The following is a 57303-nucleotide window of genomic DNA, read 5'->3' on the forward strand; positions in this document are numbered from 1 at the left end:
TACCACCCCCCCCCCCTTCGCGTCGCCGGCTTTTTTTGTTTAACTCCCCCCGGGGGGCCCCCGCTTGGCCCTGGGGTGGGGGGGGGGGGCCGCCCCCGGGGCCCCCCCCGCACCTCGCCTTCTTTCACCTCAGCGCTCCCAGACCTTGAACGCCCGTACCCGGTAAGGGGATTGGGGCGCCCATGTGCCGCTGCCGGGATAGGTCTGGAACTCCCCCGTCTCGGCGCACTCGGCGGACTGATAGGCCGTGACCGGCCGTCCGGTGCGATTGGCGAGAGCCTGCGCGCTGCCCCCCTCCGGCAGCGCGACGCAGCTCTCGATGTCGATCCCCGACAGCTCGTACGCCTGCCGGTGCCCCTTGAACTCCGGCTTCTCCCACAGACACAGCTCCCCCGCCGCGCAGTCCCCCGATGCCGGCGGGGCGGCGGCGCCCGCATGAACCGGTGTCAGCAGGACGGCCGTCAGCGCGGCCGCGGCCGTCATCGGCAGCGTCGTACCCATCGCGGCGCGCATCCTCGTACCCATAGATCAACCCCCGTGTCGTGCTGGTCACTTGTCTGCACTCTGAACCGGTGGGCGATCGGACGAGAAGAGCTGACGGAGCAGATCACTCGGATAAGCGAAATGCCCCCAGGATTTCCCTGAGGGCACTTCGGGGTGCGTGCGGGGGTGGCTCGGGGGTGGTCTACGGGTTTCCCCCGAGGGACGGCTTTCCCGATGGATGCTGCCCCCGACGATGGCGCTCTCCGACGGGCTCCCCCGATGCTCGCTAGATGTGTGCGGCCCCCGCGCCCGCCTCCGCGTTCGCCCCGCGCTTGGTCAGCAGCGCGACGAAGATCGCCACGACGGCGACGCCCGCGGCGACCAGGCAGGCCAGGCTCATGCCGGAGATGAAGGTGTCGTGCGCGACCGAGGTGATCTTCTCGGAGAGCGCGGCCGGGGTGCCCTTCGGGACCGGGCCCACGCCGACCTGGACCGCCTCGGACGCCTGGTCCAACTGGGCGGGCGTGAGCGGCGGAAGCTTGGCGTCGGTCCAATTGCCCGCGAGGTCGTTGTCCACCTTCGAGGCCATCACGGCGCCGAGCACGGCGGTGCCGAGGCTTCCGCCGATCTGCATGGCGGCCTGCTGCAGGCCGCCCGCGACGCCGGAGAGCTCCATCGGGGCGTTGCCCACGATGACCTCGGTGGCGCCCACCATGACGGGAGCGAGGCCCAGACCGAGGAGGGCGAACCACACCGACATGACGCCGCTGCCCGTGCCCGACTCCAGCGTGGACATGCCGTACATGGCCACGGCGGTGAGCAGCATGCCGCCCGCGAGCGGGATACGCGGACCCACCTTCGTGATCATCGCGCCCGCCAGCGGCGAGCCCACGATCATCATTCCGGTCAGCGGCAGGAGGTGCAGACCGGCGTCGACGGGGCTCATGCCATGCACGTTCTGCAGGTAGAAGGTGACGAAGAAGAGCCCGCCCATGAAGGCGATGGCCATGAGCACCATCAGGACCACACCGGCCGACAGCGGCACCGAGCGGAACAGAGCCAGCGGGATCAGCGGCTCCTTGACGCGCGTCTCCCAGATCGCGAAGAGCGCGAAGCACAGCACGGAGGCCGCCAGGAACGTCCAGGTCAGGCCGTCGCCCCAGCCCCACGTCGGGGCCTTGATGAGCGCCCAGACCAGGCAGAACATCGCGCCGGAGAGCAGCACGATGCCGAGGATGTCGAAGGATCGCGGCGCGTTCTCGGCACGGTGGTCCTTGAGGATCAGGAGCCCGAGGACGAGGGCGATGACGCCGACGGGGACGTTGATGAAGAAGACGGACTGCCAGCTGACGTGCTGGACGAGCAGCCCACCGAGGATCGGACCGCCCGCGGTCGAGGCGCCGATCACCATGCCCCAGATGCCGATCGCCATGTTCAGCTTCTCTGCGGGGAAGGTGGCCCGCAGGAGGCCGAGCGCGGCCGGCATGAGGAGCGCGCCGAACAGGCCCTGGAACACCCGGAAGGTGACCACCAGGGCGATGCTGTCCGACAGGCCGATGGCCCCCGAGGCCGCGGCGAACCCGATCACGCCGATGAGGAAGGTCTGCCGGTGACCGAACCGGTCGCCGAGCTTGCCCGCGGTGATCAGCGTGACCGCGAGGGCGAGGAAGTAGCCGTTGGTGATCCACTGGACGTCGGCGAAGCTCGCGCCGAGGTCCTTCTGGATGGCCGGGTTGGCGATGGCCACGATGGTGCCGTCGAGGGCGACCATCATCACGCCGATCGCGACGGAGAACAGCGTCAGCCAGGGGTGGCCACGAAGCCCCTTGGCCGGGGCCGGAACGGACACGGGCTCCGGAGCCTTGCCCGCCTTGTCGACGGTGGTCTGACTAGTCATGCGTTCGAGGCTAATGACAGCGACTGACAGTTGACAAACCAATTCACAAGTCGGTAACTGTCACGTTGCTCACAGGTAAGCTGAGCTGGGCAAACAGACGCAAAGAGGGGCGCGGGTGAAGACGCAGGAAGCGCATTCAGGGCTACGGGAACGCAAGAAGCAGCGCACCCGCGACGCCCTGCTGCGCGCCGCGCTGGAACTCTTCACCACAAAGGGGTACGACCGCACGACGGTTGACGAAATCGCGGAGGCCGTCGACGTCTCGCAGCGCACCTTCTTCCGGTACTTCACCAGCAAGGAGGAGACCGCGTTCGCGGTCCAGGACATGGTGGAGTCCCGCTTCGTCACCCTCCTGCGCGAACGCCCTGCGGCCGACAGCCCGTTCGAGGCCCTGCGTGGTGCCGTGCTCGACGCCTGGGACACCCTCGGCGAGCCCATCGAGGAGGTCGTTCCGGTCGAACTCCACATGCGCACCTACCAGATGATCGAATCCACCCCCTCCCTGATCGCCGTCCACCTGCGCCGCTCCACGGAGCTGGAGGAGGAGATCGCGCGCGTGATAGCCGAGCGCGAGGGCCTCGACGTCGAGACGGACCTGCGCCCCCGTGTGACAGTGGCCGCGTTCAGCGGCGTGATGCGCATGGCCGGGCGGCTGTGGGGCGCCGGTGAGGACATCAGCGTCGAGTCGATCCGCGAGGTCACGGAGTCATATCTCGACCAGCTGGGGCCGGTGTTGGCGGGGAAGTGGCGAACAGAGTGACCGACCGTGCACGCCCGCGCGCGAGGAGCGCAATCGGCACCTACAGAGTGTGACGACACCACCCAAGCTAGGCCCGTTTTGTCCTAATTGCCCCGCCGGAAACGTGATCTGCCTCACCGATTTCGCGGGTTGGTCCGCGGTTCTCCTAGGGTGTCCCGCAGTGACTTCCTTCGACTCAACCCCGCAACTCAGCGTCTGGCGCGCACTGCTCGCACTGGCCGTCGTGTTCGTCATGCTGGCGACCACCGGCTGGACCGCCGTGCGCCACAAGGGCGTCACCTCGCCGGTCAACGCCGCCATCACGGCGTGGGAACACGGCCACCTCAACGGGCGCGCCCTGCCGGACCCGGACGGCTCGCCCGCCCGCCTCGCGCAGTTCTTCGCCTCACTCACCAGCCAACAGCGCACCCGGCTCGCCACCCACTACCCGCTCGCCGTCGGCAACATGAACGGCGCGCCGGTGGACCTGCGCTACCGCGCCAACCGCATCGCCCTCGACCAGGCACGCAAGGTGGCGCGGAAGAGCACGCACGACAACCGGCTCTCCGCCGCGGGACAGCGCGACGCCGGCCAGCGCATGAACCGGTACGCGTCGCTGATGCGCCCCGACCGCGAGATCCTCGCCTTCGACCCCCTGGGCACCGGCCGCGTCGCCGAGGTCTTCGGGGACCTCGACAAGGCCCAGCGCGTCTCGGTCGTGGTCCCCGGAGTCGACACCAACCTCCTCACGTTCCAGCGGACCTTCCGCAAGTACTCGGCGCCCGTCGGCATGGCTCGCTCCCTGTACGACGCGGAGCGCACCGCCGGACCCGGCACAAGGACCGCCGTGATCGCCTGGGCCGACTACACGACGCCCGCGGGTCTCGGTGTCGACGCGGCCACCGCGATGCGCGCGGAGGAGGGCGCCACCCGGCTCAACGCCCTGGTGCGCGCCCTGCCGGGCCGCACCCCCGTGGCCCTGTACTGCCATAGTTACGGCTCCGTGGTGTGCGGTGTCGCCGCACGCAAGCTGCCCTCCCGGGTGAGCGACATAGCGGTGGCGGGCAGCCCCGGCATGCGCGCCGGGAAGGCCTCGAAACTGGGTACCCACGCGCGCGTGTGGGCGATGCGGGACAGCGACGACTGGATCCAGGACGTGCCGTATCTGGAGGTCGGCGGGATCGGCCACGGCGCCGACCCCGTCTCCCGGGGATTCGGCGCCCGGGTCCTGTCGGCAGCCGGCGCACGTGGGCACACCGGCTATTTCGAGCCCGGTACGGAGAGCCTCAGCAACTTCGCCGACATCGGCGTCGGTTCGTACCGCACCCTGCGATGTGCGAGCGGGCATGACACCTGTCGTGACGGATCTTCCGGCGCCGCGTCTGCCTGACGCGCGTAGAAATCGGTGAAACAGGGGCACGACGCAACAGGGGACGGAGGCGCGCGTGCCGCATACGATGAGCCGCATGGGTGACGTACTGGCCGGATTTCATGCCGCCTGGGAGTTCGAGTCCGACTCCGTGCTCATCCGCTTCGAACGGGGAATCCGCACACCGAAGCTGCTGAATGCACTCGGTGAGCGCCGCATCCCCTATGAGGCGATCACGGCGGTGACACTCACTCCCGGCAAGCGCGGGACCGTCGTCCTGCGCGCCGTGCCGAGACCGGGCGCCGATCCGCTGATGGACGCGGCCGCGGGACAGCTCAAAGAGGGGTGCGACCCCTACCGGCTCGTCCTGCCCGCCGAGCGCGAGACACTCGCCGAGTACTACGCGGACGAGCTGCGTGGCGTGCTGGCCCTGGACGACGGCGCACCAGCGGGCCGTTATCTGGTGGCGGCGCCCGAGGCGCCGCTGCACTTCAAGGCCTACGACGGCAAGGCCTCCTTCGACGGCAAGTCCGTGGCTTTCCGATGGTTCTGGACCGGGGCGTCGTCCGCGAAGTGGAAGGCCGGCGACAAGAGCTTTCCCGTCTCGGATCTGAGCGGCGTCGAATGGCGCTCGCCCGAGGTCTTCGAGGGCCATCTCCGACTTTTGCGCCGCGACACGTCCGAGCAGCCCGCCCAGGCCGACCAGGACCCGGCCGCCGTGATCTTCGGTCTCGGATACGGGCCCGTGCACGAGTCGCTGCCCTTCGCCGCGTCCATCCTCGCCGCCGTACGGGCCGGGGGCTCGGCCGTGCCCGCGTCCGGCGCCTCCCCTGCCCGGCGTGACCCCTCGGACATCGCCGAACGCATCCGTCACCTGGGCGAGCTGCACCAGGCGGGCCTCGTCACCGACGCCGAGTTCTCGACGAAGAAGGCCGAGCTGCTGGCGGAGCTGTAGGGCGGCCTCGGGGAGCGACCCCGGCATGGGGTGCGGCTCCGGGTGCGGATCGGGCACAGGTGGCCTCGTCGAGGTTCGGCGTCCGTCGGACGGGCCCTTCATGTCATACCTGGGTACGGGGTCCGGTGAGCTCCTCGGTATGACGGCGCCGCGGGTGGTTGTTGCCTACGCTGAGCAGGCCATGAGCACCACATCGACTGCACCTGACCAGGAGCCCCGCCCGCCGGACGGCAAGGCCGCACCGCCGGGGGGCCTGCGTCGCGTGTTCGCCACCGTCCTCGGCGGACTGCTGGCGGCCGGGGCGTCGCTCGCCGCTCCCGCGGGACCGGCCGAGCCTCTGCTCGGCCGGTCGTCGAGGCGTTGGGTGCGGCTGGTCCCCTATGTGATCGCGTTGGGCTTCGTCGCCACACTGATCCCGGTCACCACCCAGGTCCTGTCGAACGACTACGGGGTCCCCGGTGGTCTCGCCGGCGCCCTGGCGGTCGCACAGGCCGCTCCCCTGATGCTCGCCGTCAGTCGGCCGCTGCTCGCGTGGGGCATCGTGATCGTCGCGGACATCGTCGGGGCGATCGTCATCCAGGGTTCGGCCTCCCATCACGCCGCGCCCTGGACCCCCATGGTCATCGTGGGATATCTGGCCCTGTGCTTCGTCCTGTCCCTGCGGGAGGGCAGACGCACGGTCCTGGGGGTCTGGCTGGTCACGGTGGTGTCCGGACTCGTCCTCGACATGTTCCGTCCCTCGGACAGCCAGGCCACGAGCGTGCTGATGATCGTGCTGAGCGGTGGGGTGCTGCTGTTCGGTACGTTGCTGCGCGAGCGCGGGGAAGCGCAGCGCAGACTCGTCGAGCAGGAGACGATCAACGAGGCCGAGCGTTCCCGGCGCACCCTTCTTGAGGAACGTGCGCGTATCGCACGGGAGTTGCACGATGTCGTGGCTCATCACATGTCGGTGATCACGGTGCAGGCGGACTCCGCTCCGTACCGGCTCCAAGGCCTGACGCCCGAGGCGTGCGAGGAGTTCGGCTCGATAGCGGCGGGTGCCAGGGAGTCGCTCGGTGAGATGCGGCGACTCCTCGTGGTGCTGCGCAGCGAGGACGCGACGGGTGGTGAGCGTGCGCCCCAGCCGGGTCTCGGCCGGCTTCAGCAACTGGTGGAGGCCACGGTACGGGGCGGTGTCCCGGCGGAGTTGTCGATGCCCGAGCTGACCCTGGTCGGGGAGCTGACCGATGTACCGCCGGCGGTGGACCTCTCGGCATACCGCATCGTGCAGGAGGCCCTGGCCAATGTCGTGCGGCACGCTCCCGGTGCCCGCACGCAGATCTCCGTCTCCAAGGACGAGGACGCCCTGTTGGTGATCGTGGTCAACGGCCCGGCGGGCGAGCACGCGTCGCCCGTGGAGACGACCGGCACGGGACACGGCCTCATCGGGATGCACGAGCGCGTACGGTTGGTCGGCGGCACACTCGACGTGGGCCCGCTGCCCGGGGGAGGCTTCCGCGTCGCGGCCCGACTCCCGCTGGCCGAGTCCGACTCCCCCTCGTCGTAAAGGAATTCGGCACCGCATGACCATCCGCGTGATCATTGTCGACGACCAGGCCATGGTGCGAGCGGGGTTCGCCGCGCTGCTGGCGGCGCAGAGCGACATCGACGTCGTGGGCGAGGCTCCGGACGGCAAGCAGGGCGTCGAGGTCAGCCGGACCACACATCCCGATGTCGTCCTCATGGACGTGCGGATGCCCGAGATGGACGGGATCGCCGCGACCCGCGCGCTCCTCGACCCTCCGCCGGGCGTGATCCACCGCCCCAAGGTCCTGATGCTCACCACGTTCGACGTGGACGACTATGTGTACGAGGCGCTGCGCGCGGGCGCTTCGGGCTTCCTCCTCAAGGACGCCCCGCCGGCCGATCTCATCGCTGCGGTGCGTGTGGTGGCCGCCGGAGAGGCGCTGCTCGCCCCGACGGTCACGCGTCGGCTCATCGAGGACATCGCGAGGCAGCGCCCGTCCGGCCGCAGGGACCGCTCGCCGGAGCTGAACTGTCTGACGCCACGCGAGACCGAGGTCCTCGAACTCATCGCCCGGGGCCTGTCCAACCAGGAGATCGCGGAAAAGCTGGTGCTCGCGGAACAGACCGTGAAGACCCATATCGGTCGCGTGCTCGCGAAGTTGGGGCTGCGGGACCGGGCGCAGGCCGTGATTTTCGCCTACGAGACCGGCCTCGTCACGCCCGGCGACCAATAGGCCCAGCCCCGGTATCACCTGCCGCGCCCAGGTCGGCGCAGGTCTTCACGGCGCACCCCCTACCTGAGTAGCACCTCCGAATACCCGGGTATCACCCGAGAGTTGGCTCCCCGGTGTGACGTGGAGCCGGGCGTCGTCTCCCTATCTTCCCCTCGTCACGCCACCGGACGGAGGGGAGACGGGCGATGCGCCTGCGCTCATGGAAACAACGCGGCCGTAGGACACTGGTCGCCGCCGCACTCACGACGACTGTCGTGGCGGGCACGACGGGCTGGGCTGTCGGCAGCGAGCAGAACCCCCTCACCGGACCGCCGCCCGGCGCGGCATCCTGGCGTGCGGACCATGCGCTCGGTGTCGGGCTGCCCGATCCGGCGACCGCGAAGCCCGCCCAGGTGACAGCGTTCTTCCGCGGGTTGGGCGACGCCGAGCGACAGGAATTGGTCGAGCGGCATCCGACTGTGGTCGGCAATCTGGACGGTGCTCCGGCGGACCTTCGCTACGAGGCCAACACCCGTGCGCTGAAAAGCGAGCGTGACCGAGTCCGAGCGCGGGCGGAGGACGCGTCACTCACGCCCCAGGACCACGCGCAGGCCCGCTTCCTCGTCACGCGATACACCGAACTTCTCGAGCCTGGGCGGCAGATACTGGCCTTCGACCCGCGAGGCCGCGGCCAAGTGGCCGAGGTATTCGGGGACTTGGCGGGCTCCGATCACGTTTCCGTCGTCGTACCCGGCTCGGACATCGACCTGAGCTCGTTCGACCGTGCCAAGGATCCGTACGGCACCCCGGCGGGGATGGCCCGCTCGCTGTACGAGGCGTCGGGCGGTCGCACTGCGGTCGTGGCGTGGGTGGGGTACACGACGCCTGTCGGCCTGGGACCCGACGCCGCCACCGGCCGGCTCGCCGAGGCGGGCGCGCCGAGGCTGACCCGCTTCGCCCAGGGCCTGACGGCCTCGGGCGCGCCGCGTCCCGCAGTGTTCTGCCACAGCTACGGATCGGTGGTCTGTGGACTCTCCGCCGCCCGGCTGCCCGCGTCCGACCTCGTGGTGCTCGGTTCCCCGGGTCTGCGCGCGGACACGGTGGCCGATCTGCGCACCAAGGCCCGTGTCTGGGCCGCGCGGGACGACAGCGACTGGATCGGCCGCGTGCCGAACGTCGAGCTGTTCGGCCTGGGCCACGGCACCGACCCCACCGACCCCTCCTTCGGCGCCCGCCTCATTCCGGCCCACCGCGCCGAGGGCCACACCGGCTACTTCGCGCCCGGCACGGACTCGCTGCGCGCCTTCACCCGCATCGCCACCGGAGCCACCTCATGAGTATCGCGACCCTGCGCAGGACCGCGTCCGCCATCGACGCGAAGACACCGGCCCACCGGGACCGGGCGATAGACGCACTGCGCGCGCTCGCGCTGCTCGCCGTGCCCATGGGCCACTGGCTCCTCGGCGGCTTCTCCCTCGACGGCCGGGGCGCGCTGCACAACGCGAGCCCTCTGTCCTCCTTCGGATTCCTCGCCCCGATCAGCTGGGTGCTGCAGATGCTCGGCATCTTCTTCCTGGTGGGGGGCTACGCATCCGTTCTGTCGTACCGGCGGATGCTGGAGGCGGGCGGGTCGACGAGCGCCTGGCTGCGCGGCCGGCTGGCTCGCCTGGGCCGCCCGGTCCTCGGGGTGACGGCGGTATGCGCCGCGCTGATCCCCGCGTTGTACGCGCTCGGGGTGCCGGAGAAGACTCTCCACACAGGATCGACGCTGGTGATACAGCCGCTGTGGTTCGTGGGCGTCTACACGGTGATCACCGCGCTCACGCCGTACTGCGTACGCGCCGCCCGAAAACTGGGGGCGTGGGCGGCGGCGCCGCTGCTCGGGTTCGTAGCCGTGATCGACTTCCTGCGCTACGGGCCGTATGCGGACGCCATGCCGTCCTGGCTGAGCCTGCTCAATCTGCTCCCCGGCTGGATGTTCGCCTACCAACTGGGCGTCTGCTGGGGCGAGAAGAGGATCGGCAGGCGTGGCGCGTGGGCGCTGCTGATCGGCGGTGCTGCCCTGTTCGCGACGCTGCTCCTCGCGTTCCACTACCCCGAGTCGATGGTGGGCGTGCCGGGCGAGGCGCGGACGAACTCCCATCCGCCGTCCTTGCTGGTGCTGGCGCTGGCGGCCGCGCAGAGCGGTTCGGCGATGCTCCTACGGGACCGGATCGGCAGGCTTCTGCGGCGGCCCGCACTGTGGGCGCCGGTCGTCGTCATCAACCTCTCGGCGATGACGATCCTTTGCTGGCATCAGACGGCGCTGCTGGCAGCGGCGATACCCGGTTCCTTCGCAGGCGCGATACCGGGGCTGACGACGAGTCCGGACTCGCTGGGCTGGATAGCGGCGAGGATCGCGTGGCTTCCGGTCTTCGCGGGGCTGCTCGTGCTGATCGGCAGGTACACGCGGGGCTTCGAGGCTCCCTGGAAGGGGGCCACGCATGTGCGGCGCGCGCTGGCCGGGCTGCTGGCAGCGGGGTTCGCCGTGTTTGCCCTGGGGCTCGCGTGAGGTGCCGTCCGGTCGACGCCGGGGCAGGAGATGCCCCCGGCGACGGACCGGGCAGGTGGCTCCGGGGTGTTACTCGCGCCCCGCCGAGGTGAAGGTCATGTCGGCGTAGCGGTTGCCCGCGACCTGGGAGGCAATGGGGGCGACCAGGGCGAGTTCGTCGTCGGTGAGGGTGATGCGGGTGGCCGCGGCGTTCTCCTCGATGCGGCTGCGCTTGCGGGTGCCGGGGATCGGGACGACGGGGAGTCCGAAGGTCTGCGACTGCCGCTGCACCCAGGCCAGGGCGATCTGGCCGAGGGAGGCCGCATGGGCCTCGGCGACCTGGCGCACCGGCTCGAGCAGAGCCGCGTTGGCGGCGGCGTTGTCGCCGGTGAAGCGGGGCTGCTGGCGGCGGAAGTCGTCCGGATCGAGCTCCTTGTCGGCGCTGACGAAGGAGCCGGTGAGGAAGCCGCGCCCGAGCGGCGAGTACGGCACCAGGGCCACGCCCAGTTCGGCGGCGGTCGGCACGACCTCCTTCTCGATGTCGCGGCTGAACAGCGACCACTCGGACTGGAGGGCGGCGATCGGGTGGACTGCCTGGGCGGCGCGCAGTTCGCCGCCGGTGACCTCGCTGAGGCCGAGGTGCTTGACCTTGCCGGCGGCGACGAGTTCGGCCATCACGCCGACGGTCTCCTCGATCGGCACGTTCACATCGCGGCGGTGCATGTAGTAGAGGTCGATGGTGTCGACGCCGAGACGCTGGAGGCTGGCGTCGATGCAGGCGCGGATGTACGCGGGATCGTTGTTGATGACGCGCTTCGTGGGGTCGCTCGGGTCCACGCCCAGGGCGAACTTGGTGGCCAGCACCACCTCGTCACGGTGCGCCTTGAGGAAGGGAGCAAGGAACTTCTCGTTCGCGCCGGCGGCATAGGCGTCGGCGGTGTCGTACAAGGTGACGCCGAGTTCCAGGCCCCGCTCCAGGGTGGCCCGCGCCTCGTCGGCGTCCGTCGGACCGTAGGCCCAGCTCATGCCCATGCAGCCGAGGCCCTGCACGCCCACCAAGGGCCCGTTGTTTCCCAACTCCACAGTGGAAATCCGCTGCGGCTCCCCCGTGTGCTGCGTCTGCTCCGTGCTGCTCATGCGGTTCAGGCCCTCTCCGACGCCCGCCGGGCGCCCGCATAGAAGTCGATCTTGAAATCGAGTACGGACAAGGTGTCCTGGAGTTCGGCGATCCGGGACACCACGTCCCTGCGCGTCGATTCGAGAAGCTCGCGGCGCTCCTCGAACGTGTCCTCACCGACCCGCACGAGTTCGGCGTAGCGCACCATGTGTGCCACTGGCATCCCGGTCAGCCGCAGCTTGCCGACGAAGGCGAGCCAGTCGAGATCGCGGTTGCTGTAGCGGCGCTGGCCCGTGTGCGAGCGGTCGATGTGGGGCATGAGCCCGATCCGCTCGTACCAGCGCAGCGTGTGGGCGGTCAGTCCGGTGAAGGCCACGACCTCGCTGATCGTGTAGTGGTCCTTGCCGTCCGGGCGCGGGTGAGCGGTGGGGCCCGATGCGCAGACGTCGGCCTTGCTGGGTGCGGGGGTGGTCTCCATCACCGTCATGCCCCCACGCTAGAACGTTGAAGTGCACTCCAAGCAAGCACATCGGGGAGGAATTCCGGACGGCGTCCGCCGATGTGATTCGGCCCGCTCGACGGTTCGGCCCGGCCCGTGGGCGTAGAGGGTGTCCTCGCGGGGCCCGTTAGGCTCGTGGCCATGCAGAGCCTTGCGATGATCGAGAACTGGCCGGTACCGACCGCCGCCGCAGCCGTCGTCCGCGCGGACGGCACGGTGCTCGGGGCGCACGGCCCGACGGCCCATCGTTTCCCGCTGGCCTCGGTCACCAAGCCCCTCGCCGCCTACGCGGCCCTCGTCGCCTACGAAGAGGGCGCGATCGAGTTCGACGACCCGGCCGGCCCCGAGGGTTCCACGGTGCGCCACCTCCTCGCGCACACCTCCGGTCTCGCCTTCGACGAGCACCGGGCGACATCGGCGCCCGGCACACGGCGGCTGTACTCGAATGCGGGGTTCGAGGTGCTCGGGGACCACATCGCGAAGGCGACGGAGATCCCGTTCGCGGAGTATCTCCACCAAGCGGTTCTCGAGCCCCTCGGGATGAGCTCAACCACCCTGGAGGGCTCGCCCGCCAAGGACGGGGCGTCGACGGTGGACGACCTGGCACGGTTCGCCGCCGAGGTGCAGGCTCCCCGGCTGCTCGATCCACGCACCGTCGCCGAGGCGATGACCGTGCAGTACCCGGGACTCAAGGGCGTACTTCCGGGGTACGGGCACCAGAATCCGAACGACTGGGGCCTCGGATTCGAGATCAGGGACTCCAAGTCGCCGCACTGGACAGGCAGTTCGTCGTCGCCGCGGACGTTCGGGCACTTCGGGCAGTCGGGCACGTTCCTGTGGGTCGACCCCGACGCGGGTGTCGCATGTGTGGCGCTGACCGATCGGGCCTTCGGGCCGTGGGCGGCCGAGGTGTGGCCCCCCTTCACGGACGCGGTGCTCGCCGAGGTGTGAGGGGTCGGGCGTGAGGGGTCACGCCTGAGGGCGCGCGGCCGTTCGCGAGGAAGGCCTCAGCGGGCGGCCATCTCCCACAGCAGCAGTTCCGCCGATCCTGACGCCACGGCCTCGAGACCGGATTCCCCGGCGATCCTGACCGAGTCGCCCGGGCCCAACTCCTCACCGCCGAGCACCACTTCACCGCGGACGACATGGACGTACACCTGGGCCGCGTCCGGGACGGCGGCTCGCTCCCCCGATCCGAGGCGGCGCACGTGCAGCAGGGAGCCGGCCTCGGGCACGTCGTAGGGGGTGGAGTCGGCGATGCCGTGCACGACCTCGTAGACCGGGTCGCCGCCCGGCTCCAGAGGCGCAAGCCACATCTGGACGAAGACGAGCGGGTCGGGGCCGTCGTTGCGCTCGACATGGCGCACTCCGCCGCCCGCGCTGAGTCGCTGCACATCACCGGGTACGACCACGGCCTCGTGCCCCGTCGAATCGCGGTGGGTGAGCCGGCCCGAGACGACCCAGGTGACGATCTCGGTGTGGCTGTGCGGATGCTCGTCGAAGCCCGTGCCCGGTGCGAGGTGCTCCTCGTTGCAGGCCAGGATCGATCCGAAGCGCAGGTTGTCGGGGTCGTAGTGGGGCCCGAAGGAGAAGGCGTGGAACGACTCGATTCCGGCGTCCGGCTCACCGCCGGGGTACCGGTCGCCGGAGCGACGTACATCCATCACGCCGTACACGGTAGACCCCCGGACGGGGACGTCCGCGCGGCCACCTTGCACCCTCCACTCCGCTGAGCCGTCCCGATAAGGCAGTCTTGTCCCCGTGCCCGAACCCTCAGCGAACGAAGCCCCGGACCATCGCGACCGCCGTGCGATCCCCCACCCGCACTCCGCGACCCTGAAGCGCCTGGAGAAGTCGTCCGGGAGCCTCGCCGCGCAGGCCATCACGCGCATGGACGAGACGCTGCCGTGGTACCGGGCGATGCCACCGGAGAACCGCTCCTGGATCGGGCTGGTCGCGCAGGCCGGGATCGCGGCCTTCACGGAGTGGTTCCGGCACCCGGACGCCCCCCAGGCGATCTCGACCGACGTGTTCGGCACCGCGCCGCGCGAGCTGACCCGGGCCATCACGCTGCGCCAGACCGTGGAGATGGTCCGCACGACCATCGAGGTCATGGAGTCCGCGATCGACGAGGTGGCGGCGCCCGGCGACGAGTCGATCCTGCGTGAGGCGCTGCTCGTCTACGCACGGGAGATCGCCTTCGCGACCGCTCAGGTCTACGCACAGGCGGCTGAGGCGCGAGGCGCGTGGGACGCCCGCCTGGAGTCCCTGGTGGTCAACGCGGTTCTCTCGGGCGAGGCCGACGAGGGTGCCGTCAGCAGGGCTGCGGCGCTCGGGTGGAACTCGCCGGAGCACGTGTGTGTGGTGCTCGGCACCGCCCCAGAAGGGGACAGCGAGCTGACGGTCGAGGCGATCCGGCGGGCCGCCCGGCACGCCAAGCTCCAGGTCCTGACCGGGGTACTCGGGGACCGTCTCGTCGTCATCGCGGGCGGCAACAACAATCCGCTCCAGGTCGCGAAGTCGCTGATCGGCCCTTACGCGGCGGGTCCTGTGGTGGCCGGCCCCGTGGTGCCGGACCTGCTCGCCGCCACCAGGTCGGCGCAGGCCGCTGCCGCCGGGCTCAAGGCGTGCGGGGCGTGGCAGGACGCTCCCCGCCCCGTTCTGGCGGATGATCTCCTTCCGGAGCGGGCGATCGCGAGCGACCCTGCCGCGCGCGAGCAGTTGGTGGAGGAGATCTACAGACCGCTCGAGGAGGCCGGCTCCGCTCTTCTGGAGACGCTCAGCGTCTATCTGGAACAGGCGAGCAGCCTCGAAGGAGCGGCCCGGATGCTCTTCGTCCACCCGAACACCGTCCGCTACCGGCTCCGACGTGTGACAGACGTCACCGGCTGGTCACCCTCCGACGTCAGGTCGGCGTTCACGCTGCGGATCGCGCTGATCCTGGGGCGCCTGGCCGACGCGGATCCTCACTCGTAGCCTTTTGTCGGGGGCCTACAATTCCCCCTTCGGTTCTTCGTCCCTGTCCCCACGGGCGGCCGTGGCCGTCCACAAGAGAGAGTGTGAGAGTGCTCGTACTCGTCGCTCCCGGCCAAGGCGCTCAGACGCCCGGCTTCCTGACTCCCTGGCTCGACCTCCCCGGTGCCGCAGACCGCGTCGCTGCGTGGTCGGACGCCATCGGGCTCGACCTTGCCCACTACGGCACGCAGGCCGACGCGGACGCGATCCGTGACACGGCCGTCGCTCAGCCTCTGCTCGTCGCGGCCGGACTCCTCTCGGCCGCCGCACTCGGCGACATCGCTCCTGACGCCGTCGCGGGCCACAGTGTCGGCGAGATCACCGCGGCGGCCTTCGCCGGGGTTCTCGACGACACCGCCGCCCTCCAGCTCGTGCGCAAGCGCGGCCTGGCCATGGCCGATGCGGCCGCCGTGACCAAGACCGGTATGTCCGCCCTGCTCGGCGGCGACCCGGAGGTCACCGTCGCGCACCTGGAGAAGCTGGGTCTGACCCCGGCGAACGTGAACGGCGCGGGCCAGATCGTGGCCGCGGGCACCCTCGAGGAGCTCGCCGCGCTCGAGGCCGACAAGCCCGAGGGCGTACGCCGGGTCGTGCCACTGACGGTGGCCGGCGCGTTCCACACCCGCCACATGGCTCCCGCGGTGGCAAAGCTGGAAGAGGCCGCCCAGGCCCTGACGCCCGCCGACCCCACGGTCGCGTACGTGTCGAACAAGGACGGCCGGACGGTCGTCACCGGTGCCGAGGTCGTCTCGCGCCTGGTCGGCCAGGTGGCCAACCCGGTCCGCTGGGACCTGTGCATGGAGACCTTCAAGGAGTTCGGCGTGACCGCGCTCGTCGAGGTGTGCCCGGGCGGCACCCTCACCGGTCTCGCCAAGCGCGCCCTGCCCGGTGTGAAGACCCTCGCCCTCAAGACCCCCGACGACCTCGACGCAGCCCGCGCCCTGATCGCCGAGCACTCCTCCGCCGCGGCGGACACGCAGACGGCCTGACAAGGAGCCCCGAGAGCATGTCGAAGATCAAGCCCAGTCAGGGCGCCCCGTACGCGCGCATCATGGGCGTCGGCGGTTACCGGCCGACACGGGTCGTGCCGAACGAGGTGATCCTCGAGAAGATCGACTCGTCCGACGAGTGGATCCGCTCCCGTTCGGGCATCGCGACGCGCCACTGGGCCTCCGACTCGGAGACCGTGGCCGCGATGTCGATCGAGGCTTCCGGCAAGGCCATCGCGGACGCCGGGATCAGCGCGGAGCAGATCGGCGCCGTGGTCGTGTCGACCGTGTCGCACTTCAAGCAGACCCCGGCCATCGCGACCGAGATCGCGGACAAGCTCGGCACCGCCAAGGCGGCCGCGTTCGACATCTCCGCCGGGTGCGCGGGCTTCGGCTACGGCCTGACCCTCGCCAAGGGCATGGTCGTCGAGGGTAGCGCCGAGTACGTGCTGGTGATCGGCGTGGAGCGGCTGAGCGACCTGACCGACCTGGAGGACCGCGCGACGGCCTTCCTGTTCGGTGACGGCGCCGGCGCCGTCGTCGTGGGCCCCTCGCAGGAGCCGCACATCGGCCCCACCGTCTGGGGTTCCGAGGGCGACAAGTCCGAGACGATCAAGCAGACCGTGCCGTGGGACGAGTTCCGCGTCGGTGATGTGTCGAAGCTGCCGCTCGACAGCAAGGGCGACATCAAGTTCCCTGCGATCACGCAGGAGGGCCAGGCGGTGTTCCGCTGGGCCGTGTTCGAGATGGCGAAGGTCGCTCAGCAGGCGCTGGACGCGGCCGGGATCAGCGCGGACGACCTGGACGTCTTCATTCCGCACCAGGCAAACATGCGGATCATCGACTCGATGGTGAAGACTCTGAAACTGCCGGAGCATGTCACGGTCGCCCGTGACATCGAGACCACCGGCAACACCTCGGCCGCCTCGATTCCGCTCGCGATGGAGCGGCTTCTGGCGACCGGGAAGGCGAAGAGCGGCGACACCGCCCTCGTCATCGGCTTCGGGGCGGGTCTCGTCTACGCCGCCACGGTCGTTACCCTCCCCTAGGCAGACCGTCCGGATCACTCCGGGCGGAAACGCCGCCACACCCTCTGGATACATAAGAAGGAGCGCCAACATGGCCGCCACTCAGGAAGAGATCGTCGCCGGTCTCGCGGAGATCGTGAACGAGATCGCCGGCATCCCGGTCGAGGACGTCCAGCTGGACAAGTCCTTCACCGACGACCTGGACGTCGACTCGCTGTCCATGGTCGAGGTCGTCGTCGCCGCCGAAGAGCGCTTCGACGTCAAGATCCCGGACGACGACGTCAAGAACCTCAAGACCGTCGGTGACGCCACCGACTACATCGTCAAGCACCAGGCCTGATCAACAGCTCGCCTAGTGCTGCCGCTCCGCCACCCGGCGGTGGCGCCGCTGAATCCCTCGCATCCGTTGGAGAAAGAATTCCTGTGAGCCCGACCAATCGCACCGTGGTCGTCACCGGTATCGGCGCAACCACACCGCTGGGTGGCGACGCGACATCCACCTGGGAGGGTCTGGTCGCCGGTCGTTCCGGTGTCCGTCCCCTCGAACAGGAGTGGGCCGCCGACCAAGCGGTCCGCATCGCCGCGCAGATCGCCGTGGAACCGAGCGAGATCATCCCGCGCCCGCAGGCCCGTCGCCTGGACCGCTCGGCGCAGTTCGCGCTGATCGCGGCCAAGGAGGCCTGGGCCGACGCCGGTTACACCGACAAGGCCGGTGAGGACCCCGCCGTCGCCCCCGACCGGCTCGGCGCGGTCATCGCCTCCGGCATCGGCGGCGTGACGACGCTCCTCGACCAGTACGACGTGCTGAAGGAGAAGGGCGTACGCCGCGTCTCCCCGCACACCGTCCCGATGCTCATGCCGAACGGCCCCTCGGCCAACGTCGGCCTGGCCGTGAACGCCCGCGCGGGTGTGCACACCCCGGTCTCCGCCTGCGCGTCCGGCGCCGAGGCCATCGGCTACGCGATCGAGATGATCCGCACGGGCCGTGCGGACGTCGTGGTCGCCGGTGGCACCGAGGCTGCCATCCACCCGCTGCCCATCGCCGCCTTCGGCAACATGATGGCGATGTCCAAGAACAACGACGACCCGCAGGGCGCCTCGCGTCCCTACGACGTCGGCCGGGACGGCTTCGTCCTCGGTGAGGGCGCCGGTGTCCTGGTCCTCGAGTCCGCCGAGCACGCCGCCAAGCGCGGTGCCCGCGTCTACGCGGAGGCGGTCGGCCAGGGCATCTCCGCCGACAGCCACGACATCGTCCAGCCGGAGCCGGGCGGCCGCGGCATCTCGCAAGCCCTGCAGAACCTGCTCGACAACACCGACCTGGACCCGGCCGAGATCGTGCACGTGAACGCGCACGCGACCTCGACGCCGGCCGGTGACGTGGCCGAGCTCAAGGCGCTGCGCAAGGTCTTCGGCGACGACACCGACCACATGGCGGTCTCCGCCACCAAGTCGATGACCGGCCACCTCCTCGGCGGCGCCGGCGGTATCGAGTCGGTCGCGTCTGTGCTCGCCCTGTACCACCGGGTGGCTCCGCCGACGATCAACGTCGAGAACCTCGACCCGGAGGCGGAGGCTGCCGCCGACATCGTCCGCGGCGAGGCTCGCAAGCTGCCCGTCGAGGGTCGCATCGCCGCGCTGAACGACTCGTTCGGCTTCGGCGGACACAACGTCGTGCTGGCGTTCCGCTCGGTCTGACCCCCGCGTATACGTCAGTTGCCGAAGGGGCCCCCACCATCACGGTGGGGGCCCCTTCGGCAACTGCGAACCACTACATCCGAACGCCTCACACCACCTGGTGCAGCCACCGCACCGGAGCGCCCTCGCCCGCGTAGCGGAAGGATTCCAGTTCGTCGTCCCAGGGCTTGCCGAGGAGCTTGGCGAGTTCGGCTTCCAGGTCCGTCTCGCCACCCTTGGAGCGGGCGAGCGCGGCGCGCAGCCGGTCCTCGGGGATGAGGATGTCGCCGTGGATGCCGGTGACGGCGTGGAAGATGCCCAGTTCGGGGGTGGCGCTGTAGCGCTCGCCCTCGGCCGTCGCGCAGGGTTCCGCCGTCACCTCGAAGCGCAGGAGCTGCCAGCCGCGCAGCGCGGACGCCAGTTTGGAGGCGGTGCCCGCCTCACCGCGCCAGGAGAACTCGGATCTCCACGTTCCCGGCGCCGCCGGCTGGCGGATCCAGTCGAGGTTGATGCGCGCGCCGAGCACGCCCGCGACTGCCCATTCGACGTGCGGGCACAGCGCGCGCGGTGCGGAGTGCACGTACAGAACTCCACGTGTCGTCACCGGGACCTCCAGTGTGGGACGAGGTTCGCCTTCCCCGGCGGCCTCGCGCCCGTGCCGAGCAGTTTTCCCCAAAGACCAGTTGAACCAGGGGAACCAGGAAAAAAGGGACAGATGTGACGTGATGTAATTTAGCGGAAGCTGTACTGCGGGGTTTCACCGGGTCGGCCGACCGCCCTGTCGCTGCCGCGACAGCAGTGGCCGGACCGCCACGGGGCGAGGCTACCGTGTGGCGGCGCAAGGAGTGTGACGTACCGTCGGTCCCGGTGCCCTCAAACGCCGACGTTTCACCCGCGGGGACTCAACCGCGGCGGGGTGCACGGCGTCACGTTCGACGACAGAGGCGCCGGCAGCGGCCAGAAGCGGTGAGAGAGGACAACGGGATGCGGATCCGAAGCCACCGGTCAGCTGCCGCCCGGGCCGCCGTCGCCGGTGTGACGGCGGTTCTGCTCGGCGCCGCGGGCCTCGCCGCGTGCGACGCGATCGGCGGCAACTCCCCGGGGCCGAAGGGCAGTACGGCCGGTACGAAGCCGTCCCCCAAGCCCACCCCCACGTGGGACACGAGCCCGCGCTCCGTTGCCGCCGTGGGCGACTCCATCACGCGCGGCTTCGACGCCTGCTCGGTCCTCACGGACTGCCCGGAGGTGTCGTGGGCGACCGGTTCCGACACCGGGGTGCGCAGTCTCGCGGTCCGGCTCCTGGGGAAGGACCGGGCGGCCACCCACAGTTGGAACTACGCGCGCACCGGCGCCCGGATGGCTGACCTTCCCGCGCAGATGGAGCAAGCGGCCGCGGTGTCGCCGGGCCTGGTGACGGTGATGGCGGGGGCCAACGACGCGTGTCGGCCGACACCCGCCTCGATGACGCCGGTCGACACGTTCCGCGCCGACTTCGAGGACGCGATGCGCACGCTGCGGCGCGAGGTGCCCAAGGCGCAGGTGTATGTGTCGAGCGTGCCGGACCTCAAGCGCCTGTGGTCGGCGGGCCGGACGAACCCGCTGGGCAAGCAGGTGTGGAAGCTCGGCATCTGTTCGTCGATGCTGGCCGACCCGGACGACCTCGCCGCGGCGGCGACGCGGCGCCGGGCGTCGGTGCAGGACCGCGTGGTGGCGTACAACGAGGTGCTCCAGGACGTGTGCGCGAAGGACCGGCGGTGCCGGTACGACGGCGGGGCGGTCTTCGACTACCGGTTCGACGGGCGGCAGCTGAGTCACTGGGACTGGTTCCACCCCAGCAAGGACGGCCAGTCGCGGCTCGCGGCGATGGCGTACCGCCGGGTGACGGCGAAGGAGCCCATCACCTGAGCCGGGGGCTCCCGGGCGTAGGGTCTCGATCATGCGCAGCGAACTCTTCGGCACGCTCCCCGACGGCACGCCTGTCCACCGCTGGACCCTCGAACGCGGCGGGATGCGGGTGCGCGTCCTGACGTACGGCGGGATCGTGCAGTCGGCGGAGGTTCCCGACCGGGCCGGTGCCACGGCGGATGTGGCACTCGGGTTTCCCTCGCTGGACGGGTACCTCGCCCATCCGGGCCCTTTCCTCGGCGCGCTGGTCGGCCGGTACGCGAACCGGATCGCGGGCGGCCGCTTCCCGCTCGACGGCCGGATCTACCACCTGGCGCAGAACAACGGGACGAACGCGCTGCACGGCGGCGAGCGCGGCTTCGACAAGCGCGTGTGGGACGCGGACCAGCTGGAGCACGGTGTGCGCCTGCACCGGGTGAGCCCGCACGGCGAGGAGGGCTTCCCGGGGCGTATGGAGGTCTCGGCGACGTACACGCTCGACGAGGGCGGGGCACTGCGGATCGCGTACGAGGCGGTGACCGACGCGCCGACCGTCGTGAACCTGACGAACCACTCGTACTGGAATCTGGGCGGTGCGGGCTCGGGTGACGCGGCGGGCGGGCACGAGGTGCGGATCGCGGCCTCGCGGTTCACCGCGGCGGACGGGGACCTCATCCCGACCGGGGAGTTCACCGACGTGGCGGGGACGGCCCTCGACTTCCGTGAGCCGCGGAAGCCGGGGCTCGGCCACGACCGCAACTACGTGCTCGACAAGGGGGTCACCGAGGCACCCGTGGAGGTCGCCGAGCTGCACGACCCGGCGTCGGGGCGGACGCTGACCGTCGCGACGACCGAGCCGGGGCTCCAGTTGTACACAGCCGACCACTTCGACGAGACGCTGCCGTTCGCGCCCGGCGCCGGGATCGCCCTGGAGACCCAGCACTTCCCGGACTCCCCCAACCGGCCCCGGTTCCCGTCGACGGAACTGAGGCCGGGTCAGGTGTTCCGGTCGGAGACGGTGTACGGGTTCGGCACCCGCGCCTGAGCCGCCGGAGCCTGAGCCGGAACCGGAACCCGTACCCCCATCAGCCCGGGCACCCGCTCAAGCACCGGCACCGGCACCCGCACCCGCACCCGGTGAGTCCGCTCAGACCTTGACCCTCGCGCTCACGCGGCGGTCCGCGACCGAGCGGCCCGCCTCGACCTCGTACGCACCCGGCTGGTGCGCCCACGCGCCGGCGTTCTCGTCCCAGATCTCGAAGGCGCGGCGCGGCAGCGGGACGGTGACCTCGACGCTCTCGCCGGGTGCCGCCTCGACGCCCGCGAAGCCGGCCAGCCAGCGGGCCGGGCGGGCGGGGTCGGCCTGCTCGGGCGCCAGATAGACCTGGACCACCTCGCGACCGGACCGCTCACCGGAATTGCGCACCCGGACCACAGCCGTCGCGCCCGCGTCCCGCACCTCGATCGCCTCGTACGTCCAGTCGGTGTAGCCGAGGCCGTGGCCGAAGGCGTACGACGGGGTGACGCCCGACCGCTCCCAGGCGCGGTAGCCGATGAACACGCCCTCGGTGTAGGCCAGCCGGCCGTCGGTGGGGGCGACCTCGGTGACGGGTGCGTCATCGAACGTGCCCCAGGTGGTGGGCAGCCGGCCGCCGGGCTCCTCGGCTCCGGTGAGGACGTCGGCGAGGGCGTCACCGCCCTCCTGGCCGGGGAACCAGCTCAGGAGCACGGCCGCGACGTCCTCGCGCCACGGGAGTTCCACCGGGGAGCCGGAGTTCACGACCACGACGGTGTTCGGGTTGGCGGCGGCGACGGCGCGCACCAGGTCGTCCTGGCGGCCCGGCAGGCGCAGGTCCTTGCGGTCGAAGCCCTCGGACTCGACGCGTTCGGTGGTGGCCACCACGACGACCGCGGTGTCGGCGGAGCGCGCGGCCTCGACGGCTTCGGCGATCAGCTCGTCGGGGTCGCGCTGCGGCTCACGGTGGACCAGCGAGAACGCGATGGCCTGGAGCGGGGCGCCCTCGGGCTTGAAGACGACGTAGCGCAGGGATACGTCGACGGGTTCGCCGGCGACGAGGTCGACGTCCCCGCGGCCGACGGGGCTGCCGAAGAACGCCGCGAACGGGTCGGCGGCGGAGGCGAGCGGCTGCTCCCCGTCGAAGAGGACCTGTCCGGCGACGGTGAGGGTGAAGCCGCCGATGCCCTGGGTGCCGAAGGTGTGCGGCCCGGAGGCGCGCGGGGTGAAGGTGCCGGTGATCTCGACGGTGTGCAGGGTGTCGTGGGTGACGCCGTCGGGCAGGTCGGCGCCGATCCACTGGATGCGGCCGCCGGGCACGGAGGCGGTGCCGATGACGTCGCCGGCGGCGCCCAGGCAGCGGGCGCGCAGCTCGAACCCGGCGCCCGCGGCGGCGAGTTCCTCGTTCGGGTCGGCGCCGATCGCGTACGTGAGCGTGCCCTCGGGGAGCGCGGCGGTCAGTCCGTCGAGCGGGGAGACGACGTGGGCGGGGAAGACGGTGGCGGAGCCGCCGCCGAGGACGCGGGCGTCGCGTGCGGCGGCGCCGATGAGGGCGACACTGCCGCCCGCACGCAGCGGGAGCGCCCCGGAGTTGCGCACGAGGACGAAGGCGCGGCGGGCGATCTCGCGGGCGAGTGCCTCGCCGTCGATCCCGGCGGGGGTCTCGGTGTCGGTGACCTCGGGGGCGGCACCTTCGAGGATGCCGACGCGGGCGGCGAGGCGCAGCACGTTGCGCACGGCCTCGTCGACGGTGGACTCCTCGATCTCTCCGGCACGGACGGCGGCGGCGAGCGCGGGCCCGTACACCGTCTTCGGGCCGGGCATGGCCACGTCCAGGCCGCCCTCGATGTCGCCGGTGGTGGAGCGGGCGGCCATCCAGTCGGAGACGTTGAAGCCGTCGAAGCCCCATTCGCCGCGCAGCACCTCGTTCACGAGGTAGCGGTGTTCGGTCATCGTCGTGCCGTTGACCGTGTTGTAGGCGGTCATGATGCCCCAGGGGTGCGCGTTCTCGACGATCGCCTCGAAGGGGGCGAGGTAGAGCTCGCGCAGGGCGCGGGCGCTGACCACGTTGTCCACGGTGAAGCGGTCGGTCTCGGCGTCGTTGGCGACGAAGTGCTTGACGGTGGTGCCGACTCCGCCGGACTGCACGCCGCGTACATAGCCGGTGCCGATCGCGCCGGTCAGGTACGGGTCCTCGCTGTACGCCTCGAAGTGCCGGCCTCCGACGGGCGTGCGGTGCAGGTTGACGGTCGGGGCGAGCAGCACGTGCACGCCCTTGCGCCGGGCCTCCTGGGCGAGCAACTGCCCTGCCCTGCACGCGAGTTCGGGGTCCCAGGTGGCGGCGAGCGCGGTCGGTGACGGAAGGGCGATCGAGGGGTCGTCGGCGGTCCAGCGGATGCCGCGGACGCCGATCGGGCCGTCCGACATCACGAGGGACGCGAGGCCGATGCCGGGCACGGCGGGCAGGGACCACATGTCCTGCCCGGCGAGAAGGCCCGCCTTGGTGTCGAGGTCGAGCTTGCCGAGCGCGGCCTCGACGACCGCCTCGCGTGCCTGGTCCTGCTGGGTGTCCGCCACGACGGCGCCTCCTCGTTGAAGTCCGACCCTTGTCCGCCATCCTGCACCCGCTACCTGTAGATCGGTAGGTTTCGTTATCTCGCCGTTATGAATGATGTCGTACGGTGACGGCATGGGTACGAGAACCGCCAGGAGCGAGGAACGGCGCGCGGAGATCCTCCGTGCCGCCCTGGAGGTGATCGCCGAGCGCGGGTACCGCGGCGCGACACTGGGGGCGGTGGCCGAGCGCGTCGGGCTCACGCAGCAAGGGCTGCTGCACTACTTCCGCACCAAGGAGGCGCTGCTCGTCGCGGTCCTGGAGGAGCGCGACCAGTGGGACGCGGTGCCGGACGGCCGGTGGCGCCTCGACCTGCTCGCCTCGCTGGTCGAGTACAACGCGATGCGTCCCGGCATCGTGCAGACGTTCTCCGCGCTGCTCGGCGAGAGCGTCACGGAGGACCACCCGGCGCGGCCCTACTTCACACAGCGGTACGGGAACGTGCGGGAGAGCATGGCCGCCGCGCTGCGCACCGAGTACGGGGAGCGGCTGCCCGGCGGCCTCACACCCGAGCGGGCGGCGCCGCTGCTCGTGGCGGTGATGGACGGGCTGCAGTACCAGTGGCTGCTGGACCCCGAGTCGGTGGACATGTCGGGCGCGTTCCGCGACTTCCTGGCACTCATCGAAGGCGAACCGGACGACCGGGGCGACACGGGCGACACAGGGGACGCAGCCCTCGGGTGAACTCCCGTGTGCGCGGCGGCTACTGGCGCCAGACGACCGCGAGCGTCTTGCTCACGGCGCACACCAGGACGTAGGCGACGGCCCAGCCGACGGACCCGGCCAGCAGGAGCGCGGCCGCGCCCGCCCCGAACCACACCAGCTCGAAGGCGACCCGGCCCGCGCCCCGTGTCTTGTACGACGCCTTCTGGGACCCGAACAGCGCCCACAGCGTGATCATCACCGCGATGACCCCGAGGCCGAGGAGCCAGGCGAGCGGGGCGGCGACGTCGCGAGTGACCCCCCAGCGCCCGACGGCCCCGAGAGCGGCCAGTTCGATCAGGAAGAGCACACCCAGGTTCGCCGTCTTCATGGGCGCAGTATGACCCGGCCTACCGCTCGCGGATACGGGTGACGGCCCGCGCGATGTCCTCGTGGGCGAGGGACGGGTCCGCCGCGGCCTCCTTGAAGTGACCCAACACGGCTTCCATCGCCGGGAGTTCGGTGGTCTCGGTGGCCAGGGCGATGTCCTTGACGGCGAGGTCCGAGCCGAAGTGCACGCCCTGGGCGAAGGCGCGGGCGACGGCTCCGCCGAGGGGGCCCGCGGCGAGGGCGCCCTTCGCGACGTCCTCGGGCAGGCCGAGCGCGTCCGCTAGCGCCATGGCCTCGGCGACCAGGCCGACGCCGCCGATGACGGCGGTGTTGACGACGAGTTTGAGTGCGGCGCCGGAGCCGGGCGCGCCGGTGCGGGTGACCGTCCCGAGGTGGGCGAGTACGCCTTCGATCCGGTCCGCATTGCCGCCCGCGAGAATGCCGAGCTCGCCCGCCTCGGCCTTGTCGGTGCTGCCCATGACCGGGGCGTCGACGAGGGTCACCCCGTCACCGAGGCGGGCCGCCAGCTGCCGTACGGCCTCGGGCCCGATGGTCGACATCTCCGCCCAGCAGGTGCCGGGCCGCAGCTCGGGCGCGATGGCGTCGGCGACCTCGGACACGGCGTCCGGGGTGGCGAGCATCGTGATGACCACATCCGCGTCGCGCACGGCGTCGGCGGGGCTGTCGGCGAGCACGGCGCCCCGTTCGACGAGCAGGGCGGCCTTCGCCGGGGTGCGGTTCCAGACGGTCAGCGGGTGTCCGGCGTCGAGGAGATGGCGGGCCATGGGCGCGCCCATGTGACCGAGGCCGAGGAAGGCGATCTTTTCCATGCTCCGACGCTAGCCCCTGTCCGCGGCCCCCGGCGTCAGTACGTGGCCGGTTCCCCGGGCTCCGGGGCCGGTTCCGGGGCCGGTTCCGGGGCCGGTTCCGGGGCCGGTTCCGGGGCCGTCTCGCCGAGCAGGTCGCGGGCCATCAAGGTCGCGCCCGCCACCGCTCCCGGCATCAGGAACACCGCCACGAACGGCACCAGGAACGCGACCGCGAGCGGAGTACCGAAGCCCCAGGCGAGGCCCTTGCGGGAGCGCAACAGGGCGAGGCGCTCTCGGAGTTCGACGCCGCGGCGCTGGAGCGCGACCGCGGCGAGCTCCTCCGTGAGGAAGAAGCCGGTGACGAAGAAGCCGATCACCGGGACGACGGTCTGGCCGACGAGCGGGACGAAGCCGAGGGCGAAGAGCAGGATGGCCCAATCGGCGGCGCGCACCAGGGTGCGCAGGCTGTCGCGGGCCGAGATCCACAGTTCGCGCCAGAGCGGGAGCCCCGACTCGGGGGCGTGGCCGCCCTCGGCGAGGTCGACCTGTTCCGACAGGGACTCGTAGAAGGGCTGGCCGATCAGGAGGGTGACGGCGGTGAAGGTGAGGACGGCTATGAGCAGGGCCAGGGCGAAGAGCACGGCCGTCAGGAAGCCGCGGAACAGGCCGGCCCACGGCGAGGTCCAGTCGTCGGCGAAGGGGGTCGCCCAGGTGACGAAGTCGTCGCCCCACCGCGTCAGGCAGATCAGCGCGGCCGCGTACAGGACGAGGGTGATCAGGCCGGGCAGGAGCCCCACACCGAACTGCTTGCCGTGCTGGTTGACCCAGCGCTGGCCCTTCATCAAGTAGCCGAAGCCCGCCCCGAGATCATGCATGGGGACACCCTATGGGACCGGCCCGCACCCCTTTCGCGGAGTACGGGCCGGGACCGGGTCACATCGGTCACACGGAGAGCGTGACCGTGATGTTGCCGCGGGTGGCCTTGGAGTACGGGCACACCTGGTGGGCCTTCTCGACCAGGGACTTGGCGGTGGCCTCGTCCACGTTCGGGATCTTGGCGGCGATCTCGACGATGAGGCCGAAGCCCTCGTCGTTCTTGCCGATGCCCACGTGCGCGGTGACGGTCGAGCCGGAGATGTCGGCGTTCTCCTGGCGGGCGACCACGGCGAGCGCCCCCTGGAAGCAGGCGCTGTAGCCGGCGGCGAACAGCTGCTCCGGGTTGGTGCCGGCGCCGCTGCCGCCCTGCTCCTTGGGCGGGTTCACGACGACGTCGAGCTTGCCGTCGTCCGTGGAGACGCGGCCGTCACGGCCGTTCTCCGCGGTGGCCACGGCGGTGTAGACGACGTCCGACTGCTGGATGGGCATCCCGTACTCCCTCATTCGATCCGGTAGGCGGAAAGAGGTTACCGAATCCCGGAAGAATCGAGCGTGACCGGGGTCACTCCCCCAGCTTGACGACCATCTTTCCGATGTTGTCGCCGCGCAGAACCCCGAGGAACGCCTCCAGGTTGTTCTCGATGCCCTCGACGACGGTCTCGCGGTACTTGAGCTCGCCGGAGCGGATCCAGGCGCCGACCTGCTGCACGAACTGCGGCTGGAGGTCGTAGTGGTCGCCGACGAGGAAGCCCTCGATACGGCCACGGGTCTGGATCAGGCGGGACAGGTTGCGCGGGCCGGGGGCGGCCTCGGTGTTGTTGTAGACCGAGATCGCGCCGCAGATCGCGATGCGCCCGTCCCGGTTGAGCTGGCCGATCGCCGCTTCGAGGTGGTCGCCGCCGACGTTGTCGAAGTAGACGTCGATGCCGTCGGGAGCCGCCTTCTTGAGCTGCTCGAAGACGGAGCCGTCCTTGTAGTTGAACGCCGCGTCGAAGCCGTACTCCTCGATGAGGAGCTTGACCTTCTCGGCCGATCCGGCCGAGCCGACGACGCGGCCGGCGCCGAGGAGCTTGGCGATCTGGCCGACCTGGCTGCCGACGGCACCGGCCGCGCCGGAGACGAAGACCGTGTCACCCTCCTTGAAGGACAGGGTGCGCAGGAGACCCGCGTACGCGGTGAGGCCCGTCATGCCGAGGACACCGAGGTACGCCGACAGGGGCGCGGCCTCCGGGTCGACCTTCACGGCCTGCTTGGCGTCGAACGTGGCGTACTCGCGCCAGCCGTTGAAGTGCAGCACGTGGTCACCGACGGCCACACCCTCGTCGTTCGAGGCGACGACCACGCCGACCGCGCCGCCCTGCATCGCCTTGCCGAGCTCGTACGGGGCGACGTACGACTTGGCGGCGCTCATGCGGCCGCGCATGTAGGGGTCCACGGACACGTACAGGTTCTTGACGAGCACCTGGCCGGGGCCGGGCTGGGGGATCTCCACCTCGGCGAGCTGGAAGTCCTCGGGCTTGGGCCAGCCGACCGGGCGGCCGGTCAGGTGCCACTCGCGGCTGGTGGCGGGGATCTGAGGGGTGTCGACAGACATGGCGGGGCGCCTCCTGATTGCTTCACTTACTGAAACAACCATGCTCCTCGATATTTCATAGTGTCAAGTAAATGGGTACTCTGGAGTACATGGCCGCAAGCAGCTCCGCCCCAAAACCCGTGACGGACGACCCCGTGACAACCGATCCCGCGACAGCCGACCCGGTGACCGCCGACCTGGTCGAGCTGATCGGCACGCTGGTCTCACGTCACTACAAGGAGTACGAGCAGGCCGCCGGGGGCCAGGGGCTCACCACGGCGCAGGCGCGGGTCCTCGACCTGCTCTCCCGCGAGCCGATGCCCATGCGGCGCATAGCCCAGCAGGTGAACTGCGAGCCGTCGAACATCACCGGGCTCATCGACCGCCTGGAAGCGCGCGGCCTCGTCGAGCGCCGCCCCGACCCGGCCGACCGGCGCGTGAAACTGGCCGCGCCGACGGAAGAGGGCGTGCGGATGGCGCGCGGCGTGCAGGGGAACCTGGGCTTCGCTCGCGGGGCCATCGCCTCGCTGACCGGCGAGGAGCGGGACGCACTGCGCAGGCTCCTCGCCAAGATGATGGACGGCGACGTCGCGGCCTGACGCCGGCCGTGGCTTCCGGCGACAAGCCGTGGCTTCCGGCAGGAAAACGACGCAGGCCGCACGGCGCAACCCTTAGGTGCACCACCACAGGAAGCGGTCGCACGTCTTCGTCGGGGTGGGCTGCGGCGGGGGCGGTGTCGTGGTGGGTCCGGGAGCGGGGGTGCCGGGGCCGGCCGGGGTGTCCGTGGTCGGGGTGGCGGCGGGCACCGAGGTGGCGCGCCCTCCGGTCCCTTCTTTCGTCTCCCCCGGCTTCTTGTCCTTGTCGTCCTTCGCGTCCTTGGACTCCGACGCGGACGGGGAGGGGGATGCCGAGGCGCTCGACGCCCGCGGGTCCGCCTCGGCCGCGGCGGCACCGGTCGGGGTGGCGGCCGCCGAGGACGCGGCGGCCTCGGCCTCCTGGTCGGCGGCCTCCTCGGCCGACGTGGACGAGCCCCGCCCGTCGCCGTCCGCCGACGACTCGGTGCCGAGTTCCGCGAAGCTGAGGCCGCCCGCGGCGAGCGCGAGCCCCGCGGCGGCGATCACTATCTTGTTGCGCCGGCGCCGGTGGGCCCTGCGAGCACCGCGCTCACGGCGTTCCCTGCGGGAGCGGCGGGTGTGCGTGGGTTCGTCGGCGTAAGAGGCGCCGGCGTTCTCGGCCGACTCCTGCGCCGCGAGCGCCTCCGCGTGCTCGCGGCAGGCTTCGGCGGGCGTGCCGCACCCAGGGCAGGCGAGGGCGCCGTTGAGGTGCCTTCGGCACGGGTGGCAGTAATCCATGACGCATGGAGGCTAGGCGCCGCGCCGGTAACGGAAAAAGCCGGTGCTGTGAATGTTTTGTGCGGAACCGCGTGTTCCAAAGAATTGACCCTCCATACGGCTTCTGTGCACGGCGTACCGGGCGATCCGGTGCGAGAACCATTGACACCCCGCGCGCGCCTCCTTACTGTCACGCCAAGATTTCGAACGCATGACGAAATATCGAACGTCGCAGGGGGCAACTGCCGTGCGCATCACGGGAATCAGCACACACGTGGTCGGGACGCCTTGGCGCAACCTGACCTACGTCCAGGTGCACACCGACGAGGGGATCACCGGGGTCGGCGAGACCCGGATGCTGGGCCACACCGACGCGCTCGTCGGCTATCTGAAGGAGGCTCAGGCCAACCACATCGTCGGCTCCGACCCGTTCGCCGCCGAGGACCTCGTACGGCGCATGAAGTACGGGGACTACGGGCGGGCCGGAGAAATCGTGATGTCCGGCATCGCGGTCGTCGAGATGGCCTGCTGGGACATCAAGGGCAAGGCGCTCGGCGTGCCGGTGTGGCAGTTGCTCGGCGGCAAGGTGACGGACCGGGTCAAGGCGTACGCGAACGGCTGGTACACCACCGAGCGCACCCCGGAGGCCTACCACAAGGCGGCGCGGGCCGTGATGGAGCGCGGCTACCGGGCGCTGAAGATCGACCCGTTCGGGACGGGGCACTACGAGCTGGACCACGAACAGAGTCTGTACGCCGTGTCGTTGATCGAGGCGGTGCGCGACGCGATCGGGCCCGACGCCGAGCTGATGCTGGAGATGCACGGCCGGTTCTCGCCCTCCACCGCCATCCGGCTGGCGCGCGATCTCGCTCCCTTCAAGCCCGCGTGGCTGGAGGAACCGGTGCCGCCGGAGAACCTCAAGGCATTGGAGAAGGTGGCCGCGAAGGTGGACATCCCGGTCGCCACGGGTGAGCGGATCCATGACCGGATCGAGTTCCGCGAGCTGTTCGAGAGCCAGGCCGCGGACATCATCCAGCCGGACGTCGGCCACATCGGCGGCATCTGGGAGACGCGGAAGCTGGCGGCGACGGCGGAGTCCCACTACGTGCTGGTCGCGCCGCACAACGTGGGCGGTCCCGTACTCACCGCCGCCTCGCTCCAAGTCGGCTTCACCACACCGAACTTCAAGGTCCTCGAGCACTTCAACGACTTCGCGGACGCGGACATCAAGAAGGTGGTGAAGGGCGCGCCGCAGGTCGATCCGGAGACCGGGTGCTTCGAGCTGTCGCACGAGCCGGGGCTCGGGGTCGAGCTGGACGTGGACGCGGCGGCCGAGTTCCCGCAGCAGCAGGCCCGGTTCGACCTGTGGGCGGAGGGCTGGGAGCAGCGCCGGCCGGAGGGGACACGGTGAGCGTCGCGGTCGTCGTCGAGGCGCCGGGCGCGTACCGGATCGTCCCTCACGAGCCGACGCCGCCGGGTGCCGGCGAGGCGCTGGTCCGCGTCCACGCCGTGGGCATCTGCGGCAGCGACCGCGAGGTGTACCGGGGCAACCGGCCCGAGGGGTATGTGCGGTACCCGCTCGTGCCGGGCCACGAGTGGTCCGGCACCGTCGAGGCCGTCGGGCCGGGCGCCCCGGAGTCGCTCGTCGGCAGGAAGGTCGTCGGCGAGGGCTTCCGCAACTGCCAGGTCTGCGACCGGTGTCACGCCGGCGAGACCACGCTGTGCACGACCGGGTACGAGGAGACCGGGTTCACGCAGCCCGGCGCCATGGCCGCCACACTGACCCTGCCCGCCCGGCTCCTGCACGTCCTGCCGGACGACGCCGACCTGACGGCGGCCGCGCTGCTCGAACCCGCGGCCTGCGTCGCCGCGGCCGCGCTCAAGGCGGGCGCGCGGCCCGGCGAACGGGTCGCCGTCGTCGGTGCGGGCACCCTGGGCATGCTCGCCGTGCAGTTCCTCGCGGCGAACTCCCCCGCCGACCTCCTCACCGTCGACACCCGACCCGAACGCGCCGCCCTGGCACGGAAGTTCGGCTCGACGGACTTCCGTACGCCCGACCAGGAGCTGCCCGGCGACTTCGATGTGGTGATCGAGACCGCCGGGTCCGCGGACTCGGCCCGTACCGCGGCGTCGCTGCTGCGGCGCGGGGGGCGGCTCGTCCTCACCGGGCTCCCGGCATCCGGTGCGGCCGGGCTCGATCCGACCGGACTCGTCGTGCGGCAGCTGGAGGTGCGGACCGTGTTCGGGGCGCCGCCGGCGGCCTGGGCGCACGCCGTGCGGGTCTTCGGCGCGCGACTCCTGGATCCGCTGCCGCTGGTGACGCACGAGCTGCCGCTGGATCGTTTCCCGTACGCCATCGAGCTGGTGGGATCCGGTGACCCCAAGGTGGGCAAGGTGCTGCTGCTCCCCTAGCCCCTGCCGCCCGGCACGTTCCGGGCCTGCGCACACCCCACGATCCGAACCTCGTTCGAAATATCGAACAACGCCGAACGTGAAGGACTGCCCGTGACCGACTCCCCTTCTCCCCGCCGCCCCGGCGAACCCGCCCTCGCGGCCCTGGGCCTGTCCGCCCCCCGCACCGACGACAGCGACACCTCCCCGCACGCCTTCCCCGACGGCGGTACCTGGCGCACGGAGATCCCCTCCGTCGAGGGCCCCGAGGCGCTGGCCGTCGTCCTCAAGGAGGCCTCGCGCCTCGACGTGCCGGTCCACCGGATCAGCCAGGGCAGCGGCGTGTGGATGCTCACCGACGCCGAGATCACCGAGATGGTCGAGTCCGCCGCCGAGCGGGACATCGAGCTGTGCCTGTTCACCGGTCCGCGCGGCACCTGGGACACCGGCGCCTCCGTGCGCACCGACTCGCACGGCGCCGGCCTGCGGGCCCGCGGCCACGACGCCGTCGCCGGATGCGTGGAAGACGCCGTCCGGGCAACGGAGTTGGGCGTGAAGTGCCTGCTCGTCGCCGACGAGGGCGTGCTGTGGACGCTGCACCGGGCGCGCGAGCAGGGGGTGATCCCCGGTGACACCACGCTCAAGGTCTCCGCGCTCATCGGGCCGGTCAACCCGGCCTCCTATGCCGTCTTCGAGCGGCTCGGCGCCGACTCGCTCAATGTGCCGAGCGACCTGACACCGGCTCATCTCACCGAGATCCGCCGGATCTCCGCCGCCCCCATGGACCTGTACGTCGAGGCGCCGGACGACCTCGGCGGCTATGTACGGATGTACGAGATCGCGGAACTGATCCGCCGCGGGGCGCCGCTGTACCTGAAGTTCGGGCTCGCGAAGGCCCCCGGCCTCTACCCGTACGGCGCCCATCTGCGCGACGTCACTCTCGACACCGCCCGTGAGCGCGTGCGCCGCGGCCGCCTCGCCCTCGACCTGCTGGCCCGGCACGGCGCGGACGGCGGCATGTCGCCGCTGGGCTCGCGGCTGCCGGGCGCTCTCGACCGCTTCCCGCTGACCGTTTCCCGCTGAATTTCCCGCCGAATTTCCCGCGGATGTTTCCGCTCCCCCGACGCGACCGACAAGGACTGATGACCATGCGCAACCGCAGAAGTGCCGTTTCCGCCGTGGCGGGAGCCGCCGCTCTCGCCCTCGCCCTGACCGCCTGCGGGCAGAGCAGTGAGGGCGGCAGCAAGCAAGGGAAGGACAAGAAGGAGATGACCGTCGGCATCGCCATGCCGACCAAGTCGTCCGAGCGCTGGATAGCCGACGGCAAGAACATGGTCACCACGCTGCAAAAGGCCGGCTACAAGACGACCCTGCAGTACGGCGAGGACGACGTCGACCAGCAGGTCCAGCAGCTCGAGGGCATGATCACGCAGGGCGTGGACGCGCTGGTCATCGCCGCGATCAACGGCGACGCGCTCTCCAACGTCCTCAAGGAGGCCCATGACGCGGACATCCCCGTCATCTCCTACGACCGCCTCCTGCTCAACTCCCCCTACGTCGACTACTACGCCTCCTTCGACAACGAGAAGGTCGGCCGGCTCCAGGGCACGTACATCACCGAGAAGCTGGGTCTGAAGGACGGCTCCAAGAAGGGGCCCTTCAACATCGAGCTGTTCGCGGGCTCGAACGACGACAACAACACCAAGTACTTCTTCAACGGCGCCATGAAGGTGCTCCAGCCCTACATCGACAAGAAGCAGCTCGTGGTCAGGTCCGGCCAGACGGCGCTCAACAAGGTCACGACGCTGCGCTGGGACGGCGGCACCGCGCAGAAGCGCATGGACGACCTGCTCACGTCGTCGTACTCCTCGGCCAAGGTGGACGCCGTCCTCTCCCCGTACGACGGCATCTCGATCGGCATCCTGTCCGCGCTCAAGTCCGACGACTACGGCTCCGCGAGCAAGCCGCTGCCCGTCGTCACCGGGCAGGACGCCGAGGTCGCCTCGGTGAAGTCGATCGTCGCGGGCCAGCAGACCCAGACCGTCTACAAGGACACCCGGCAGCTGGCCAAGGTCGCTTCCAGCATGGTCGACGCGGTGCTGAAGGGGAAGAAGCCGCAGGTCAACGACACCACGTCGTACAACAACGGCAAGAAGGTCGTGCCGTCCTATCTGCTCCAGCCGGTGAGCGTCGACAAGAGCAACTACCAGAAGGAGCTCATCGACACCGGCTACATCAAGGCGAGCGACCTCAAGTAGCCCGCCCACACCACCGGTTCACACGGAGCAGAAAGGCACGACCATGGCGGGACCCGTCCTGGAAATGCGCTCGATCGTCAAGACCTTTCCCGGCGTCAAGGCGCTCGCGGACGTCTCTCTGAGCGTCCGCGCGGGCGAGGTCCACGCCGTCTGCGGGGAGAACGGCGCCGGGAAGTCGACGCTGATGAAGGTCCTCAGCGGCGTTCACCCGCACGGCAGTTACGAGGGGGAGATCCTCTTCGAGGGCAAGCCGTGCCGGTTCAAGGACATCGGGGCGAGCGAGAAGCGCGGCATCGTGATCATTCACCAGGAGCTCGCCCTGGTGCCGTACCTCTCGCTCGCCGAGAACATCTTCCTCGGCAACGAGCACGCCACGCGGGGCGTGATCAGCTGGGGCGAGACCCTCAAGCACGCCACGGACCTGCTGCGGCGGGTCGGTCTGAACGAGCACCCGCAGACCCGCGTCGCCGACATCGGCGTCGGGAAGCAGCAGCTGGTCGAGATCGCCAAGGCACTGTCGAAGGAGGTGAAGCTGCTCATCCTCGACGAGCCGACGGCCGCGCTCAACGACGAGGACAGCGGCAAACTCCTCGACCTGATCCTGGAGTTGAAGGGCCAGGGCATCACCTCGATCATCATCTCGCACAAGCTCAACGAGATCGCCCGGGTCGCGGACTCCGTGACGGTCATCCGCGACGGGCACTCCATCGAGACGCTCGACGTCAAGGCCGCGGAGACGACCGAGGAGCGGATCATCCGCGCCATGGTCGGCCGCGACCTCGACCACCGCTTCCCGGAGCGCACCCCGCACCCGCAGGACCACACGGCGGCGCCCGCCCTCGAGATCCGCGACTGGACCGTCTTCCACCCCATCGACCAGCAGCGCAAGGTCGTCGACTCGGTGTCCCTGAACGTGCGCCGGGGGGAGATCGTCGGCATCGCGGGGCTGATGGGCGCGGGCCGCACGGAACTCGCGATGAGCGTGTTCGGCCGGGCCTACGGGAAGTACGCGGGCGGCAGTGTCCTCAAGGACGGCACCGAGATCCGCACCCGCACCGTCCCCGAGGCGGTCGGGCACGGCATCGCGTACGTCACCGAGGACCGCAAGCACTACGGCCTCAACCTCATCGACTCCATCAACCGCAACATCTCGCTGAGCGCGCTGCGCAAGGTCGCCCGGCGCGGGGTCGTCGACGAGCACGAGGAGCGGAAGGTCTCCGAGGGCTTCCGCAAGTCCATGAACATCAAGGCGCCCAACGTCTCGGAACCCGTGGGCCGGCTCTCCGGCGGCAACCAGCAGAAGGTCGTTCTCAGCAAGTGGATCTTCGCTGGGCCCGATGTGCTGATCCTCGACGAGCCGACCCGCGGCATCGACGTGGGTGCGAAGTACGAGATCTACACGGTGATCGACCAACTGGCCGCCGAGGGCAAGGCCGTTGTCTTCATCTCCTCCGAACTGCCCGAGCTGCTCGGCATGTGCGACCGGATCTACACGATGTCGGCCGGACGGCTCACCGGTGAGGTCCCGCGAGCGGAGGCCACCCAGGAAGTACTGATGCGGCACATGACCAAGGACAAGAGGTAGGACCGATGAGTACGAACCTGAAGGCCGGGTCGCCGGCCGGCCCCGCGGCCCCGAAGGAATCCGGAGACACCGGGCACGCGGCCGGCCTCGGCCGGCTGATCATCGACGGCATGCGCCGCAACATGCGGCAGTACGGGATGCTCTTCGCCCTCGGCCTGATCGTGATCCTTTTCGAGGTCTGGACGGGCGGCGACCTGCTGCTGCCGCGCAACGTCTCGAACCTGGTGCTGCAGAACAGCTACATCCTGATCCTGGCGATCGGCATGATGATCGTCATCATCGCGGGCCACATCGACCTGTCGGTCGGCTCCATCACCGCGTTCACGGGGGCGCTCGCCGCGGTGCTCATGGTCACGCACCACTGGTCGTGGCCGGTGGCCGCGCTCGCGGTCCTCGCCGTCGGCGCGCTCGCGGGGGCCATGCAGGGCTTCTTCATCGCCTACCTCGGCATACCGTCGTTCATCGTGACCCTGGCGGGCATGCTGCTCTTCCGCGGCCTGACGGAGATCTTCCTCAAGGGGCAGACGCTCGGCCCGTTCCCCGAAGGGCTGCAGAAGGTCGCCAACGGCTTCCTGCCCGAGGTCGGCCCCGACACCAACTACCACAACCTCACCCTGCTCCTCGGCCTCGGGCTCATCGCCCTCGTCGTGTGGCAGGAGGTGCGCGACCGCAAGCGCCAGCAGGAGTACGCGCTCGACGTACTGCCCGCGAAGCTGTTCGCGCTGAAGCTCACCGCGCTGGTCGCCGCCGTCCTCGTCTTCACCCTGCTGCTCGCCAGCTACAAGGGCGCGCCCGTGGTGCTGATCGTCCTGGCCGTGCTCCTCGTCGCCTTCGGCTATGTGATGCGCAACGCGGTGATCGGCCGCCATGTGTACGCGATCGGCGGCAACCTGCCGGCGGCGAAGCTCTCCGGCGTCCGGGACAAGAAGGTCACCTTCGCGGTCTTCCTCAACATGGGGATGCTGGCGGCGCTCGCGGGCCTGGTCTTCGCGGCCCGCTTCAACGCCGCTTCGCCGAAGGCGGGCGTCAACTTCGAACTCGAGGCGATCGCCGCCTCGTTCATCGGCGGCGCGTCGATGAGCGGCGGTGTCGGCACGGTGCTCGGCGCGATCATCGGCGGCACGGTCCTCGGCGTCCTGAACAACGGCATGAACCTCGTCGGCGTCGGCACCGACTGGCAGCAGGTCATCAAGGGCCTGGTCCTGCTCGCGGCGGTCGGCTTCGACGTGTGGAACAAGCGCAAGGTCGGTTCGTAAGTCAGCTCGGCCCCGTCGGCCCAAGCCCGGCGGGGCCCACCCTTTGAGGGAGCCGCACATGGAACTGAGCAGACGCACTCTCCTCGCATCGGCCGCCGCTGCCGGTGCAGCAGCCACCGCGCCGGGCGGAACAGCCCACGCCTCAGGCTCCGCCCCGGGAAGCAGGAGGCCCGTGAAGGAGCTCTTCGGAAAGCTCGCCGACGGCACGAGGATCTACCGCTGGTCCCTGGAGAACGGCGGCACCCGCCTGAAGGTCCTCTCCTACGGCGGCATCATCCAGTCCCTGGAGATACCGGACCGCCACGGCCGGTACGTGAACGTCTCCCTCGGCTACGACACCATCGAGGACTACGTCGCCGGCACCACGTTCTTCGGCTCCACCATCGGCCGCTACGGCAACCGCATCGCGAACGGCCGGTTCACCCTCGACGGCACGAGGTACCAGCTCTCCGTGAACGACGGGGCCAACTCCCTGCACGGCGGGGCGAAGGGCTTCAACACGCGGGTGTGGGACGTGGAGGACTTCACCTCCGGCTCCGACGTCGGCCTGAAGCTGCACTACACGTCGGTCGACGGCGAGATGGGCTACCCGGGCACGCTCAAGGTGACGGTCACCTACACCCTCGGGGCGAGCGGCGACTGGCGCATCGACTACGAGGCGACGACGAACAAGGCGACCGTCGTGAACCTGACGAACCACACGTACTACAACCTCGCGGGCGAGGGCAGCGGCGGCATCTACGACCACGAACTCACCCTCGCCGCCTCCCGTTACACGCCCACCGACTCGGGACTCATCCCGACCGGTGAGCGGGCGAAGGTCGCGGGCACCCCGTTCGACTTCCGCTCCGCGAAGCCGATCGGCCGCGACATCCGCACCGCGCACCCGCAGCTGGTCACGGCCAAGGGCTTCGACCACAACTGGGTCCTCGACAAGGGGATCACGACGCGGCCCGTGCACGTCGCGACGCTGCGCGACCCGTCCTCCGGCCGCAGTCTGGAGATCGCCACGGATCAGCCGGGCGTCCAGTTCTACTCGGGCAACTTCCTCGACGGCACGCTCACCGGCCCCTCCGGGCGCACCTACCGGCAGGGCGACGGCCTGTGCCTGGAGACGCAGCACTTCCCGGACTCGCCGAACCGTCCGGCGTTCCCGTCGACGGTGCTGCGCCCGGGCGAGACGTACCGGACGACGACGGTGCACTCGTTCAGCGCCTGACCGACCCCCACCCGCATCCCCCGGCCCCGCCCGTGACGACCACGGGCGAGGCCGGTGTCTTTCCTCCACCCCTTCGCACTTACCTCACAGCCCTATGGAGACGTCAGTTGCAACTCAGCAGACGTACGTTCACGGCCCTCACCGCCACGACCGCGGCGAGCCTCGCCCTTCCGCTGCCGACGGCGGGCGCGGCCACTCCCGACGATGCGACCACCCCCGTCCCCGTACCCGAGGCCGACGGGCGGACGCACACCGTCGCCTTCGACAAGTACTCGCTGCTCGTGGACGGCAGCCGGGTCGTCCTGTGGTCGGGCGAGGTGCACCCGTTCCGGCTGCCGAGCCCGTCGCTGTGGCGTGACGTGCTGCAGAAGCTGCGCGCGCACGGCTACAACGCCATCAGCATCTACGTCGCGTGGAACTTCCACTCCCCAGCCCCCGGCGCCTACGACTTCACGGGCGTGCGCGACCTCGGCCGCTTCCTGGAGACGGCCGCCGAGGAGGGTCTCTACGTCATCGCGCGCCCCGGCCCTTACATCAACGCGGAGGTCGACGCGGGCGGATTCCCCGGCTGGCTGACGGCCACCAAGGGCACGGCCCGTACCTCCGATCCCACCTATCTGGCGTACGTGGACGAGTACTTGACGGCCGTGAACGAGATCATCGCCCGGTACCAGTACACGCGCGGCAAGGGCACGGTCGTCCTCTACGAGCTGGAGAACGAGTACGCCTCCAACGTGACCAGCCCGGCCGGCAAGGACTACATGGCGCACCTTTACGCGAAGGTCCGCGCCGACGGCATCGACGTCCCGCTGTTCCACAACGACAAGGGCCGCAACGGCTACTGGGCTCCGGGCTCGTTCAGCACGGGTGACGAGTCCGGCCGCTACCTCTACGGATTCGACGGCTACCCGTCGCCGTCGGGCAACCCGCCGGACTGGGGCTACTTCGGCGTGGGCGGCGCCAAGGGTGGGTCGACTGCGAGCCCCGACACCCCTGGCCTGATGGCCGAGTTCGGGGGCGGCTGGTTCGACCCGTGGGGCGGCGCCGTGTTCGCCGGCAAGGGATACGAGGAGTCGCGGCGCACCCGCGACGCGGCGTACGAGCGGCGCTTCTACCTCACCAACCTCGCCAACGGCATCAAGATCCACAACGTCTACATGACGTTCGGCGGCACCAGCTGGGGCTGGCTCCCCGCGCCGGTCGTCTACACGTCGTACGACTACGGGGCGGCCCTCGACGAGGCGCGCAATGTCACGTCCAAGCTGACGCCCATGCACCAGATCGGCCAACTGCTCCGTTCCGTGCCGGACCTGGCGAAGCTGGACCGGGCGCAGGACACGGCGGCCGCGGACCCAGCCCTGAAGATCTACCACCTGACGAATCCCGACACGGGCGCGCACGTCTACGTCCTGCGCAACGACACGTCGGCGTCGATCACATCGACGCTGCCACTGGGCTCGGCGAGCGCGGAGGTCACGGTCGGCGCGAAGGACGCGAAGCTCGTCCTGGCCGAGGCCGCTCTGGGGAAGCGGGAGCTGGCGTACTCGACGGTTCAGCCGATGATCCAGCTGAGCGCGGGGCGCCGGGACGTCGCGGTGTTCGCGGGCCGGCCGGGAGAGCCGGCCGAGGCGGCCTTCGCGTACGAGGAGGAGCCGGAGGTCACGGTCCTCGACGGGCCGGCAACCGCGGCGTACGAGGACGGAATCCTGCGCATCTCCACCCACCTGGCCGGCTTGGTGCGGGTATTGGTGGGCGGCACGCTCCTCGTCATGTTCGCGGACGACGAGACGTCCGCCCGGCTGTGGCGCCACGACACACCTTCGGGCCCGGTCCTCGTCCGCGGTCCCGCGCTGCTGCGCCGGGCCGAACTCCACGGCGCCACTCTCCACTTGACGGGCGACACGATCGAGGAAGCCGACATGGAGGTATGGGCACCGCGTGGCGTGCAGCTGATCACCTGGAACAACGGCCCGGTCCATGTGCGCACCACTCCCTCCGGAAGCTTCGCCGCCGTGCGGGTACTCCCGGGTGTCCCGGAGGTACAGCTGCCCGCGCTCACCGGCTGGCGGCAACGGCCCGAAAACCCGGAGTCGGAGCAGGACTTCGACGACACGGACTGGACCGTCGCCGACAAAGCGACGTCGTACTCGACGACGCCCGTGCCCGCGGGCCGGCCCGTCCTGTTCGCCGACGACTACGGCTTCCACTACGGCGACGTCTGGTACCGGGGTTCGTTCGACGACGCGAGCGGCGCCGAGTCGGTGAACCTGGCGTACTCCACCGGCACCCAGGGCCTGCTGATGGCGTGGCTCGACGGCCGCCCTCTCGGCACGCACCGGATGCCGGTGCCGACGTCGGCCCAGTCCACCCAGGGCACGTGGACGGCGACGGCGGCCTTCGCCCTGCCCGCCGACCTGCGCACCGCCGGCGGCCATGTCCTCTCGGTCCTCGTCCGCCGCATGCAGCACGACGAGGATGGCGGCGCCCGGGACTCGCACAAGTCGGCGCGCGGCCTGACCGGAGTGGCGTTCACGGGCGCGGATCCGGCCGTGACCTGGCGCATCCAGGGCGCTTCGGGCACGGACCCGGTGCGCGGCCCGCTCAACACGGGCGGCCTGTACGGGGAGCGGCACGGCTGGCACCTGCCGGGGCTCGATCTCGACACGGACGGCGGCTGGGAGCGGGCCGCGTTCCCGGTCGACGGCCCGGTACGCCAGGGGGTCTCCTGGTACCGCACCACGTTCCGGCTGGCCGTCGACCACGACGTGGACGCCTCGATCGGCCTCACGTTCACGGACGACGCGGCCCACGCCTACCGCGTCCAGCTCTACGTCAACGGCTGGAACATGGGCCAGTACATCAACGACGTGGGCCCCCAGCACACGTTCGCCGTCCCGAACGGCATCCTGCGCACCCGCGGCGCCAACACCCTCGCCCTGGCCGTCCTCGCCGACGGCACGACCCCGGCGGGCCCCGGAGACATACAGCTGAAGCTCCTCGGGAGCGCGGCGGGCGGGGTGGAGGTGCGGGCGGTTCCGTCGCCGGGCGTGTAACCACCCCCTGTGTGGCACTGAGTGGCCGGAGGGCGACATCCCCTCCGGCCACTCAGTGGCCGACACCGTGGATCAGCCGAGCCGGATCACATTCCACGACAGCGGCTCAAGGGTCGCCTTGAGCGTGCCGTCCTCAAGGATCGCGCCCGAACCCGCGTGCGGCGCGACGCGCTCCGGCTCGGCGAGGGTGTTGCGGGCGTCCGGGTCGGCGTCGGCGAGCACCAAGTGTTCGACGACCTCGCCCAACTCCATGCCATGAAGGGCCACTTCGAGTGGCAGGGACTCCGTCTGACTGCGGTTCACCGCGAACACGGTGACCGTTCCGTCGTCCGCCCGGACGGCCGTCGCGTGCAGCAGGTCCGCGGTGCCGTGGCGCTTCGTGTCGTACGTCGGTCCTGACACGCGTACGTCGAGGACCTCGCCGCGCCCGTACCGCGACGCCGCCGCGAACGGGAAGAACGTCGTCTGGCGCCAGGCCGGGCCGCCGGGCTCGGTCATGATCGGGGCGATGACGTTGACGAGTTGGGCCAGGCAGGCCACCGTGACGCGGTCCGTGTGGCGGAGCAGGGCGATCAGGAGCGAACCGAAGACGACCGCGTCGGTGACCGAGTAGACGTCCTCCAGGAGGCGGGGGGCCTCCGGCCAGTCGAGGGCGGAGACCTCGGCGTCCGTGCGCGACATGTACCAGACGTTCCACTCGTCGAAGGAGAGGTTGATCTTCTTCTTCGACTTGAGGCGCGCGCCCACGTGGTCGCACGTCGCGACGACGTTCTCGATGAACGACTCCATGTCCACCGCCGACGCGAGGAAGGAGTCCCGGTCGCCGTCGTGCTCCTCGTAGTACGCGTGGAGCGAGATGTAGTCGACCAGGTCGTAGGTCTCCTGCAGGACCTTCGCCTCCCACTCGGCGAACGTGTCCATGCCCTGGCCCGAACTGCCGCAGGCGACCAGCTCGACGTCCTTGTCGATCTGGCGCATCGCACGCGCCGTCTCGGCGGCGAGCCGCCCGTACTCCTCGGCCGTCTTGTGGCCGGTCTGCCACGGCCCGTCCATCTCATTGCCCAGGCACCAGAGCCTGATGCCGAAGGGGTCCTTGTCGCCGTGGGCGATGCGGCGGTCCGACAGCTCCGTGCCCGCCGGGTGATTGGCGTACTCCTGGAGTTCGATGGCCGCCGCGACGCCGCGCGTGCCGAGGTTCACCGCCATCATCGGCTCGGCCTGCGGGCCGACCTTCTTCAGGAACGCGATGTACTCGGACAGGCCGAAGCGGTTCGACTCCGTCGTGCGCCAGGCCAGGTCGAGGCGGCGCGGGCGCTCCTCGGCGGGTCCGACCGAGTCCTCCCACTTGTAGCCGGAGACGAAGTTGCCACCGGGATAGCGGATGGCGGTGACGCCGAGCTCGCGGACCAGCTCCAGGACGTCCTGGCGAAGGCCCGCCTCATCGGCGGTGGGGTGATCCGGCTCGAAGATGCCGGTGTAGACACAGCGGCCCAGGTGCTCCACGAAGGAGCCGAAGAGCCGGGGGTCGACCGTGCCGACCGTGAAGGCGGGGTCGAGGGCGAAGCGTGCGGTGCGGGTCATGTCTCCCTCAGGGTTCGGGATTCCGTACATTGATCGAGTCAGCGGACGGTCGGCCAGCCGTCCTTGCCCCAGCTCAGCTCGTTGAGGCCGAGCTTGGGGGTGCCGGAGTCGCCGGCGTCGTAGTAGTGGTACGCGAGTACGTCACGCCCCTTGTCGCGGAAGACGGACTCGCCCCCCGTGCCGACGAACCGGCCGTGCCCGGCGAGGAGCAGCGTGCCGCCACCCTCCAGGAGCGGGGTGCCGTCCTCGTCCACGTACGGGCCCGTGACCGACGTCGAGCGGCCGACCCGGATCTTGTACGTGGAATTCACGCCGGAGCAGCACGCGTCGTACGAGGCGAAGAGGTAGTAGTAGCGGCCGTGGTGGACGACGGCCGGGCCCTCGACCGCGTACGGGGCGTCGGGGCGGGTCGCCAGGTGGTGGACGGTCGCGCCTTCGATCGCCTTGCCGGTCCGCGGGTTCAGCTCGACCATGCGGATGCCGGACCAGTACGAGCCGAAGCTCATCCGGAGTTTCCCGTCGGCCCGGACGATCGCCGGGTCGATGGCGTTCCAGGTGTCGGTGGTCCCGGAGCTGAACACCTTGCCGTGGTCCGTCCACGTACCCGGGAAACCCGATGCGGAGGTGGCGACGCCGATCGCCGAGTGGTTCGTGCCCCAGGACGAGACCGCGTAGTAGAGCCAGTACGTGCCGTCGCGGTAGGAGATGTCGGGGGCCCACGGGTCGCCGGTGTCGTTGTACTCGTACCACCAACTCGGCGGCGCGGCGAAGGCGTTGCCCTCGTCGGTCCAGTGGACGCGGTCCTTCGAGAGGCGGGCACCGATGACACCGCCGGTCGAATAGGCCACGTACTGGCCTGACGTGAGCTTGATGACGGTCGGGTCGTGCACGATCTGCCGGCCGGTGATCGCCTGCGGATCCGGGTAGGCGGCGTCGGCCTGCGCCGTGGTGGGGAGCAGGGCGAGCAGGGCGGTCGCCACGGCCGCCAGGGGTCTGCCCACTGTGCGCGCGGTCACTGTCCCGCCAGTCCCGTGTGGGCCACGCCCGCCACGATCTGGCGCTGGAAGAAGACGAAGACGACGATCAGGGGCAGGCCCGCCATCAAGCCGCCGGCCATCAGCTGGGCTCACTGGATCCCGTACGAGTTCATGACGGTCGCGATGCCGTTCGGCATGGCCATCAGGTCGGGGTTGTTGGTGACCATGTACGGCCACAGGAAGTTGTTCCACGAAGCGATGAAGGTGAAGATGCCCACCGCCGCGAGCGAGGGGCGGGCGAGCGGCACGACGATGCTGAAGAAGACCCGCCAGCGTCCGGCGCCGTCGATGAACGCGGCCTCCTCCAGCTCCTTGGGGATGCCCTGGAAGAACTTGTAGATGCTGCCCGCCACGGTCAACCCGCCGATTCCGGCGAGGAGTTGCCTGCGGTTCAGGCCAGGTCGTCCCATTCCCCGCCCTTACTGTTCGAGATATCGAATGATGCTCGTAACTTCGAACGGGACCGTAGATTCGCGATGCGGCGACGTCAATGGGTTGCGCAGCACAAAGGTGCGGGACCCCCACCCGCGTGGGGGTCCCGCACCTTCCGGGCACTCGCTCCGGGCTCAGCCCTCGAACGCGGGTTGCGCCAGCCCATGGCCCATGTCGCGCAGGACGAGCAGCGAACCGGCGTACGGGGACGGGGCGTCGAGGCCGACGCGGGCCGACGTGACGTACAGGTCGGTGAGATCCGCGCCGCCGAAGGCGCAGGCGGTGGGGCGCTTCACGGGCAGCTCCACGACGCGGTCGAGCGCGCCGGACGGGGTGTAGCGGCGCAGCGCCGAGCCGTCCCAGAGAGCGACCCACACACACCCGTCGGCGTCGACGGTCAGCCCGTCGGGGTGGCCCGCGCCCTCCTCGACGACCGCGAACTCCCGCCGCCGCACGGCCTGTTCGCCATCGACGTCAAAGACGTCGATGCGCCGCGTCGGGGTGTCGACGTAGTACATGAGCGTGCCGTCGGGGCTCCAGCCGGTGCCGTTGCTGACCGTGACGTCGCCGAGGATCTCGGTGGCGGTCCCGTCGGCGGCGATCCGCACGAGGTTGCCGCCGCCCGGCGTCTCGTCGTACGCCATGCTGCCCGCCCAGAGCGAGCCGTCCGGGGCGATCGCCGCGTCGTTGCCGCGCCGCCCGGGCACGGGGTCGCGGTGCAGCCACCGGAAGTCGGTGCCGCCGGGGCCGTACAGACCGATGCCGTCACGGAGGTTGACGACGAGTCCCGCGCCGCCGGCCCGGGGCTTGGCGGCGCCCACGTGCTGCTCGGTGGCCATGACCGTGCGGCGCCCGGTCGCGGGGTCGTACGTGTGGACCCGGCTGCCGAGGATGTCGACCCAGATCAGGCGGCCGGCCTCCGCGTCCCAGGTGGGGCCCTCCCCGAGCGTGGCCTCCGCGCGGACGGCCACCTCCGGCCTCATCGGCCGGCCCCCCGGTACCCGAGCCGCTCCGACAGGTCGGCGGCGCCCTTCACGGCGAGCTGCGCCAGCTCGTCCTCGCGGGGCGCGCTCCAGCGGATCATCGGCACCGACACGGAGAGCGCGGCGACGACCCGTCCGGAGCGGTCGCGCACGGGGGCGGCGACGCAGCTGACGTCCGGGTTGGACTCGCGGCTCTCGACGGCGACGCCGCGCTCCCGGATGCCGGCGAGGGCCTCGCGCAGGAGGGCCGGGTCGGTGATGCTGTTCTCCGTCATCGCCGTCAGCTCGGCGTCGTCGGGGACGCGGGCCGCCAGTTCGGGCTGCGGCAGGGAGGCGAGGAGCATCTTGCCGACGGACGTGCAGTGCGCGGGCAGCCGGCGCCCCGCGGCGGAGACCATCCGCACGGCGTGGGTGCTGTCGACCTTCGCGATGTAGATGACGTCGGTGTCCTCGAGGATCGCCACATGCACGGTCTCGTCGCAGGTCTCGGCGACCTCGCGGGCGACCTGCTGGCCCTCGGCGGCGAGGTCGAGCTGCTCCGCGTACCGGCTGCCGAGCTGGTAGGGGCGCACGCCCAGGCGGTAGCGGCCGGGCTCGCCCGGGACGGTCACGAGGTAGGAGCGGGCGGTCAGCGTCGTCACCAGCTCGTGGACGGTGGTGCGCGGCAGCTGGAGCTTGCGGACGATGTCCGGGGCGGACAGGGTGCCGTCCCCGTCCAGGAACAGCTCGAGTATGTCGAGAGCCCGGGTCACGGCGGGTACGAGACGCCCCACGGCAGGCCCCCCTCTCTGATGTTCGAAATTTCAACAGTCGGTCGGTATCACGAACATAGGCTACTCACAGCCGTGTTGAGCGGGCAATGGGCCCGGAGGTGCCTCCGTGCACCGGTTCGCCGTCTTGTGACGGTGCTCACATGCCCCGTACGCGTGTCACAGCCGAGGGGACCTGATCGTCTTAGGGGGCATGACGAACACGGAGCAGACCTCGGGACAGACCTCGGTGCTCATCACCGGCGCCAACAAGGGACTTGGCCTGGAGACGGCCCGACGGCTCGGGGAACTGGGCTGGACGGTCTTCCTCGGCTCGCGTGACGAGGGCCGCGGGCGGGCGGCCGCCGACAAGCTGGCCGCCGGTGGCGCGAACGTGGTGATGGTCCCGCTGGACGTGACCTCGGACGAGTCGGTGGCCGCAGCCGTACGACACGTCCGCGAGCACACCGACCGGCTGGACGCACTCATCAACAACGCCGGAGCGCCGGGGAAGGGGACCGCGCCCGCGGACGCTACGGCCGACGACATCCATTCCGTCTACGACACCAATGTGTACGGACCGATCAGGGTCACGCAGGCGTTCCTTCCCCTGCTTCAGGCGGCGGAGAACCCACGCGTGGTGATGGTGTCCAGCGCCGGCGGTTCCTTCGCGACCGTGACCGACCCGGAGCAGCCCTTCTCGAAGATCCACGAGCTCGGTTACAGCTCGTCGAAGGCGGCGCTGAACATGCTCACCGTCCGGTACGCGCAGGCGCTCCCGGGGATCAGGTTCAACGCCGTCACTCCCGGCGAAGTCGCCAACCGCACGTTCGCCGCCACCGACATGAACGGTCACACCGGCGCCCTGACCGTGACCGAGGGCACCGACTCGATCGTCCGGCTCGCTCTGCCGGACGCCGACGGACCGACCGGAACGTTCACCGACCGCCTCGGCCCCGTCGCATGGTGATGATCTACGGGTGCGTGCTTTCCGCCACCGGGGCCAGGGAGGAACTTGCGTGAGACGGGTCGAGGAGTTCGAGGAGTTCGAAGAGCTGCGGCCGCTGCTGTTCTCGATCGCCTACCGCATCCTGGGCAGCGTGGGCGAGGCCGAGGACGCGGTCCAGGAGACGTGGCTGCGCTTCGCGGCGTCCACGACACAGCCCAGGTCGGCCAAGGCGTTCCTGTCGGCCACGGTCACCCGGATCTCGATCGACGTGCTGGGCTCGGCCCGCGTGCGGCGGGAGGCCTACGTCGGGCCGTGGTTCCCCGAGCCGCTCCTGTCCGACCCCTATGAGGATCCGGCGCGCTCGGCGGAGCTGGCCGACTCGGTGTCCATGGCGGCGCTGCTGCTCCTGGAGCGGCTCAGCCCGTTGGAGCGGGCGGTCTTCGTGCTGCGGGAGGTGTTCGCGTTCGGCTTCCCCGAGATCGCCTCGGCCGTGGACCGCTCGGAGGCCGCGTGCCGCCAGCTCGCGGTGCGGGCTCGGCGCCACATGGACGCGGGCCGGCCCCGGTTCGAGGCCGACCGCCAGGAGCGGGAGCAACTGGCGGCGCGGTTCTTCGACGCGCTGCGGGAGGGCGACGTCGACGGCCTGCAAGAGCTGCTCGCCGCCGATGTGTCCCTGGTCGGCGACGGCGGCGGTAACGCCCCGCAGCTCGCCAGGGCCGTCGCGGGCGCGAGCAACGTGGCCCGGCTGCTGGCTTCGGTCTTCCCCGTGATGTTCCGGATCGACGTGACGTCCGAGCCGCACGAGATGAACGGCCAGCCGGGCGCGATCCTGCGCGACCGGGACGGCAGGGTCCTCAACACCCTCATCCTCGACGTGCTCGACGGGCAGATCCAGACGATCCGCCTGGTGATCAACCCCGACAAGCTCGGGCACCTGGGCCCGGTGTCGGACCCGTGGGCGGTCGACCGCGAGGTGCGACAGGCCCGCCGGCGGCCGAAGGACTGACGGGCCGGTCACGGCCCGCCGTGCAGATCCCTCAACCGCCTTGCCCGCAGCACCAGTTCGAGCTCGAAGCGGTGGTCCGGGTCGTCGATCTCGTCGCCCCACAGCTCGCGGATCTGGCGCAGCCGGTAGCGGACGGTCTGCGGGTGGACGCCGAGCCGGGCAGCCACCTCGGGTGCGCCGCCGCGCGTCTCCAGCCAGGCGAGGAGGGTGTCGGCCATGCGGCGGGCGTGGGTGGGGCCGCAGTGGGCGAGGGGCGCGAGCGCACGGCGCGACAGGTCGTCGATGAGTTCCTCGGGCTGGAGCAGCACGAGGGCCTGGGTGTGTTCGGTGCAGTGGAGCACCTCGCCCGCCGGGAGCAGCCCGCGCTCCACGAGCCGGACCGCGGCCTCGGCCCAGCGCAGGGACTTCGCCGCGTCAGGCAGCGGCACGGGCGGGCCGATCGCGCCGGACCAGCCGGCCATGGCGCGGCGCAGGAGTTCGGGGCGGCCCGCCGCGTCGGGGTCGGGCACGACCATGCGGGGCTGCTCGGTCTCCATATCGAGGAGCACGCCCTGCCCGACGGCGGGCGCGACGGCCTCGCGCGCGGGGCGCAGGAGCACTCCGACGGAGACCCGGCCGGGCAGGGGCCAGCCGATCCGCGCGGCCCACTCGGCGAGGGCCCGCGCAGGGTCGGGCGGGGCGGCGCCGCCGCGTTCGGGGTGGTCGGTGTGCTCGGTCTGCTCGGTGAGCAGCAGGTCGATGAGTTTGCGCTGGAGGCGCAGGCGTTCGCCGGCCTGCCGGGCGGCGGCCTCGGCGTAGCCGCGTACGGACTGGTCGACGAGTCCGTCGAGGTACTCGAAGCCCGACTCGGCGAGTTCGTACATGGCGGGTGGCGGGATGAGGGCCCGCTGGCCGAGTTCGGCGAGACGGCGCCAGGCCAGGCGTACGCCGAGCCGGTACATGGCCTGGAGGGAGTCGAGGCTGCGGCCGTGCAGGCTCTGGCCGCGGCCGAACTCCTGGAAGACGGCCGGATGGGAGCGCGGCCGGTCCTCCGCGTCGGCGAGCTGGAGCTGCACGAAGCCCTCGATGGCTCTGCGGATGCCGACGAGCGCCATGGGCTCGCCGGACTCGTCGAGCACGAGGGGTAAGTGGGGGTATTCGCGGCGGATCTCCCGAAGGATGTCCTCCGCGAGGGCGGGCGCCTCGGCCATGGCGAGCCCGGCGAACCGTTTCACCTGGAGCCGGGGCACATCGCGCCAGGCCGAGCGCTCGGGCCGCACGGCACTGTGGGTCGCGGGGCCGACGGACGGAACGGGGGGCACCCCTCAACGCTCCCGGCCGGCTGTCTCGTACGTCACGAGCGGCACGTTCGGCTGGTCCGGGGTGGCGTTCAGAAGGGCGACGACGCCCAGGGAGGCGCCGAGGGCGAGCACGGCACCTACCGCGACGGTCAGGGCGGCGGCGAGCAGTCGGTTCATCGCAGGGTCAGCCTCTCGTTCTGGAGGTCGAATCCCCACCCGTGCGCAGCGCGTGCCGGGCCCCGTTCCGGCAAGTGCCCAGTGTCTGCAATGCATTGACACTCCGTCAAGGGTGCGCCTACGGTTCCCGGCCCTAGGACCTGCCCGGCGGATCAGACCGGATTCAGGTGGCCGCACGCAGTCCGCGACACCGGCATGATCCGCCGGACCGGCCCTAGCCGCGTTGCGCCCGCACCAGACCTCCCTCCCCCACCCCCAGGAGTGCCGGATGCGTCGAACAGTCTCACCTTTCTCCCTGCTCACGCTGGGTCTCGGCGCGTTCCTGCTCGCCCTGGCCCCGCTGCTCGCGTGGTACGTCGAGCCGCGCGCCGAACGCACCCCCGTCGACGTCGACACGACGACCGTGTTCACCGGAACCGGAAGCTACTTCGACACCGGCGCGGTGAGGACCGTGCACGGCAGGAGGATCACCGTCACGCGCCAGGTGCGCGGCGATGTGGCCGCGTCCGAGAAGAGCGGCCGGGCGGTGTGGGACGTGTCCACGTCCGTCGACACCGACGCGTCGCTGCCCGCGGCGGACCCGCACGACGCGCTCCAGTGGACCCTGGAGCGCTGGGTCACCGACCGCAGGACCAACGCGCCGGTGCACTGCTGCGGTGAGCAGCCGTCCTTCGAGGGCGAGGCCTACCTCAAGTTCCCCTTCGACGTGCAGAAGCGTGCCTACCGCTGGTGGGACAACACGCTCGGCGCGACGGTCACGCTCTCCTACCGGGGCACGAAGAAGATCCAGGGCTACGAGGGTTACCGCTTCACCGGCACGGTCCCCGCCACGAAGACCGGGTCGCGTCTGGTGCCCGGGACGATCGTGGGACAGCCGAAGCGGAATCAGGTGCTTGCCGAGGAGTGGTACGCGAACCACGGCATCGAACTGGTCGCCGATGCGAAGACGGGCCGGATCGTCTACGCGGCGATCGGCCCGCGCAAGACGCTGCGCGCGCCCGGTTCGGCGAAGGACGCGGTGGTGCTCCTGGACAGCGAGCGCATCGCGTTCACCCCGGCCACGCAGCGGCAGCAGGTGGCTCTCGCCGACGACGACAGCGGCCGGCTCCGGCTCCTCGGCACGACGCTCCCGCTCGGGGCGGGCGCGGCCGGCCTGGTGCTCGCGGCACTGGGTGCCGTGTTCGTCGTACAGGGCAGGGGCGGACGGGGCGGTACGGGCGGGAGCGGACCGTCGAATCCCGATTCGTCCCCAACAGTGCTGGAACCCTCCACGATGTGATGAGACGTCAGCTCCGGAAAGCTGAGAATTTGTCACCTCGGTGAGTAGCCGCATCGAACAGCTCGGCGAAAACTGTCCCACCCCACCCCCCGCACAGTTCATGCACGGCCCCCGCACAGCCCCGGCACAGCTCCTTCGTAACCGCCGCCCCGGCACCCCGTTCCGCAGCCTGAGCCATTCCCCGTAACGGCGTCCGCAAAGGCGTCGTCCCTGAACGCTCCGCGCAAGTCCCCCCACACAGTTCCGCACCCCGAGACGAGTTGGAGCACCTATGCCCCAGCACGTGCCCACCCCCCTGCGCACGCCCCGCCCGGGCGACGCACGTCCCCACCCGGCGCTTCCCCCGCCGCCGCGCCGGATCGTCTTCCTCGCCCACCGCGACCTCGGCAATCCGGCCGCGGGCGGCTCCGAACTCCTCGTCGACCGGCTGGCCGACGGGCTGACCCGTCTGGGCCACGAGGTGACGCTGCTGTGCGGCGGGCCCGCCGCGTTCCGCGACTACCGCGTCGTGTCGGCGGGTGGCGACCTCGGCCACTACCTGCGGGCGCGCTCCGCGTTCGCCCGCCAGGTCGGCGACTGCGACCTGCTCGTGGAGGTGTGCAACGGCATGCCGTATCTGGCGCCGCTGTGGCACCGCGGCCCGACGCTGCGCCTGGTCAACCACGTCCACACCGATCTGTGGCGCATGCGCTTCGGCGGGCCGCTCGCGCCGGCCGCGCGGCTCGGGCGACGACTGGAGCACTGGGCGCTGTCCGGCGCCGAGCGCCGCGGTCTGCTGGTGGCCGTCTCGCCGTCGACGGCTACCGCGCTGCGGGCACTCGGCGTCGAACGCGAACGCATCCGCGTCGTCCACAACGGCGTCGAGGAGCCGGGCCCTCGCGCGGACCGCTCCCGTGAGCCGCTCTTCCTCGCGATGGGCCGGCTCGTCGAGTACAAGCGGATCGATCTGCTGCTGCGCCTGTGGGAACGGGTGCGGCCGGTCACCGGCGGCCGGCTCCTCATCGTCGGCGACGGACCCGAGCGGGACCGGCTGGAACAACTCGCGGGCCCCGGCGTCGAGTTCATGGGTCATGTCTCCGAGGCCGAGAAGAACCGGCTGCTGTGCGAGGCGTGGCTGCTGCTGCACCCCTCCGCCGTGGAGGGGTGGGGCCTGGTCGTCACGGAGGCCGCCGCGCGCGGGACCCCGGCGATCGGTTTCGACGTGCCGGGTCTGCGCGACTCCGTCGAGGACGGCGTCACGGGTCTTCTCGCACGGGGCGAGTCGTCGTTCGCGGCGGCCTGGTGCGCACTGGCCCTGTCCGGACAGCGGCGCCGGCTGATGGGCAAGGCCGCCGAGGAGCGCGCCGCGACCTTCCGCTGGGCGCACACGGTGCGGCAGTTCAGAGCCGTGGCCGCCGAGGCGGTGAGGAGCCCCGCGCCATGACGCACTCGACACGGACGTCCCCGCCCGACCCGTCGCTTCGCCGCTCGCTCGCCCTGTTCCGCGCGTTCCTGCGCGAACAGCAGGACCCCGAGGCCTGCTACTCCCTGCTGGCCCGCGACGCCGCCGACCAGGTCGAGGCGGTCTGCGGAGGCGTTGCGGGGAAGGTCGTCGTCGATGTGGGCGGCGGGTCCGGCTACTTCACGCGGGAGTTCCGCCGGCGCGGCGCGCACGGCTTCCTCTTCGAGCCCGACGCGCAGGAGCTGGGCGAGCGGCCGGCCGCGCCCGCTGTCGTGGCGGACGGCTATCTGCTGCCGCTCGCGGAGGGCGCGGCCGATGTCACGTTCTCCTCGAACGTCCTGGAGCACGTGGACGACCCGCAGACGTTCCTCAGCGAGCTGGTCCGGGTGACCCGGCCCGGCGGGATCGTCTATCTCTCGTTCACCAACTGGCTCTCCCCGTGGGGCGGTCACGAGTGGGCGCCCTGGCACTACCTGGGCGCCGACCGGGCCCACGCCCGCTACCAGCGGCGTACGGGCAGGCCGCCCAAGCACACGCTCGGCGAGAACCTCTTCGCGCATCACATCGGCCCGACGCTGCGCCAGGTCAGGGCCCGTGACGACATCACCGTCGTCTCCGCGCGCTCCCGCTACTGGCCGTTCCTCGCGGCGACCGTCGCGAAGGTGCCGGGCGTGCGCGAGTTCGCCACCTGGAACCTCCTCCTCATCCTCCGGCGGTGTTCTCCATGACGAGCACGGTCCAGGCGCCGCCCCCGGCGGCGTCCCGCCCCGCCCCCTCCCGGCCAGGACACGGGCGGGGGCCGCGCTCGCGGCGCTGGCTGCTGGCCTTCTGGGCGACACTGTTCGTGCTGTTCGTGGCGGTGTCGCCCGGGCGCATGACGTTCGACACGAAGCTGGGTGTCGCGCTCGACCCGTGGAAGTTCCTCACGGACCTGGGCGACCTGTGGCACGACCGGGCGGGCTTCGGCGGGATCTTCGACCAGTACGTGGGCTACTCGTTCCCGATGCTGCCCTACTACGGGCTCGCGCGGCTGACGCATCTGCCGGTGTGGCTGGCCGAGCGGCTGTGGCTGTCGATCATCGTGACGGTGGCGTTCTGGGGTGCCCTGCGCCTCGCGGAGCGCCTGAGGATCGGCAGCCCGCGGACCCGGCTGCTCGGCGCGATGGCCTACGCGCTGTGGCCGGCGTTCACGATCGTCGTCGGCTCGACGTCGGCGGCCGCCCTGCCGGGCGCGTTTCTGCCGTGGGTGCTGCTGCCGCTCACGAACGACCGCACGAGCGCGCGCGTCGCGGCGACGCGCTCGGCGCTCCTCATCCCGTTCATGGGCGGGGTGAACGCCGCGGCCACTCTCGCCTCCCTCCTCCCGGTGGGTCTCTATCTCCTCTCCCGCCCGGCGGGCCCGCGCCGCCGCAAGCTGATCGCGTGGTGGACCCCGTCGGTGATCCTCGCGACGGCCTGGTGGATCCTGCCGCTGCTCCTCCTGGGTGTGTACGGCGAGAACTTCCTTCCGTACGTGGAGACTTCGCAGACCACGACCGGCACCATGTCGGCCTCCGAGTCCCTGCGCGGCGCCGGGAACTGGGTGGCGTACCTGCACTTCGGCGAGGCCTGGCTGCCGGCGGGCTGGACGGTCGCGACGGCGGCCGTGACCGTCGTCGGGTCGGCGCTCGCGGCGGCCTTCGGGCTCGCGGGGCTCGCCCGCCGCGATCTGCCGGAACGCCGCTGGCTCGTCCTGACGGTCCTCACGGTCGCGCTGATCACCCTCGCGGGTTACGGCGGCGCGCTCGGCGCACCCTTCCACTCCACGGTGCAGTCCTGGCTGAACGGCGGCCTGGTCCCGTTCCGCAACATCTACAAGTTCCAGACCGGCCTCGGGCTCGCCCTGGCCTTCGGGCTGATGCATGTGACGGCGGTCGCGGCCGAGGCGCGCGGCGCCCGCCCTCTGCGCCACCGCCGGTACGCGCCCCTCCTGGCGGCGGTGCTGATCCTGCCGGGTCTCGCCTGGCCGTACCTCAACGGCTCGATCCTGCAACCGGGTTCGTTCCGCTCCCTGCCCGCGTACTGGGACACGACGGCGCACTGGTTGAAGAAGTACTCGCCCGACTCGCGCGCCCTCGTCGTGCCCGCCACCGCGCACGGCATCTACACCTGGGGCTCCCCCATCGACCAGCCCCTCGACGTCCTCGCCGACTCGCCCTGGGCGCAGCGCGACTACGTCCCGTTCGGCACGCCCGGCAACCGCCGCGCCCTCGACGCCGTCGAGCAGGCCCTGACCACCGGCGGTGAAGTCCCCGGCCTCCAGGACTACTTGAGCCGGGCGGGCCTGCACTTCGTCGTCGTACGGGGCGACCTCGACCCCGACCAGCTGGGCTACGTACCGACCGCGACCGTCAAGCGCACCCTGGAGGAGTCCGGGTACCGGCGCGTCACCGGGTTCGGGCCCGTCACGACCGGCGGGCGCATCGCCGAGGGCACCCCGCTCCAGGTCGAGGGGCTCTATCCGCGCCGGCGGGCGGTGGAGATCTACGCGCCCGGCTCCGCGCGGCGCCCCGGCCAGGCCGCCCTGCTGCCGGTCTCCGGCACGGCGGAGGTCAGCGGCGGCCCCGAGTCGCTCCTGCCGCTGTCCGCCGACCCGGCGATGCGCGGCAGGCCCACCGTCCTGGCCGGCGACAACCACCCGGGCATCGGTACGCCCGCGCTGCGTACGGCCGGTGACGGCCTTCGCCGCGCCGACACCCGCTTCGGTCTGGTCGGCTCCAACACCTCGTACACGTACACGCCGACCGAGCACAACTCCCCGGGCAGCACGCAGGACCCGGGGGCGAAGCCACGGCAGATCCTGCCGGGCGAAGGGATCCGCCATCAGACGACCGCCGTGCTGCGCGGCGCCGCGCAGGTCACGGCGTCGTCGAGCGGGAACTGGCTGTTCCACCTGCCGCAGTACGACCCGGTGAACGCGTTCGACGGGAACCCGGACACGGCGTGGGCGGAGGGCACGCCGGGCACGCCCGACGGGCAGTGGCTGCGGATCGCCTTCTCATCGAAGACACCCGTGCCCGGCACGCTCCAGGTGACTCCCCTGCCGCAGGAGGGAGTCAGGGCCGCGCCGACCCGGATCCGCGTACGGACAGAAACAGGCTCGGCCACCTCGACCCTTCAGCCGAACGGCAAGCGCCAGACCGTCAAGGCGCCTGCGGGCAGAAGCAGTTGGCTGCGGATCACGATCCTGGGCGCGCAGGCGGGGCACACGGGTCTCGCGGGCGCGGGCTTCTCGGACGTCGACATCCCGGGCGTCCAGGTGACCCGGCTGCTTCGGCTGCCCCAGGACTCCACGGACGCGCAGCAGTTCAGTTTCCACGCCACCACCGAGGAGCCGAACCTCGGGCGCCGGTTCACGACCGCCGAAGGCGGCACGTACACCCTCAGGTCGAGCGCGCGGCCCGCTCCGGGCGACGCGTTCGACAAGCTCCTCTACGAGGTGGCGCCCGATCAGCGCCGCCGCGTCACGGCCACTGCGGACTCCACGTCCGCGCTCGGCGGCGACCTGTCGGCGCGCAATCTCACGGACGGCGACCTGACCACGGCCTGGATCGCGGGCGACCGGCCCACCATCCATCTGCGCTGGCCGGACAAGCAGCCGGTGGGAGAAGTCGTACTCGCCGCCGCCGGCGGCCTCTCCACCCGCCCCGAGAAGATCGAGATCAGCTCGCCCGACGGGGCGGCCGTGGCGGGCGTCGACGAGAACGGCGTGGCCCGCTTCGACCCGATCACCACGGACCGCCTGGACATCACCGTCACCGCGACCGCTCCCCTCACCGTCCACAACCCGGTGGCGGACGCCGATCTGCAACTGCCGGTGGGGCTGACGGAGGCGTACCTCCCGGCGCTCGACCAGTACCGCACCCCGCAGCCGTCGCCCACCCGCAAGTTCAGCCTGCCGTGCGGCAAGGGCCCGGACGTCACGGTCGACGGCACACGCCACCGGACCGGCGCGAGGGGAACGGTCAGGGACCTCGTGGAGCGCCGCCCGATCGACGTGACGCTGTGCGGGCAGACCCCCGCGTCGCTGGCGCTCCCCACCGGCACCCACACCCTGGAGACACCACAGGACAAGGGCCCCCTCCGCCTCACCGACGCCACCCTCACCCGCACCGACGCACCCTCCACCACCCCGCCCGCCGGCCGCGCCCTGCGCGTCCGCGACTGGCTCGGCGACCGCAGGGAGGTGACCGTCGGCACCGGCCCCGCCACCTATCTGACGACATACGAGAACGTCAACGACGGCTGGAAGGCGACCCTCGACGGCAAGGAGCTGACCCCCTTGCGCCTGGACGGCTGGCAGCAGGGCTTCCTCGTCCCCCAGGGCGCGGGCGGCACCGTGAAGCTGAGCTACGAACCGGCGCGGACGTACGAGGCGGGGCTGTTCGGCGGGGCCGCGGGCGTGCTCGCGCTGGCCGGGATCGCCCTCTTCCGGCGGCGTGCCGCGACCACGGATGTGACGCCGCCCGCCGCGCCGCCCGGGCTGCTGCTCGGCACGGTGGCGCTCACCCTGGTCGGCGCGGTGATCGCGGGTCCGCTCGCGCTGCTCGTCCCGGCGCTCGCGCTCGTGGCGTGGCGGCGGCACGCGCTCCTCGTCCCGATCGCGTTCCTGGCGATGGCGGGCGCGGGCATCGCCGCCGCGGTGGGAGCCGGGGAACCGTCCCGGTCGTCCGCGGGCGCCTTCGGCCCGGTGGCCCAACTCCTCGCGCTGGTCGCCCTGTTCGCGGCGCTGGCGACCACCCGCAGGCCGGCGAGGACCCCGGCCGATCCGTCGCGGCCGCCCGGCGGCCCCTCGCAGGAAGGATCGGCATGAGCGTGCCGGCCCCTGTCGCGCCGCGGCGCGTCCCGTTTCCCGTGGTCGACGAGGTCGCCCGGCACTGTCTCCAGGACGAGGAGCCGGAGACCGTCCACATCGAGGTCCACCTGCCGGGCACCCCGGA

General features: G+C 71.0%; 51 protein-coding genes and 1 pseudogene (1 of these 52 only partly in view). 32 read left to right on the top strand and 20 right to left on the bottom strand.

The window, feature by feature from the left end; all coding sequences use genetic code 11:
* Nucleotides 1–129: 129 nt before the first annotated feature.
* Entirely contained in the window at nt 130–501 is a 372-nt protein-coding gene (locus ACWFR4_RS03395) for a peptidase inhibitor family I36 protein (protein WP_453650642.1), read from the bottom strand.
* Between the two features lie 268 nt (nt 502–769).
* Complete coding sequence (locus ACWFR4_RS03400) at nt 770–2380, bottom strand: MFS transporter (RefSeq protein ID WP_453465943.1); 1611 nt, start codon at nt 2378–2380, stop codon at nt 770–772.
* Nucleotides 2381–2495: 115 nt separating this feature from the next.
* On the opposite strand from ACWFR4_RS03400, the gene ACWFR4_RS03405 reads away from it, so the two are divergent.
* The 7 genes from ACWFR4_RS03405 (at nt 2496) to ACWFR4_RS03435 (ending at nt 10213) form a co-directional block, all read left to right on the top strand.
* The gene (locus tag ACWFR4_RS03405) at nt 2496–3140 is read left to right on the top strand and encodes a TetR family transcriptional regulator (protein WP_453465945.1); all 645 of its coding nucleotides are present in this window, start codon (nt 2496–2498) and stop codon (nt 3138–3140) included.
* A gap of 160 nt (nt 3141–3300) precedes the next feature.
* On the top strand, nt 3301–4509 hold the full coding sequence (locus ACWFR4_RS03410; RefSeq protein ID WP_453465947.1) for an alpha/beta hydrolase: 1209 nt from the start codon (nt 3301–3303) through the stop codon (nt 4507–4509).
* A 67-nt stretch (nt 4510–4576) separates the two neighbouring features.
* Nucleotides 4577–5443, top strand: coding sequence for a DUF4429 domain-containing protein (locus ACWFR4_RS03415; protein ID WP_453650644.1), 867 nt, complete (start codon nt 4577–4579; stop codon nt 5441–5443).
* A 181-nt stretch (nt 5444–5624) separates the two neighbouring features.
* Complete coding sequence (locus tag ACWFR4_RS03420; RefSeq protein WP_453650514.1) at nt 5625–6989, top strand: sensor histidine kinase; 1365 nt, start codon at nt 5625–5627, stop codon at nt 6987–6989.
* Between the two features lie 16 nt (nt 6990–7005).
* Complete coding sequence (locus tag ACWFR4_RS03425) at nt 7006–7683, top strand: response regulator (RefSeq protein WP_116502281.1); 678 nt, start codon at nt 7006–7008, stop codon at nt 7681–7683.
* Nucleotides 7684–7868: 185 nt separating this feature from the next.
* Nucleotides 7869–8999, top strand: a complete 1131-nt coding sequence (locus ACWFR4_RS03430; protein ID WP_453650516.1) for an alpha/beta hydrolase — start codon at nt 7869–7871, stop codon at nt 8997–8999.
* Complete coding sequence (locus ACWFR4_RS03435; protein WP_453650518.1) at nt 8996–10213, top strand: acyltransferase family protein; 1218 nt, start codon at nt 8996–8998, stop codon at nt 10211–10213. Before ACWFR4_RS03430 ends, ACWFR4_RS03435 begins: the two co-directional genes overlap by 4 nt.
* Before the next feature lie 69 nt (nt 10214–10282).
* On the opposite strand, the gene ACWFR4_RS03440 is transcribed toward ACWFR4_RS03435, so the two are convergent.
* Entirely contained in the window at nt 10283–11329 is a 1047-nt protein-coding gene (locus ACWFR4_RS03440) for an aldo/keto reductase (protein ID WP_453465957.1), read from the bottom strand.
* 5 nt (nt 11330–11334) lie between these two features.
* Nucleotides 11335–11796, bottom strand: a complete 462-nt coding sequence (locus ACWFR4_RS03445; protein ID WP_453465959.1) for a MerR family transcriptional regulator — start codon at nt 11794–11796, stop codon at nt 11335–11337.
* Between the two features lie 153 nt (nt 11797–11949).
* Here ACWFR4_RS03445 and ACWFR4_RS03450 point away from each other — a divergent pair, with 153 nt between their 5' ends.
* Nucleotides 11950–12759, top strand: a complete 810-nt coding sequence (locus ACWFR4_RS03450; protein WP_453650520.1) for a serine hydrolase domain-containing protein — start codon at nt 11950–11952, stop codon at nt 12757–12759.
* 56 nt (nt 12760–12815) lie between these two features.
* Here the strand turns inward: ACWFR4_RS03450 and ACWFR4_RS03455 are convergent, their stop codons facing one another.
* On the bottom strand, nt 12816–13472 hold the full coding sequence (locus ACWFR4_RS03455) for a pirin family protein (protein WP_453650646.1): 657 nt from the start codon (nt 13470–13472) through the stop codon (nt 12816–12818).
* A 97-nt stretch (nt 13473–13569) separates the two neighbouring features.
* On the opposite strand from ACWFR4_RS03455, the gene ACWFR4_RS03460 reads away from it, so the two are divergent.
* From ACWFR4_RS03460 to ACWFR4_RS03480, 5 genes are all read left to right on the top strand, one after another.
* Nucleotides 13570–14784, top strand: coding sequence for a PucR family transcriptional regulator (locus ACWFR4_RS03460; RefSeq protein WP_453650522.1), 1215 nt, complete (start codon nt 13570–13572; stop codon nt 14782–14784).
* Nucleotides 14785–14873: 89 nt separating this feature from the next.
* Complete coding sequence (locus tag ACWFR4_RS03465; protein WP_453650524.1) at nt 14874–15812, top strand: ACP S-malonyltransferase; 939 nt, start codon at nt 14874–14876, stop codon at nt 15810–15812.
* A gap of 17 nt (nt 15813–15829) precedes the next feature.
* Nucleotides 15830–16861, top strand: a complete 1032-nt coding sequence (locus tag ACWFR4_RS03470) for a ketoacyl-ACP synthase III (protein ID WP_116502273.1) — start codon at nt 15830–15832, stop codon at nt 16859–16861.
* A gap of 70 nt (nt 16862–16931) precedes the next feature.
* The gene (locus ACWFR4_RS03475) at nt 16932–17180 is read left to right on the top strand and encodes an acyl carrier protein (RefSeq protein ID WP_100591921.1); all 249 of its coding nucleotides are present in this window, start codon (nt 16932–16934) and stop codon (nt 17178–17180) included.
* 83 nt (nt 17181–17263) lie between these two features.
* Entirely contained in the window at nt 17264–18535 is a 1272-nt protein-coding gene (locus tag ACWFR4_RS03480) for a beta-ketoacyl-[acyl-carrier-protein] synthase family protein (RefSeq protein ID WP_116502272.1), read from the top strand.
* Between the two features lie 88 nt (nt 18536–18623).
* Here the strand turns inward: ACWFR4_RS03480 and ACWFR4_RS03485 are convergent, their stop codons facing one another.
* Nucleotides 18624–19118, bottom strand: a complete 495-nt coding sequence (locus ACWFR4_RS03485; RefSeq protein WP_116502271.1) for a DUF3145 domain-containing protein — start codon at nt 19116–19118, stop codon at nt 18624–18626.
* 380 nt (nt 19119–19498) lie between these two features.
* Between ACWFR4_RS03485 and ACWFR4_RS03490 the strand changes: the two genes are divergently transcribed.
* The gene (locus ACWFR4_RS03490) at nt 19499–20419 is read left to right on the top strand and encodes an SGNH/GDSL hydrolase family protein (RefSeq protein ID WP_453650526.1); all 921 of its coding nucleotides are present in this window, start codon (nt 19499–19501) and stop codon (nt 20417–20419) included.
* A gap of 31 nt (nt 20420–20450) precedes the next feature.
* On the top strand, nt 20451–21443 hold the full coding sequence (locus ACWFR4_RS03495; protein ID WP_453650528.1) for an aldose epimerase family protein: 993 nt from the start codon (nt 20451–20453) through the stop codon (nt 21441–21443).
* 102 nt (nt 21444–21545) lie between these two features.
* On the opposite strand, the gene ACWFR4_RS03500 is transcribed toward ACWFR4_RS03495, so the two are convergent.
* The gene (locus ACWFR4_RS03500) at nt 21546–23990 is read right to left on the bottom strand and encodes a glycoside hydrolase family 3 protein (RefSeq protein ID WP_453650530.1); all 2445 of its coding nucleotides are present in this window, start codon (nt 23988–23990) and stop codon (nt 21546–21548) included.
* A 94-nt stretch (nt 23991–24084) separates the two neighbouring features.
* Here ACWFR4_RS03500 and ACWFR4_RS03505 point away from each other — a divergent pair, with 94 nt between their 5' ends.
* On the top strand, nt 24085–24711 hold the full coding sequence (locus ACWFR4_RS03505; RefSeq protein WP_453650648.1) for a TetR/AcrR family transcriptional regulator: 627 nt from the start codon (nt 24085–24087) through the stop codon (nt 24709–24711).
* A 19-nt stretch (nt 24712–24730) separates the two neighbouring features.
* Here ACWFR4_RS03505 and ACWFR4_RS03510 read toward each other — a convergent pair whose 3' ends face one another.
* The 5 genes from ACWFR4_RS03510 to ACWFR4_RS03530 form a co-directional block, all read right to left on the bottom strand.
* Complete coding sequence (locus ACWFR4_RS03510; RefSeq protein ID WP_453650532.1) at nt 24731–25060, bottom strand: YrdB family protein; 330 nt, start codon at nt 25058–25060, stop codon at nt 24731–24733.
* A gap of 19 nt (nt 25061–25079) precedes the next feature.
* Entirely contained in the window at nt 25080–25889 is an 810-nt protein-coding gene (locus ACWFR4_RS03515; RefSeq protein ID WP_453457647.1) for an NAD(P)-dependent oxidoreductase, read from the bottom strand.
* Between the two features lie 35 nt (nt 25890–25924).
* Nucleotides 25925–26743 carry an EI24 domain-containing protein gene (locus ACWFR4_RS03520; protein WP_453650534.1) on the bottom strand — a complete coding sequence of 273 codons (819 nt, stop codon included), beginning with the start codon at nt 26741–26743 and terminating at the stop codon, nt 25925–25927.
* Between the two features lie 67 nt (nt 26744–26810).
* Nucleotides 26811–27233, bottom strand: a complete 423-nt coding sequence (locus tag ACWFR4_RS03525; RefSeq protein ID WP_100591911.1) for an organic hydroperoxide resistance protein — start codon at nt 27231–27233, stop codon at nt 26811–26813.
* A 73-nt stretch (nt 27234–27306) separates the two neighbouring features.
* Nucleotides 27307–28338, bottom strand: coding sequence for an NADP-dependent oxidoreductase (locus ACWFR4_RS03530; RefSeq protein ID WP_453650536.1), 1032 nt, complete (start codon nt 28336–28338; stop codon nt 27307–27309).
* 89 nt (nt 28339–28427) lie between these two features.
* Here ACWFR4_RS03530 and ACWFR4_RS03535 point away from each other — a divergent pair, with 89 nt between their 5' ends.
* Nucleotides 28428–28916 carry a MarR family winged helix-turn-helix transcriptional regulator gene (locus ACWFR4_RS03535; protein ID WP_453457656.1) on the top strand — a complete coding sequence of 163 codons (489 nt, stop codon included), beginning with the start codon at nt 28428–28430 and terminating at the stop codon, nt 28914–28916.
* Between the two features lie 72 nt (nt 28917–28988).
* Here the strand turns inward: ACWFR4_RS03535 and ACWFR4_RS03540 are convergent, their stop codons facing one another.
* The gene (locus ACWFR4_RS03540) at nt 28989–29669 is read right to left on the bottom strand and encodes an SCO2400 family protein (RefSeq protein ID WP_453650538.1); all 681 of its coding nucleotides are present in this window, start codon (nt 29667–29669) and stop codon (nt 28989–28991) included.
* Nucleotides 29670–29895: 226 nt separating this feature from the next.
* On the opposite strand from ACWFR4_RS03540, the gene ACWFR4_RS03545 reads away from it, so the two are divergent.
* The 8 genes from ACWFR4_RS03545 to ACWFR4_RS03580 all read left to right on the top strand — a co-directional run bounded on the left by ACWFR4_RS03545 (nt 29896) and on the right by ACWFR4_RS03580 (nt 41410).
* Nucleotides 29896–31059 (top strand): mandelate racemase/muconate lactonizing enzyme family protein, encoded by a 1164-nt coding sequence (locus tag ACWFR4_RS03545; RefSeq protein ID WP_453457662.1) that lies wholly within the window; start codon nt 29896–29898, stop codon nt 31057–31059.
* Nucleotides 31056–32060, top strand: coding sequence for a zinc-dependent alcohol dehydrogenase (locus tag ACWFR4_RS03550; RefSeq protein WP_453650540.1), 1005 nt, complete (start codon nt 31056–31058; stop codon nt 32058–32060). Before ACWFR4_RS03545 ends, ACWFR4_RS03550 begins: the two co-directional genes overlap by 4 nt.
* Before the next feature lie 93 nt (nt 32061–32153).
* On the top strand, nt 32154–33122 hold the full coding sequence (locus ACWFR4_RS03555) for a hypothetical protein (protein ID WP_453457668.1): 969 nt from the start codon (nt 32154–32156) through the stop codon (nt 33120–33122).
* A gap of 65 nt (nt 33123–33187) precedes the next feature.
* Complete coding sequence (chvE, locus tag ACWFR4_RS03560; protein WP_453457671.1) at nt 33188–34297, top strand: multiple monosaccharide ABC transporter substrate-binding protein; 1110 nt, start codon at nt 33188–33190, stop codon at nt 34295–34297.
* Nucleotides 34298–34355: 58 nt separating this feature from the next.
* The gene (gene mmsA, locus ACWFR4_RS03565; protein WP_453650650.1) at nt 34356–35882 is read left to right on the top strand and encodes a multiple monosaccharide ABC transporter ATP-binding protein; all 1527 of its coding nucleotides are present in this window, start codon (nt 34356–34358) and stop codon (nt 35880–35882) included.
* Nucleotides 35883–35887: 5 nt separating this feature from the next.
* On the top strand, nt 35888–37138 hold the full coding sequence (mmsB, locus tag ACWFR4_RS03570) for a multiple monosaccharide ABC transporter permease (RefSeq protein WP_453457673.1): 1251 nt from the start codon (nt 35888–35890) through the stop codon (nt 37136–37138).
* 58 nt (nt 37139–37196) lie between these two features.
* Nucleotides 37197–38357, top strand: a complete 1161-nt coding sequence (locus ACWFR4_RS03575) for an aldose epimerase family protein (RefSeq protein WP_453650542.1) — start codon at nt 37197–37199, stop codon at nt 38355–38357.
* 107 nt (nt 38358–38464) lie between these two features.
* Nucleotides 38465–41410 (top strand): beta-galactosidase, encoded by a 2946-nt coding sequence (locus tag ACWFR4_RS03580; protein ID WP_453650543.1) that lies wholly within the window; start codon nt 38465–38467, stop codon nt 41408–41410.
* 72 nt (nt 41411–41482) lie between these two features.
* Here the strand turns inward: ACWFR4_RS03580 and arfA are convergent, their stop codons facing one another.
* From arfA to ACWFR4_RS03605, 5 genes and pseudogenes are all read right to left on the bottom strand, one after another.
* Nucleotides 41483–42991, bottom strand: a complete 1509-nt coding sequence (gene arfA / locus ACWFR4_RS03585) for an arabinosylfuranosidase ArfA (RefSeq protein ID WP_453650545.1) — start codon at nt 42989–42991, stop codon at nt 41483–41485.
* A gap of 38 nt (nt 42992–43029) precedes the next feature.
* Complete coding sequence (locus ACWFR4_RS03590; RefSeq protein ID WP_453457684.1) at nt 43030–43992, bottom strand: arabinan endo-1,5-alpha-L-arabinosidase; 963 nt, start codon at nt 43990–43992, stop codon at nt 43030–43032.
* 11 nt (nt 43993–44003) lie between these two features.
* Nucleotides 44004–44438: pseudogene (locus ACWFR4_RS03595) on the bottom strand (carbohydrate ABC transporter permease).
* A 156-nt stretch (nt 44439–44594) separates the two neighbouring features.
* Nucleotides 44595–45443 carry an SMP-30/gluconolactonase/LRE family protein gene (locus tag ACWFR4_RS03600; RefSeq protein WP_453650547.1) on the bottom strand — a complete coding sequence of 283 codons (849 nt, stop codon included), beginning with the start codon at nt 45441–45443 and terminating at the stop codon, nt 44595–44597.
* A complete protein-coding gene (locus tag ACWFR4_RS03605; RefSeq protein ID WP_453457690.1) occupies nt 45440–46216 on the bottom strand; it encodes an IclR family transcriptional regulator in 777 nt (258 codons plus the stop codon). The genes ACWFR4_RS03600 and ACWFR4_RS03605 overlap by 4 nt, the downstream gene beginning before the upstream one ends.
* 190 nt (nt 46217–46406) lie before the next feature.
* On the opposite strand from ACWFR4_RS03605, the gene ACWFR4_RS03610 reads away from it, so the two are divergent.
* Nucleotides 46407–47162 (top strand): SDR family oxidoreductase, encoded by a 756-nt coding sequence (locus tag ACWFR4_RS03610; RefSeq protein ID WP_453650549.1) that lies wholly within the window; start codon nt 46407–46409, stop codon nt 47160–47162.
* Between the two features lie 49 nt (nt 47163–47211).
* Nucleotides 47212–48147 (top strand): RNA polymerase sigma-70 factor, encoded by a 936-nt coding sequence (locus ACWFR4_RS03615; RefSeq protein WP_453457696.1) that lies wholly within the window; start codon nt 47212–47214, stop codon nt 48145–48147.
* 8 nt (nt 48148–48155) lie between these two features.
* Here the strand turns inward: ACWFR4_RS03615 and ACWFR4_RS03620 are convergent, their stop codons facing one another.
* Complete coding sequence (locus ACWFR4_RS03620) at nt 48156–49448, bottom strand: PucR family transcriptional regulator (RefSeq protein WP_453650551.1); 1293 nt, start codon at nt 49446–49448, stop codon at nt 48156–48158.
* 3 nt (nt 49449–49451) lie between these two features.
* Complete coding sequence (locus ACWFR4_RS03625; RefSeq protein ID WP_453650553.1) at nt 49452–49604, bottom strand: hypothetical protein; 153 nt, start codon at nt 49602–49604, stop codon at nt 49452–49454.
* A gap of 268 nt (nt 49605–49872) precedes the next feature.
* Here ACWFR4_RS03625 and ACWFR4_RS03630 point away from each other — a divergent pair, with 268 nt between their 5' ends.
* The 5 genes from ACWFR4_RS03630 to ACWFR4_RS03650 all read left to right on the top strand — a co-directional run.
* Nucleotides 49873–50883, top strand: coding sequence for a DUF3068 domain-containing protein (locus tag ACWFR4_RS03630; RefSeq protein WP_453650555.1), 1011 nt, complete (start codon nt 49873–49875; stop codon nt 50881–50883).
* Nucleotides 50884–51154: 271 nt separating this feature from the next.
* Nucleotides 51155–52306, top strand: coding sequence for a glycosyltransferase family 4 protein (locus tag ACWFR4_RS03635; protein WP_453650556.1), 1152 nt, complete (start codon nt 51155–51157; stop codon nt 52304–52306).
* Entirely contained in the window at nt 52303–53052 is a 750-nt protein-coding gene (locus ACWFR4_RS03640; RefSeq protein WP_453457707.1) for a class I SAM-dependent methyltransferase, read from the top strand. Before ACWFR4_RS03635 ends, ACWFR4_RS03640 begins: the two co-directional genes overlap by 4 nt.
* Nucleotides 53049–57176, top strand: coding sequence for an alpha-(1->3)-arabinofuranosyltransferase domain-containing protein (locus tag ACWFR4_RS03645; protein ID WP_453650558.1), 4128 nt, complete (start codon nt 53049–53051; stop codon nt 57174–57176). The genes ACWFR4_RS03640 and ACWFR4_RS03645 overlap by 4 nt, the downstream gene beginning before the upstream one ends.
* Nucleotides 57173–57303: the 5' portion of a condensation protein gene (locus tag ACWFR4_RS03650; protein WP_453650560.1), read on the top strand. The gene runs 1168 nt beyond the window's last position; 131 of the gene's 1299 nt are visible here — the first part of the coding sequence; it begins with the start codon at nt 57173–57175; its stop codon lies off the right edge, out of view. The genes ACWFR4_RS03645 and ACWFR4_RS03650 overlap by 4 nt, the downstream gene beginning before the upstream one ends.

The sequence above is a fragment of the Streptomyces sp. NPDC055140 genome (assembly GCF_053607285.1).

Bases quoted from the DNA above. Each gene is read 5' to 3' on its own strand.
- ACWFR4_RS03395 (WP_453650642.1), bottom strand. From the start codon at position 501: ATGGGTACGACGCTGCCGATGACGGCCGCGGCCGCGCTGACGGCCGTC.
- ACWFR4_RS03400 (WP_453465943.1), bottom strand. From the start codon at position 2,380: ATGACTAGTCAGACCACCGTCGACAAGGCGGGCAAGGCTCCGGAGCCC.
- ACWFR4_RS03415 (WP_453650644.1), top strand. From the start codon at position 4,577: ATGAGCCGCATGGGTGACGTACTGGCCGGATTTCATGCCGCCTGGGAG.
- ACWFR4_RS03420 (WP_453650514.1), top strand. From the start codon at position 5,625: ATGAGCACCACATCGACTGCACCTGACCAGGAGCCCCGCCCGCCGGAC.
- ACWFR4_RS03425 (WP_116502281.1), top strand. From the start codon at position 7,006: ATGACCATCCGCGTGATCATTGTCGACGACCAGGCCATGGTGCGAGCG.
- ACWFR4_RS03430 (WP_453650516.1), top strand. From the start codon at position 7,869: ATGCGCCTGCGCTCATGGAAACAACGCGGCCGTAGGACACTGGTCGCC.
- ACWFR4_RS03435 (WP_453650518.1), top strand. From the start codon at position 8,996: ATGAGTATCGCGACCCTGCGCAGGACCGCGTCCGCCATCGACGCGAAG.
- ACWFR4_RS03440 (WP_453465957.1), bottom strand. From the start codon at position 11,329: ATGAGCAGCACGGAGCAGACGCAGCACACGGGGGAGCCGCAGCGGATT.
- ACWFR4_RS03445 (WP_453465959.1), bottom strand. From the start codon at position 11,796: ATGACGGTGATGGAGACCACCCCCGCACCCAGCAAGGCCGACGTCTGC.
- ACWFR4_RS03450 (WP_453650520.1), top strand. From the start codon at position 11,950: ATGCAGAGCCTTGCGATGATCGAGAACTGGCCGGTACCGACCGCCGCC.
- ACWFR4_RS03455 (WP_453650646.1), bottom strand. From the start codon at position 13,472: ATGGATGTACGTCGCTCCGGCGACCGGTACCCCGGCGGTGAGCCGGAC.
- ACWFR4_RS03470 (WP_116502273.1), top strand. From the start codon at position 15,830: ATGTCGAAGATCAAGCCCAGTCAGGGCGCCCCGTACGCGCGCATCATG.
- ACWFR4_RS03475 (WP_100591921.1), top strand. From the start codon at position 16,932: ATGGCCGCCACTCAGGAAGAGATCGTCGCCGGTCTCGCGGAGATCGTG.
- ACWFR4_RS03490 (WP_453650526.1), top strand. From the start codon at position 19,499: ATGCGGATCCGAAGCCACCGGTCAGCTGCCGCCCGGGCCGCCGTCGCC.
- ACWFR4_RS03495 (WP_453650528.1), top strand. From the start codon at position 20,451: ATGCGCAGCGAACTCTTCGGCACGCTCCCCGACGGCACGCCTGTCCAC.
- ACWFR4_RS03505 (WP_453650648.1), top strand. From the start codon at position 24,085: ATGTCGTACGGTGACGGCATGGGTACGAGAACCGCCAGGAGCGAGGAA.
- ACWFR4_RS03510 (WP_453650532.1), bottom strand. From the start codon at position 25,060: ATGAAGACGGCGAACCTGGGTGTGCTCTTCCTGATCGAACTGGCCGCT.
- ACWFR4_RS03515 (WP_453457647.1), bottom strand. From the start codon at position 25,889: ATGGAAAAGATCGCCTTCCTCGGCCTCGGTCACATGGGCGCGCCCATG.
- ACWFR4_RS03520 (WP_453650534.1), bottom strand. From the start codon at position 26,743: ATGCATGATCTCGGGGCGGGCTTCGGCTACTTGATGAAGGGCCAGCGC.
- ACWFR4_RS03525 (WP_100591911.1), bottom strand. From the start codon at position 27,233: ATGCCCATCCAGCAGTCGGACGTCGTCTACACCGCCGTGGCCACCGCG.
- ACWFR4_RS03530 (WP_453650536.1), bottom strand. From the start codon at position 28,338: ATGTCTGTCGACACCCCTCAGATCCCCGCCACCAGCCGCGAGTGGCAC.
- ACWFR4_RS03535 (WP_453457656.1), top strand. From the start codon at position 28,428: ATGGCCGCAAGCAGCTCCGCCCCAAAACCCGTGACGGACGACCCCGTG.
- ACWFR4_RS03540 (WP_453650538.1), bottom strand. From the start codon at position 29,669: ATGGATTACTGCCACCCGTGCCGAAGGCACCTCAACGGCGCCCTCGCC.
- chvE (WP_453457671.1), top strand. From the start codon at position 33,188: ATGCGCAACCGCAGAAGTGCCGTTTCCGCCGTGGCGGGAGCCGCCGCT.
- mmsB (WP_453457673.1), top strand. From the start codon at position 35,888: ATGAGTACGAACCTGAAGGCCGGGTCGCCGGCCGGCCCCGCGGCCCCG.
- ACWFR4_RS03575 (WP_453650542.1), top strand. From the start codon at position 37,197: ATGGAACTGAGCAGACGCACTCTCCTCGCATCGGCCGCCGCTGCCGGT.
- arfA (WP_453650545.1), bottom strand. From the start codon at position 42,991: ATGACCCGCACCGCACGCTTCGCCCTCGACCCCGCCTTCACGGTCGGC.
- ACWFR4_RS03600 (WP_453650547.1), bottom strand. From the start codon at position 45,443: ATGAGGCCGGAGGTGGCCGTCCGCGCGGAGGCCACGCTCGGGGAGGGC.
- ACWFR4_RS03610 (WP_453650549.1), top strand. From the start codon at position 46,407: ATGACGAACACGGAGCAGACCTCGGGACAGACCTCGGTGCTCATCACC.
- ACWFR4_RS03625 (WP_453650553.1), bottom strand. From the start codon at position 49,604: ATGAACCGACTGCTCGCCGCCGCCCTGACCGTCGCGGTAGGTGCCGTG.
- ACWFR4_RS03630 (WP_453650555.1), top strand. From the start codon at position 49,873: ATGCGTCGAACAGTCTCACCTTTCTCCCTGCTCACGCTGGGTCTCGGC.
- ACWFR4_RS03635 (WP_453650556.1), top strand. From the start codon at position 51,155: ATGCCCCAGCACGTGCCCACCCCCCTGCGCACGCCCCGCCCGGGCGAC.
- ACWFR4_RS03640 (WP_453457707.1), top strand. From the start codon at position 52,303: ATGACGCACTCGACACGGACGTCCCCGCCCGACCCGTCGCTTCGCCGC.
- ACWFR4_RS03645 (WP_453650558.1), top strand. From the start codon at position 53,049: ATGACGAGCACGGTCCAGGCGCCGCCCCCGGCGGCGTCCCGCCCCGCC.